55 protein-coding genes and 3 rRNA genes (2 of these 58 cut by a window edge) are annotated in these 56,221 nt (G+C 70.0%); 15 read left to right on the top strand and 43 right to left on the bottom strand.

Going from position 1 to position 56,221, the window contains the following annotated elements; all coding sequences use genetic code 11:
- On the top strand, positions 1 to 178 hold the final stretch of the coding sequence (locus tag Q0Z83_RS54200; protein WP_317791375.1) for a nucleotide disphospho-sugar-binding domain-containing protein. 893 nt of this gene lie to the left of the window's left edge; only the last 178 of its 1,071 coding nucleotides appear in the window; the start codon falls outside the window, past its left edge; the stop codon is at positions 176 to 178.
- Positions 179 to 187: 9 nt separating this feature from the next.
- Here Q0Z83_RS54200 and Q0Z83_RS54195 read toward each other — a convergent pair whose 3' ends face one another.
- Both Q0Z83_RS54195 and Q0Z83_RS54190 read right to left on the bottom strand, forming a co-directional pair.
- Positions 188 to 1,429, bottom strand: coding sequence for an MFS transporter (locus Q0Z83_RS54195; protein WP_317791374.1), 1,242 nt, complete (start codon positions 1,427 to 1,429; stop codon positions 188 to 190).
- A gap of 18 nt (positions 1,430 to 1,447) precedes the next feature.
- Positions 1,448 to 2,071 (bottom strand): TetR/AcrR family transcriptional regulator, encoded by a 624-nt coding sequence (locus Q0Z83_RS54190; protein ID WP_378078346.1) that lies wholly within the window; start codon positions 2,069 to 2,071, stop codon positions 1,448 to 1,450.
- 82 nt (positions 2,072 to 2,153) lie between these two features.
- On the opposite strand from Q0Z83_RS54190, the gene Q0Z83_RS54185 reads away from it, so the two are divergent.
- Entirely contained in the window at positions 2,154 to 3,317 is a 1,164-nt protein-coding gene (locus Q0Z83_RS54185) for a macrolide family glycosyltransferase (protein ID WP_317791372.1), read from the top strand.
- A 4-nt stretch (positions 3,318 to 3,321) separates the two neighbouring features.
- Here Q0Z83_RS54185 and Q0Z83_RS54180 read toward each other — a convergent pair whose 3' ends face one another.
- From Q0Z83_RS54180 to Q0Z83_RS54125, 12 genes are all read right to left on the bottom strand, one after another.
- Positions 3,322 to 3,900, bottom strand: a complete 579-nt coding sequence (locus tag Q0Z83_RS54180; protein WP_317791371.1) for an NUDIX domain-containing protein — start codon at positions 3,898 to 3,900, stop codon at positions 3,322 to 3,324.
- Position 3,901: 1 nt separating this feature from the next.
- Entirely contained in the window at positions 3,902 to 5,596 is a 1,695-nt protein-coding gene (locus tag Q0Z83_RS54175) for a CTP synthase (RefSeq protein WP_317791370.1), read from the bottom strand.
- Positions 5,597 to 5,716: 120 nt separating this feature from the next.
- Complete coding sequence (locus Q0Z83_RS54170; RefSeq protein WP_378078349.1) at positions 5,717 to 7,990, bottom strand: hypothetical protein; 2,274 nt, start codon at positions 7,988 to 7,990, stop codon at positions 5,717 to 5,719.
- Positions 7,991 to 8,304: 314 nt separating this feature from the next.
- Positions 8,305 to 9,426, bottom strand: a complete 1,122-nt coding sequence (locus tag Q0Z83_RS54165) for a glycosyltransferase family 4 protein (protein WP_378078350.1) — start codon at positions 9,424 to 9,426, stop codon at positions 8,305 to 8,307.
- Between the two features lie 189 nt (positions 9,427 to 9,615).
- The gene (gene murJ, locus Q0Z83_RS54160; protein ID WP_317791368.1) at positions 9,616 to 11,214 is read right to left on the bottom strand and encodes a murein biosynthesis integral membrane protein MurJ; all 1,599 of its coding nucleotides are present in this window, start codon (positions 11,212 to 11,214) and stop codon (positions 9,616 to 9,618) included.
- Positions 11,211 to 12,044, bottom strand: a complete 834-nt coding sequence (locus tag Q0Z83_RS54155; protein WP_317791367.1) for a hypothetical protein — start codon at positions 12,042 to 12,044, stop codon at positions 11,211 to 11,213. The genes murJ and Q0Z83_RS54155 overlap by 4 nt, the downstream gene beginning before the upstream one ends.
- A gap of 25 nt (positions 12,045 to 12,069) precedes the next feature.
- Entirely contained in the window at positions 12,070 to 13,005 is a 936-nt protein-coding gene (locus Q0Z83_RS54150) for a copper transporter (RefSeq protein WP_317791366.1), read from the bottom strand.
- Positions 13,006 to 13,020: 15 nt separating this feature from the next.
- The gene (steA, locus tag Q0Z83_RS54145; protein WP_317797381.1) at positions 13,021 to 14,214 is read right to left on the bottom strand and encodes a putative cytokinetic ring protein SteA; all 1,194 of its coding nucleotides are present in this window, start codon (positions 14,212 to 14,214) and stop codon (positions 13,021 to 13,023) included.
- Positions 14,215 to 14,267: 53 nt separating this feature from the next.
- Positions 14,268 to 16,025, bottom strand: coding sequence for a DNA repair protein RecN (recN, locus tag Q0Z83_RS54140; protein WP_317791365.1), 1,758 nt, complete (start codon positions 16,023 to 16,025; stop codon positions 14,268 to 14,270).
- 50 nt (positions 16,026 to 16,075) lie between these two features.
- A complete protein-coding gene (locus Q0Z83_RS54135; RefSeq protein ID WP_317791364.1) occupies positions 16,076 to 16,963 on the bottom strand; it encodes an NAD kinase in 888 nt (295 codons plus the stop codon).
- On the bottom strand, positions 16,960 to 17,778 hold the full coding sequence (locus Q0Z83_RS54130) for a TlyA family RNA methyltransferase (RefSeq protein WP_317791363.1): 819 nt from the start codon (positions 17,776 to 17,778) through the stop codon (positions 16,960 to 16,962). The genes Q0Z83_RS54135 and Q0Z83_RS54130 overlap by 4 nt, the downstream gene beginning before the upstream one ends.
- A gap of 25 nt (positions 17,779 to 17,803) precedes the next feature.
- The gene (locus Q0Z83_RS54125; RefSeq protein ID WP_317791362.1) at positions 17,804 to 18,052 is read right to left on the bottom strand and encodes a hypothetical protein; all 249 of its coding nucleotides are present in this window, start codon (positions 18,050 to 18,052) and stop codon (positions 17,804 to 17,806) included.
- 314 nt (positions 18,053 to 18,366) lie between these two features.
- Here Q0Z83_RS54125 and Q0Z83_RS56035 point away from each other — a divergent pair, with 314 nt between their 5' ends.
- Positions 18,367 to 18,933, top strand: coding sequence for a pentapeptide repeat-containing protein (locus tag Q0Z83_RS56035; protein ID WP_378078367.1), 567 nt, complete (start codon positions 18,367 to 18,369; stop codon positions 18,931 to 18,933).
- 287 nt (positions 18,934 to 19,220) lie between these two features.
- A complete protein-coding gene (locus Q0Z83_RS54115) occupies positions 19,221 to 19,544 on the top strand; it encodes a sterol-binding protein (RefSeq protein ID WP_317791360.1) in 324 nt (107 codons plus the stop codon).
- A gap of 57 nt (positions 19,545 to 19,601) precedes the next feature.
- On the opposite strand, the gene Q0Z83_RS54110 is transcribed toward Q0Z83_RS54115, so the two are convergent.
- Positions 19,602 to 20,897: a methyl-accepting chemotaxis protein gene (locus Q0Z83_RS54110; RefSeq protein ID WP_317791359.1), complete on the bottom strand. Its 1,296-nt coding sequence runs from the start codon at positions 20,895 to 20,897 to the stop codon at positions 19,602 to 19,604.
- 140 nt (positions 20,898 to 21,037) lie between these two features.
- On the opposite strand from Q0Z83_RS54110, the gene Q0Z83_RS54105 reads away from it, so the two are divergent.
- Complete coding sequence (locus tag Q0Z83_RS54105) at positions 21,038 to 21,337, top strand: hypothetical protein (protein WP_317791358.1); 300 nt, start codon at positions 21,038 to 21,040, stop codon at positions 21,335 to 21,337.
- A 110-nt stretch (positions 21,338 to 21,447) separates the two neighbouring features.
- Here the strand turns inward: Q0Z83_RS54105 and Q0Z83_RS54100 are convergent, their stop codons facing one another.
- Entirely contained in the window at positions 21,448 to 22,473 is a 1,026-nt protein-coding gene (locus Q0Z83_RS54100) for an HAD-IIA family hydrolase (RefSeq protein WP_317791357.1), read from the bottom strand.
- Positions 22,470 to 23,393, bottom strand: a complete 924-nt coding sequence (locus Q0Z83_RS54095) for a tetratricopeptide repeat protein (protein ID WP_317791356.1) — start codon at positions 23,391 to 23,393, stop codon at positions 22,470 to 22,472. The genes Q0Z83_RS54100 and Q0Z83_RS54095 overlap by 4 nt, the downstream gene beginning before the upstream one ends.
- On the opposite strand from Q0Z83_RS54095, the gene Q0Z83_RS54090 reads away from it, so the two are divergent.
- On the top strand, positions 23,343 to 25,163 hold the full coding sequence (locus Q0Z83_RS54090) for a hypothetical protein (protein ID WP_317791355.1): 1,821 nt from the start codon (positions 23,343 to 23,345) through the stop codon (positions 25,161 to 25,163). The genes Q0Z83_RS54095 and Q0Z83_RS54090 overlap by 51 nt on opposite strands.
- Before the next feature lie 121 nt (positions 25,164 to 25,284).
- Here Q0Z83_RS54090 and rrf read toward each other — a convergent pair.
- The 4 genes from rrf to tyrS form a co-directional block, all read right to left on the bottom strand.
- Positions 25,285 to 25,401, bottom strand: a 5S ribosomal RNA gene (rrf, locus tag Q0Z83_RS54085).
- Positions 25,402 to 25,526: 125 nt separating this feature from the next.
- Positions 25,527 to 28,634: ribosomal RNA gene (locus Q0Z83_RS54080) — 23S ribosomal RNA — on the bottom strand.
- A gap of 376 nt (positions 28,635 to 29,010) precedes the next feature.
- Positions 29,011 to 30,528 (bottom strand): 16S ribosomal RNA (locus Q0Z83_RS54075).
- Together the 16S, 23S and 5S rRNA genes form the textbook arrangement of a ribosomal RNA operon.
- Positions 30,529 to 31,267: 739 nt before the next feature.
- Positions 31,268 to 32,524, bottom strand: a complete 1,257-nt coding sequence (tyrS, locus tag Q0Z83_RS54070) for a tyrosine--tRNA ligase (protein ID WP_317791354.1) — start codon at positions 32,522 to 32,524, stop codon at positions 31,268 to 31,270.
- 59 nt (positions 32,525 to 32,583) lie between these two features.
- Here tyrS and Q0Z83_RS54065 point away from each other — a divergent pair, with 59 nt between their 5' ends.
- Both Q0Z83_RS54065 and Q0Z83_RS54060 read left to right on the top strand, forming a co-directional pair.
- Positions 32,584 to 33,342 (top strand): polyphosphate kinase 2 family protein, encoded by a 759-nt coding sequence (locus Q0Z83_RS54065; protein WP_317791353.1) that lies wholly within the window; start codon positions 32,584 to 32,586, stop codon positions 33,340 to 33,342.
- 36 nt (positions 33,343 to 33,378) lie between these two features.
- Positions 33,379 to 33,789 (top strand): hypothetical protein, encoded by a 411-nt coding sequence (locus Q0Z83_RS54060; protein WP_317791352.1) that lies wholly within the window; start codon positions 33,379 to 33,381, stop codon positions 33,787 to 33,789.
- Between the two features lie 28 nt (positions 33,790 to 33,817).
- On the opposite strand, the gene ptsP is transcribed toward Q0Z83_RS54060, so the two are convergent.
- The 16 genes from ptsP to Q0Z83_RS53980 form a co-directional block, all read right to left on the bottom strand.
- Positions 33,818 to 35,461, bottom strand: a complete 1,644-nt coding sequence (gene ptsP, locus Q0Z83_RS54055) for a phosphoenolpyruvate--protein phosphotransferase (protein ID WP_317791351.1) — start codon at positions 35,459 to 35,461, stop codon at positions 33,818 to 33,820.
- Positions 35,454 to 35,726 carry an HPr family phosphocarrier protein gene (locus Q0Z83_RS54050; RefSeq protein ID WP_093621725.1) on the bottom strand — a complete coding sequence of 91 codons (273 nt, stop codon included), beginning with the start codon at positions 35,724 to 35,726 and terminating at the stop codon, positions 35,454 to 35,456. Before Q0Z83_RS54050 ends, ptsP begins: the two co-directional genes overlap by 8 nt.
- An 11-nt stretch (positions 35,727 to 35,737) precedes the next feature.
- Positions 35,738 to 36,778, bottom strand: coding sequence for a zinc-dependent dehydrogenase (locus Q0Z83_RS54045; RefSeq protein WP_317791350.1), 1,041 nt, complete (start codon positions 36,776 to 36,778; stop codon positions 35,738 to 35,740).
- Positions 36,775 to 37,224: a PTS sugar transporter subunit IIA gene (locus Q0Z83_RS54040; RefSeq protein WP_317791349.1), complete on the bottom strand. Its 450-nt coding sequence runs from the start codon at positions 37,222 to 37,224 to the stop codon at positions 36,775 to 36,777. Before Q0Z83_RS54040 ends, Q0Z83_RS54045 begins: the two co-directional genes overlap by 4 nt.
- Positions 37,217 to 37,525, bottom strand: a complete 309-nt coding sequence (locus Q0Z83_RS54035; protein WP_317791348.1) for a PTS sugar transporter subunit IIB — start codon at positions 37,523 to 37,525, stop codon at positions 37,217 to 37,219. Before Q0Z83_RS54035 ends, Q0Z83_RS54040 begins: the two co-directional genes overlap by 8 nt.
- A 39-nt stretch (positions 37,526 to 37,564) precedes the next feature.
- Entirely contained in the window at positions 37,565 to 38,686 is a 1,122-nt protein-coding gene (gene mtlA, locus Q0Z83_RS54030; protein WP_317791347.1) for a mannitol-specific PTS transporter subunit IIC, read from the bottom strand.
- 75 nt (positions 38,687 to 38,761) lie between these two features.
- Positions 38,762 to 39,700: a 1-phosphofructokinase gene (gene pfkB / locus Q0Z83_RS54025; protein ID WP_317791346.1), complete on the bottom strand. Its 939-nt coding sequence runs from the start codon at positions 39,698 to 39,700 to the stop codon at positions 38,762 to 38,764.
- Complete coding sequence (locus Q0Z83_RS54020; RefSeq protein ID WP_093621720.1) at positions 39,697 to 40,458, bottom strand: DeoR/GlpR family DNA-binding transcription regulator; 762 nt, start codon at positions 40,456 to 40,458, stop codon at positions 39,697 to 39,699. Before Q0Z83_RS54020 ends, pfkB begins: the two co-directional genes overlap by 4 nt.
- A 159-nt stretch (positions 40,459 to 40,617) precedes the next feature.
- Positions 40,618 to 41,334: an NUDIX hydrolase gene (locus Q0Z83_RS54015; RefSeq protein WP_317791345.1), complete on the bottom strand. Its 717-nt coding sequence runs from the start codon at positions 41,332 to 41,334 to the stop codon at positions 40,618 to 40,620.
- 39 nt (positions 41,335 to 41,373) lie between these two features.
- Entirely contained in the window at positions 41,374 to 41,955 is a 582-nt protein-coding gene (locus Q0Z83_RS54010; RefSeq protein WP_317791344.1) for a hypothetical protein, read from the bottom strand.
- A 10-nt stretch (positions 41,956 to 41,965) separates the two neighbouring features.
- Positions 41,966 to 42,613 (bottom strand): adenylate kinase family protein, encoded by a 648-nt coding sequence (locus Q0Z83_RS54005; protein WP_317791343.1) that lies wholly within the window; start codon positions 42,611 to 42,613, stop codon positions 41,966 to 41,968.
- A gap of 11 nt (positions 42,614 to 42,624) precedes the next feature.
- Positions 42,625 to 43,191 carry a hypothetical protein gene (locus tag Q0Z83_RS54000; protein ID WP_317791342.1) on the bottom strand — a complete coding sequence of 189 codons (567 nt, stop codon included), beginning with the start codon at positions 43,189 to 43,191 and terminating at the stop codon, positions 42,625 to 42,627.
- Between the two features lie 19 nt (positions 43,192 to 43,210).
- Complete coding sequence (locus Q0Z83_RS53995; protein WP_317797380.1) at positions 43,211 to 43,768, bottom strand: type II toxin-antitoxin system PemK/MazF family toxin; 558 nt, start codon at positions 43,766 to 43,768, stop codon at positions 43,211 to 43,213.
- 57 nt (positions 43,769 to 43,825) lie between these two features.
- Positions 43,826 to 44,608 carry a CAP domain-containing protein gene (locus tag Q0Z83_RS53990; protein WP_317791341.1) on the bottom strand — a complete coding sequence of 261 codons (783 nt, stop codon included), beginning with the start codon at positions 44,606 to 44,608 and terminating at the stop codon, positions 43,826 to 43,828.
- Between the two features lie 99 nt (positions 44,609 to 44,707).
- A complete protein-coding gene (locus Q0Z83_RS53985) occupies positions 44,708 to 44,920 on the bottom strand; it encodes a DUF397 domain-containing protein (RefSeq protein WP_317791340.1) in 213 nt (70 codons plus the stop codon).
- Positions 44,913 to 45,785: a helix-turn-helix domain-containing protein gene (locus Q0Z83_RS53980; RefSeq protein WP_317791339.1), complete on the bottom strand. Its 873-nt coding sequence runs from the start codon at positions 45,783 to 45,785 to the stop codon at positions 44,913 to 44,915. Before Q0Z83_RS53980 ends, Q0Z83_RS53985 begins: the two co-directional genes overlap by 8 nt.
- Before the next feature lie 193 nt (positions 45,786 to 45,978).
- Here Q0Z83_RS53980 and Q0Z83_RS53975 point away from each other — a divergent pair, with 193 nt between their 5' ends.
- Positions 45,979 to 46,230, top strand: coding sequence for a hypothetical protein (locus Q0Z83_RS53975; RefSeq protein WP_317791338.1), 252 nt, complete (start codon positions 45,979 to 45,981; stop codon positions 46,228 to 46,230).
- A gap of 4 nt (positions 46,231 to 46,234) precedes the next feature.
- Here the strand turns inward: Q0Z83_RS53975 and Q0Z83_RS53970 are convergent, their stop codons facing one another.
- A complete protein-coding gene (locus tag Q0Z83_RS53970) occupies positions 46,235 to 47,056 on the bottom strand; it encodes a hypothetical protein (RefSeq protein WP_317791337.1) in 822 nt (273 codons plus the stop codon).
- Between the two features lie 56 nt (positions 47,057 to 47,112).
- Positions 47,113 to 47,487 carry a DoxX family protein gene (locus Q0Z83_RS53965; protein ID WP_317791336.1) on the bottom strand — a complete coding sequence of 125 codons (375 nt, stop codon included), beginning with the start codon at positions 47,485 to 47,487 and terminating at the stop codon, positions 47,113 to 47,115.
- A 94-nt stretch (positions 47,488 to 47,581) separates the two neighbouring features.
- On the opposite strand from Q0Z83_RS53965, the gene Q0Z83_RS53960 reads away from it, so the two are divergent.
- The 3 genes from Q0Z83_RS53960 to Q0Z83_RS53950 are packed head-to-tail and all read left to right on the top strand — an operon-like array spanning position 47,582 to position 49,111.
- Positions 47,582 to 48,064 (top strand): MarR family winged helix-turn-helix transcriptional regulator, encoded by a 483-nt coding sequence (locus tag Q0Z83_RS53960; RefSeq protein ID WP_378078836.1) that lies wholly within the window; start codon positions 47,582 to 47,584, stop codon positions 48,062 to 48,064.
- A 41-nt stretch (positions 48,065 to 48,105) separates the two neighbouring features.
- The gene (locus tag Q0Z83_RS53955; protein ID WP_317791335.1) at positions 48,106 to 48,516 is read left to right on the top strand and encodes a hypothetical protein; all 411 of its coding nucleotides are present in this window, start codon (positions 48,106 to 48,108) and stop codon (positions 48,514 to 48,516) included.
- Between the two features lie 4 nt (positions 48,517 to 48,520).
- On the top strand, positions 48,521 to 49,111 hold the full coding sequence (locus tag Q0Z83_RS53950) for a DNA-3-methyladenine glycosylase (RefSeq protein ID WP_317791334.1): 591 nt from the start codon (positions 48,521 to 48,523) through the stop codon (positions 49,109 to 49,111).
- Positions 49,112 to 49,125: 14 nt separating this feature from the next.
- Here Q0Z83_RS53950 and Q0Z83_RS53945 read toward each other — a convergent pair whose 3' ends face one another.
- From Q0Z83_RS53945 to Q0Z83_RS53935, 3 genes are all read right to left on the bottom strand, one after another.
- The gene (locus Q0Z83_RS53945) at positions 49,126 to 51,309 is read right to left on the bottom strand and encodes a HelD family protein (RefSeq protein WP_317797378.1); all 2,184 of its coding nucleotides are present in this window, start codon (positions 51,307 to 51,309) and stop codon (positions 49,126 to 49,128) included.
- Between the two features lie 166 nt (positions 51,310 to 51,475).
- A complete protein-coding gene (locus Q0Z83_RS53940) occupies positions 51,476 to 51,913 on the bottom strand; it encodes an HIT family protein (RefSeq protein ID WP_317791333.1) in 438 nt (145 codons plus the stop codon).
- Positions 51,914 to 51,966: 53 nt separating this feature from the next.
- Positions 51,967 to 52,428, bottom strand: coding sequence for an RICIN domain-containing protein (locus Q0Z83_RS53935; protein WP_317791332.1), 462 nt, complete (start codon positions 52,426 to 52,428; stop codon positions 51,967 to 51,969).
- 89 nt (positions 52,429 to 52,517) lie between these two features.
- On the opposite strand from Q0Z83_RS53935, the gene Q0Z83_RS53930 reads away from it, so the two are divergent.
- The gene (locus Q0Z83_RS53930) at positions 52,518 to 53,033 is read left to right on the top strand and encodes a hypothetical protein (RefSeq protein WP_317791331.1); all 516 of its coding nucleotides are present in this window, start codon (positions 52,518 to 52,520) and stop codon (positions 53,031 to 53,033) included.
- A 24-nt stretch (positions 53,034 to 53,057) separates the two neighbouring features.
- Positions 53,058 to 54,443, top strand: a complete 1,386-nt coding sequence (locus tag Q0Z83_RS53925) for a pyridoxal phosphate-dependent decarboxylase family protein (RefSeq protein ID WP_317791330.1) — start codon at positions 53,058 to 53,060, stop codon at positions 54,441 to 54,443.
- On the opposite strand, the gene Q0Z83_RS53920 is transcribed toward Q0Z83_RS53925, so the two are convergent.
- Positions 54,427 to 55,338 carry an alpha/beta hydrolase family esterase gene (locus Q0Z83_RS53920; protein WP_317791329.1) on the bottom strand — a complete coding sequence of 304 codons (912 nt, stop codon included), beginning with the start codon at positions 55,336 to 55,338 and terminating at the stop codon, positions 54,427 to 54,429. The two genes, Q0Z83_RS53925 and Q0Z83_RS53920, sit on opposite strands and share 17 nt — an antisense overlap.
- Positions 55,339 to 55,483: 145 nt before the next feature.
- Here Q0Z83_RS53920 and Q0Z83_RS53915 point away from each other — a divergent pair, with 145 nt between their 5' ends.
- Positions 55,484 to 56,221 carry the 5' portion of a hypothetical protein gene (locus tag Q0Z83_RS53915; RefSeq protein ID WP_317791328.1) on the top strand. Its footprint extends 318 nt past the window's final position, so 738 of the gene's 1,056 nt are visible here — the first part of the coding sequence; its start codon is at positions 55,484 to 55,486; its stop codon lies beyond the right edge, outside the window.

Raw genomic sequence — 56,221 nt, 5'->3', positions numbered from 1 at the left:
GCTGGTCGCGGCCCGGGGCGCCGGACTGGCCGCCGACGAGCGGGACGTCACCCCGGCCCTGCTGACCCGTCTGATCACCGACCCGGTGCTGGTCAAGGCCGCGGGCGAGGTGAGCGCCGAGATCGCCGCGATGCCACCCCCGGAGCACCTGGTGGAGGCGATCCGGCAGGCCGGCTGAAAACGACCGTCAGACCGGGACCGCCACGTTGCGCGGGGTGCGCTCGATCCAGTGGATCACCGGCCCGCAGGCGAAGGCGCACACCGCGAAGATCGCCGCGATCACCCACCAACCCCACCCGCCGGTGTGGATGGCGAGGATCGTGAACCCGGCCGGACCGATCATCTTGCCCAGCCCGCCGACCGACTTGCCGAAGCCGGTGTACGCGCCACGCTGGTCGGCCGGCGGCACCTCGGTGTTGAGGTACCACTGGGCCGACGACAGCCACAACTCGGTGCCGGTGAGCATCGCGACCGCGACGGCGAGCACCGCGACGGTGATCCAGCCGTGGGTCCGCCCGCTGAACGCCACGATCGGGCAGGCGACCGCGGCGGCGAGCGCTGCCCAGCGCAGCAGCCGGGCCGCACCGTGCAGGGTGTCGGCACCCCGGGCGGCCCGCACCTGGAGCAGCACCGCCATCACCGTGTTCAGTGCGACGAGCGCCCCGAGGGCGGGTTTCGGCACATCGGTCATGGTGATCGCCCACAGGGGCAGCACCTCGGCCCAGACGGTGTTGTGCAGCCAGAGCACACCGATCAGCACGGCCGACGCGGTGTACGGATGGTCGCGCAGCACTCCCCACGGGCTGGGCCGGGATCCCTCGTCGCGGGCCGGCGGGTCGACGGCGGGCATCCGGGCGACGAAGAACGCGTTGATCGCGATCCCGCCGGCCGCCGTGAACACCAGCAGGAGCAGGCCGGGCCGGCTGTTCAGGGCCAGGGCGGCGGCGCCGAGGCCGGAGCCGATGGTGAAGCCGACGTTGAGGTACGCGCGGGTGAAGGCCATCACCCGGACCCGGCCCTCCCTGGGCACGGCGGCCGCGGTGTAGACGATCCGGCCCGCGTTGGCGAACGCCTCGGCCGCGGTCTGCGCGCAGATCACCAGCAGGAACGGCAGGAAGCCGTCGGCCAGGGGATAGACCGCGAACGCCGCCGCCTCGGCGACCGCTCCGATCGCCCAGGCGCGCCGCCCGCCGATCCGGTCGGCGAGGTGCCCGAACGGCATCGACCCGACGAGACCGACGAACCCGGCGACGGACAGTCCGATGCCGATCTGTACGGGTGTCAGTCCGACGTAGAGGCTGAAGAAGACGACGCTGCCGGTCAGGAAGGCGCCGTTGCCGATGGCGTAGATGAGGGACTGGACCGCGAGGGTACGCGGCAGACCGGGCGGCGGCAGGATTCTTCGGATTGTTCCCCGTGGAGTGTTCATCGTCCTACATGAGATCATTTAATGCGGTCGCAGCGCCGCCAGGGCCAGGTCGACGATCCCGTCCGCGTACGCCTCGGTGAGCGGGCCGGTGCGCATCATCCAGCGGTGGTACATCGGCCCGATCAGCAGCTCGACCGCCTGGTCCAGGTCGACGTCGTCGCGGACCCGCCCGCGCAACCGCTCCTTGATCGTGTCGAGCTGCGGCCGCAGCAGCCTGTCGCGCATCGTCTCGGCGAAGGTCTCGCTGGTCAGCGTCTCGATGGTGAGGGCGCGGGTGGTGACCGAGAGCCGGGGGTCGGCCAGTTCGGCGACGATGGCCCGGACGACCAGACGCAGGTCGGCCTCGAGGTCGCCGGTGTCCGGCAGGGCCGGCGGGCCGGCCGGGCCGATCTGGTCGACCAGGGCGTCGAGGACGACCGCGCCACGACCGGACCACCACCGGTAGATGGTCTGCTTGCCGACTCCGGCCCGGGCGGCGATCTTCTCGACGGTCAGATCGGCGTATCCGCTCTCGTGGAGCAGGTCGAGGGTGGCGGCGAGGATCGCGGCGCGGGAGCGCTCGCTACGGCGGTTGGGATCGGGCACGGCGCGAGCATAGCCGAAAACGAGACGCGACGTCTCGTCTTGACAACCGCCCGGCATTAGCGAGACGCTACGTCTCGTCTTGCCGAGTGAGGTGAGCCGAGCGAAGTAAATCCGAGCGAAGTAAATCGAAAGGCACCCCGTGCACATCGCCATGGTCAGCATCCCGTTCCCCGGCCACGTCAACCCGAGCATCGAGGTGATCCGTGAACTGGTCGCCCGCGGCCATCGGGTGACCTACGCCAACGACCCGTCCTGGTCGGCCCCGATCGAGTCGACCGGCGCCGAACTCAAGCCGTACCGGTCACGACTGCCGGCCGGCGACGACTGGGACGGCGACATGATCGACCACCTGACACTCTTCCTGGACGACGCGATCGAGATGCTCCCGCAACTGCGCGACGCCTACACCGACGACCGGCCCGACCTGTTCCTCTACGACATCGCCGGCGCACCGGCCCGGCTGCTGGCCGAACAGTGGGGCATCCCGTCGATGCAGGTCTCCCCCACGTTCGTGGCCTGGGACGGCTACGAGCAGGAGATGGGACCGATGATCGAACAGATGCGGGCCGACCCGCGCGGCGCCGCCTACTACCGGCGGTTCGAGCGGTGGCTGACCGACCAGAAGTCGTCGGTCACCGACAGCGCCGCCTTCCAGGGCCGTCCGGACCGCGGCCTGGTCCTGATCCCGCGGGTCATGCAGCCGTTCGCCGACCGGGTCGACGAGACCGTCTTCCGCTTCGCCGGACCGATCCTCGGCGACCGCGACGAGCAGGGCGACTGGACCCGGCCCGCCGACGCCGAGAAGGTGCTGCTCGTCTCACTCGGCTCCACGTTCACCGACCACCCGGAGTTCTACCGGCACTGCGTGGCGGCGTTCGCCGACCTGCCCGGCTGGCACATCGTGCTCCAGATCGGCAAGCACGTCGACGCCGCGACACTCGGCGACGTGCCGGCCAACGTCGAGGTCCACCACTGGGTGCCGCAGCTGCGGATCCTGCGGCAGGCCGACGCGTTCATCACCCACGGCGGCATGGGCGGCTCGGTCGAGGGCCTCTGGTGCGGCACGCCGATGCTGGTCGCACCGCAGGCGGCCGACCAGTTCGGCAACGCCGAACGGCTGGTCGAGCTGGGCGTGGCCCGGCAGATCGACACCACGATCAGCGCCGCCGAGCTCCGGGAGACCTTTCAAGATCTGATCAACGACCCGGGGGTACGCCGGACAAGCGCCGAGATCAGCCGGGAACTGAAGGCCGGCAGTGGAGCCGGGTACGCCGCGACGCTCGTCGAGAACGCCGCGACGTGACCCGTCAGGCGGACCGCAGGGCCGTCCAGCCGGTGTCCCGGGCGCGTGCCGCGGCCAGGATGCCGGCGACCGCCGCCGCGTTGGTGATCTCCCCGCGGAACACCATCGCGACGCACTCGTCCAGGTCGACCCGGCGTACCTCGAGATCGGCCTCCTCACCGGTCCGGACATGACGGTCCGTGTCGGCGACCGGGACGAGATCGCGGGCCAGGAACACCCGAACCGCCTCGTCGGCGAAGCCCGGCGAGGTGTGCAGGTCGATCAGCCGCTCCATCCGGCCGGCCGCGAGGTCGACCTCCTCGGCCAGCTCGCGGGCCGCGGTGAGCGCCTCGTCCTCGCCGACCACGTCACGCAGCCCGGCCGGCAGCTCCCACAGGTGCCGACCGACCGGATGGCGGTACTGCTTGATCAGCACCACCCGGTCCTGCTCGTCCAGGGCCACCACGACGACGGCGCCGCGGTTCTCCACCACGTCGCGGGCCGCGGTGCTGCCGTCGGACATGGTCACCTGGTCGGTGTAGACCGAGAAGATCGCGCCGTGGTACCGCTCGGCCCGGGACACCGTCTCGTGGGCGAACCCCATGTCAGGAGGCCTCGGTCACGTCGATCTCGACCGGCAGCTCGTCCGCCGACGCATACGTGATGGCCGCCTTGACCAGGCCGTCGAAGAGCGGGTGCGGGCGGGTCGGGCGGCTCTTCAGCTCCGGGTGCGCCTGGGTCGCCACGAAGTACGGGTGCACCTCCCGGTCCAGCTCGATGAACTCGACCAGCCGACCGTCCGGCGACGTGCCGGAGAACACCAGGCCGGACTGCGACAGCTTGTCGCGGAAGTCGTTGTTCACCTCGTAGCGGTGCCGGTGCCGCTCGGAGATCACCGTCGCGCCGTACACCTCGGCGACGATCGAACCCTCCTTGAGCTTCGCCGGGTAGGCGCCGAGCCGCATGGTGCCACCCAGGTCACCCTTGCCGGCGACGATGTCCTCCTGGTCGGCCATCGTGGAGATCACCGGGTAGGTGGCCTTCTCGTCGAACTCGACCGAGTTGGCCCCGGCCAGCCCGGCCAGGTTGCGGGCGGCGTCGATGGTCATGCACTGCAGACCCAGGCACAGGCCGAGGATCGGGATCCGGTTCTCCCGGGCGTACCGCGAAGTGTTGACCTTGCCCTCGATGCCGCGGACGCCGAACCCGCCCGGGATGACGATGCCGTCGGCGCCCTTCAGGGCGGCCGCGGCACCGGCCGGGGTGACGCAGTCGTCGCTCGGCACCCACCGCAGCTGGATCTTCACGGTGTTGCCGAACCCGGCGGCCCGGATCGCCTCACTGACCGAGAGGTACGCGTCCGGCAGGTCGACGTACTTACCGACCAGCGCGATCGTGATCGTCCGCTTCGGGTGGTGCACCCGCTCCAGCAGGTCGTTCCAGGTCTTCCAGTTCACGTCCCGGAAGGACAGACCCAGACGCCGTACGACGTACGCGTCCAGACCCTCGTCGTGCAGCACCTTCGGGATGTCGTAGATGCTCGGCGCGTCCGGGCAGGCGATGACGGCTTCCACGTCGACGTCGCAGTAGAGCGCCAGCTTGTGCTTCATCTTCTCCGGGATCTCCCGGTCACTGCGGCAGATCAGGGCGTCCGGCTGGATACCGATGTTGCGCAGCGCGGCCACCGAGTGCTGGGTGGGCTTGGTCTTCAGCTCACCGGACGGGGCCAGGTAGGGCACCAGCGACACGTGCAGGTAGAAGACGTGGTCACGGCCGACCTCGTGGCGGACCTGGCGGATCGCCTCCAGGAACGGCAGCGACTCCATGTCGCCGACCGTGCCGCCGACCTCGGTGATCACCACGTCCGGGACGTTGCCGTTCTCGTCCGGGTCGGCCATCGCGAAGATCCGCGACTTGATCTCGTTGGTGATGTGCGGGATGACCTGCACGGTGTCGCCCAGGTACTCACCGCGCCGCTCCCGGGCGATGACCGCCGAGTAGACCTGGCCGGTCGTCACGTTCGCCTTGCCGGACAGATCACGGTCGAGGAAGCGCTCGTAGTGGCCGACGTCGAGGTCGGTCTCCGCCCCGTCCTCGGTGACGAAGACCTCACCGTGCTGGAACGGGTTCATCGTCCCCGGGTCGACGTTCAGGTAGGGGTCCAGCTTCTGCATCACGACGCGAAGGCCGCGGGCGGTGAGCAGATTGCCGAGGCTGGAGGCGGTGAGGCCCTTACCCAGCGAGGAGGCGACGCCCCCGGTGACGAAGATGTGCCGCGTGTCGCGCACTGTTGAGGCCAAGGCCCGCTCCCGTGGTCGCCGTTTCATCGGTTCTTGCGGCCGGGGCAGGACCCCATCCACGGGAGTTCACCGTAACACTGTTTGCCGACAGCTCCACGTTCGGGCTGGTGGGCGTGCGTGTCATGAGACGGTTACCGGATCCTCGTCGGATTTGCGTAGTAGTGGCCCGCCTGGACCGTCCGTCTCGCCCGGCGGTGGTGTCCGATCGGCGGCGTGCAGCAGCACCCGCAGCGCGGTGAGCACCGCCACCGGCACCGCCGCCGCGGCCGCCGCACCGGCCGACCCGAGAGCCGTGCCACCCAGCACCCCGGCGATCAGTGTCGCCACCGCGGTCCCGGCCACCCCGGCCCGGACCGCCGGATGCAGGCCGTAGACCCGGTTCAGGCCGCCCCACGGGGAGAACTGGCAGAACGCCAGCATCGCCGCACCCAGCAGCGCCAGCCACGTGAGTGGGCTGTCCACCAGCGCCTGCCCGTTCGCGGCGGCGGCCCGCTGCATCGCCGGACCGGCCGTGCCGTCACCCAGCGAGGTCAGGAACCGGCCCAGCGTGCCCTGCTCCAGCGGCGCCCGCCGCAGGTCGAGCACCGCGAACGTGATGGTCACCACCACACCGGTCAGGGCGGCCCAAGCGATCCGCGGGAAGGTCAGCCAACCGCCGGTGCTCATCGCGGCCGCCACACACGCCCCGGCGGTCACCGCGATCGCACCCACCGGATCCGCGCCCAGATGGCCGCTGCCCACCATCACCACACCGAGGCCACCGAAGGTGACCATGACCAGCGGCCGCCAACGCTTGGTCACCCACTGGGCCAGCGCACCGGCCAGCAGGAACAGCCCGGCCACGAACACTCCGAGCCCGACCCCGCCCAGCCCGGCGTAGCGGATGCCGTGCACCGCCGAATAGCCGGCCACCCCGTTGAGCTGCAGCCGCGCCCCGGTCGCCAGGTCTACCGCCACCACCAGCACACCGACCGCGGCGGCCGCCGCCATCGGCCACAGCGTCCGCGGATAGCGCGGCGCCAGCCGGATCAGCAGCGTGCCCAGGATCATCAGCGCGGCCGTCGCCGACCCGAACATCCACGCCGGATGCGCGCTGCTCCACCACGGGACCACGTCGGCCAGCAGCGCCGCCGGGATCGCCAGGCCGCCCGCCAGCAGCGCCGCCTCGGCCAGGTCGACCAGGCGGCGCGGCGGCAACGGCGGGCCCAGCGGACCGGCGTGCCGGCGCGCCCGGACCAGCACCGGGATCACCGCCACGAACAGCACCGCCTGGAGGATGGCCAGCACGGCGAAGAAGATCTCGGCCACCCCGCGCTGGGCGATCGCCCGCCGGTCGGCGTCCTGCGCGCCCTGCATGGCGGCGGCCGGGTCGTCCGGGCGGTCCGGCGCGATCGACGCCGGGTAGCCGGCGAACAGCTTCTCCGGGACCGGCTTGCCGAGCGCCGCCAGCACCGTCGGAGCCAGGTCGACCAACTGGAGGTAGCCCTCCCGGCCGGTGCCGGCCGAGGTCAGCCAGCCGGTCTCCCAACCCGGGCCCTCGGCGATCGCCACGTGCAGACGCGAGCTGGCCTCGGTGTCGGCGAGCCCGGCGATCAGCATCAGCGAGCGCGGCGGGCGCGCGGCCAGAACCTTGGCGAGGGTACGGTCGGCCGCCTCCACCTGCGCCTGACGGGCCGTGCCCTCACCGCTGATCGTGCCGAGGTCGACGATGCTCAGCACACAGTCGCCGAGCAGGGTGGCCGCGTCGGCCGGGAGCTCGGGGACGTACTGGTCGACCCGTCCGAACGGGCGGGCCGCCGCGATCGCCGCGCCCGGGCCGACGGCGACCGTGCAGCGCACCGACTCGGCCAGGGCACCCGGCGTCGTGCCGTACGGCAACCGGTCCTGATTGTTGCGGACCACGGTGGGCTGATCGGTCAGGTTGGCGCCGATGCCGTCCGGTCTGATGAGTTTCGGCTCGGCGGCCGGACAGCGGCCGGTGACGGCCCGGGTGTCCCAGGCCGCGTAGTTACCGGCGCCGAGCGTCAGCCAGCCGTCCGACGGGCAGGTCACCGCATGCGCCGAGCGCACCGACAGCCAGCCCACCGAGCCGCGGGACGCCTCCTGCCAGAGCGCCGGGGTGCGCTGCGGGTCGAGGTCCTCCCAGCGCAGCCCGGCCGCGGCGGCGACCACCACGTAGTCGGCCTCGCCGCCGTGCAGCCGTTCGGCCGGGCGGATCGCCAGCACGGCCAGACTGGCCGCCGCGACCAGCGCCACCATCAGGTAGGGCACCCATCCGGCGACCAGCGGGCGGCGCGGGGTGCCGGGCCGCCGGACCCGCCGCAGCCGATCCAGAAGCGGCCGGTCCAGGCGCGGCCGGTCCAGGGACGGCCGGTCCAGGGACGGCCGGTCCACGGGCGGCCGGTCCAGGGACGGCCGGTCCACGGGCGGCCGCGGCGGTGCCGTCGAGCCGGGCTGCCCAGGTCGGGGCCTGCCTAAGTCCGAAATATCCGGCGTGCCCGTCGCGTCGTCCAGAGCGTGCGGACCCGCGGCCGGCGCCTTCGCATCCGACACATCCGGATCCGGCGGGCTCACGGCCTGCACTTCGGCGTCCGACATATCCGGATTCAGCGGACTCACGGCCTGCACCTTCGCATCCGACATATCCGGATCGGGCGGGTTCGCGGCCGGTCCGCTCGGGGCCGGGACATCCGGGTCCGGGTGCACGGTCACCGGCGGACCGCCGCGACCTCGGCATACGCCGATCGCACGTCCGCGACCACGTCCGCCTCGGTCGGCCAGGTGGCCGCCTGCCGTGGCCCGCGGGCCGCGTAGTCGGCACGCAGCGCCGCATCACCGAGCAGCCGCCGGACCGCCTCGTCCAGGGCGTCCAGATCGTTCGGCGGGATCTGCACCGCCGCGTCACCGACCAGGCCCGGCAGCCCGCCGACCGCGGTGGTGACCAGCGGCACCCCGGCGTGCAGCGTCTCCTGCGCGAACAGCTGCCGCGCCTCCCAGTCGCTGGTGATCACCGCGAGGTCGGCGCCGAGCAGCAGGTCCGGCACATCGGTCCGGTGCCCGAGCAGGTGCACCGGGGCGTGCAGCATCGACGCGCGCTGCGCCAGCGGCATGTAGCTCGGGCCGGAACCGGCGATCACCACGACCGGGGCCGGCGTCAGGTCACGCCACCGGGCGGCGGCGTCGATCAGCAGGTCATGGTGTTTCTGCGGGTGCAGCCGCCCGACCGACAGGATCAGCGGAGTGTCGCCACGCAGCCCGAACTCGGCACGCACCGCCGACCGGGTCCGCTTCGGCGGCGCCAGCTGGGGTGTCGCCACCGGGCCCAGCCGCGCCTTTCGCGCGCCGAGCGCCACCGCCCGCTGCACCAGGTCGTCGGAGGCGCCCAGGGTCAGCATGGCGTTACGTGCCACGATCCGCTCCAGCAGGGCCCCGGCCTGGCCTTTCAGGCCACGCGCGAGGACCGCGTTGTGCCAGGTCACCACCAGGGGTACGCCGGTCCGCGCGACCGAGGCCACGAAGGCGGCCCGCAGCCCGTGCGCGTGGATCACCTCGGCGTCGCGCCCGGCGACCGCCCGTCGCAGCTGCCGGATCGCGCCGGAGTCCTGCGGACCGGGGTCGGCCGGGATCTCCACCGGCGTGAACTCGACACCGCTCGCCGTGAAGCCGAAATGCTGGTCCACCGCGGCCGGCCCGCACACCAGCACCCGGCAGCCACCGGCGACCAGACCGCGGGCCAGGGAGGCGACGTGCTGGCCGATCCCGCCGGTACTGGACGCCACCACCAGCACGACCGAGCCGCGCCACTCCCCGTCGCTGCTCACGACCGCCAACCCCTCAATCTCTTCCGACTCGTCCCCGGCAGGCGCCGAACCTACCGGCTCATCCCCGGTGGACGCCGAACCTACCGGCTCATCCCCGGCCGGCGCGGAACCGACCGGCTCGCTCCGGCAGACACGGAACCTACCGGCTCAACCCCGGCAGGCCCCGAACCGACCGGCTCGCTCCGGCAGGCACGGAACCTACCGGCGGAGACGTCTGATCACCGTGCCGGCCAGCGGCCCGAGATCGCGCCGGTCCAGCGCGAAGGCGACCGCGAGGAAGACCACGGCGACCGCCACACCGCCCAGCATGCCTTCAACGAGGCTGCCCAGCACGCCCGGGGTCGGCCAGACGGACGACCGCAGACCGGCGACCACACCCCATCCGACGAGCCCGGCCACGGCCGCCGCGAGTACCGCGGCGACGAAGGCCCGGGTGAGACCGGCCAGCGCGGCCGGGCCGGCGTGCCGCCGCACCGCGACCACCAGCAGCAGCCCGGTGACGGTCATGCCGATCGCGTTGGCCAGGCCCAGCCCGAACACCTCGCCACCTGGAATCGACACCGAGGTGACGACGATCACGGCCAGGCCGGCGGTGAGCCATCCCACGGCCGACGCGACCGCGGCCGCGACCGTGGCGCCCCGGGCGTACAGGGCCCGGGACAGCAACGCGAACAGCGCGTAGCCGAGCAACCCGGGCGCGAACCCGACCACCCCCGGTACCGCGCCCGGCACGTTCATCAGCCCGGTCATCGGAATCGCCAGCCCGGCCAGGGCCGCCGTGCCCAGACCGGCCAGCAGCACCACCGAGCGCGCGGTGCCGGAGAGCGCGACCGCGTACCCGGCATCGTCCCCGCTCGACGCCGCCGCCGACAGCCGTGGATAGACCGCGGTGGCCAGCGGCACCGCCAGCACCGCCCACGGCAACAGGAAGAGGGTCTGCGCGCCGCTGTAGGGAGCCATCTGCCGGGCCGCCAGCACCACGATCAGCGCGGCCACCACCTGCTGGGCGCCGACCGTGACCGCCCCGGCCCAGCCGAGCCGAACCGCCTGGCGGCCCTCGTCGCCGGGGAACCGCAACGCCGGTCGCAGCCGCAGGCCGAGCCGGGCCACCGGGATGACCAGGCAGAGGCTGAGCGCGACGACACCGAGAGTGGTACCCACCGAGAGGGTCAGCTCACCGGCGCGGCTCAGCCCGGCGAAATCCGTGCCGGCGCCGTCGATCCCGGCGTAGGTCAGGTACGCGGTCATCACCGTCACGCTGGAGAGCAGCGGCGCGATCACCGGCCAGGCGAACCTGTGGTGCGCCTGGAGCACGCCGGTCAACACGATCCCGACGCCGTAGAGCGGCAGCTGCGGCGCGAAGATCCGCAGCATCCGGGCCGTCACTTCACGGTGCTCCGGTGGGATGTCGTCGAACAGGCCGGTGATCGGGCCGGCCAGCAGGAACACCAGCAGGGCCAGCGGGACGGTCAGCGCCAGCACCCAGGAGAGCAGCGCCGACGCGACCCGGTCGACCCGGTCCCGGTCGCCGGCCGCCACCGCCCCGGCCAGCAGCGGCACCACCAGGCTGGCCAGCGCGCCACCGGCGGCCAGCTCGAAGACGATGTTCGGGATCAGATTGGTGGCCAGGTACACGTCGGCCAGGCCGTCGTCGCCGACCGTGTAGAAGAACACCGTGGTCCGGCCGAAACCGGCGAGCCTGGCCAGGATCGTGAGGATCGAGATCAGTGCGGCGGCCCCGGCGAGCTTGCCCGCCGTACCCCTGGAGGGGTTTGAAGAAGCAGTCGAGGAGGTCACGCGTGAGGTGGCCGGCGGCCGAGGTCGTCGAGAGTGCGCAGCCACGGGGTGTCCTGGATGACCTTGGTGAAGCTGACCTTCTCGCTGGTCGCGGTCAGCGCGGCCAGCCCGGCCAACGCGGCCGCCCGCCCGGCCGTCCCGGTGCGGGCCACTAGCGCCACGCCGAGCAGCGCGCCGAGCGCGTTCGCCCCGGCGTCGCCGAGCATGATCTCTTCGCCGAGGTCGTCGGGCAGTAGGGCGGCGCCCGCGCCGAGCGTCCCGGCGGTCATCGACGCGTTGCGGCCCACCGCGAGCGGCGCGCCGAGGATCGCACCGGCCTTGAGCGCGCGGCCCGGCCGCAGGTCGAGCAGGTTGATCAGATTGGCTGTACCGGCGATCACCCCGGCGCCGAGCAGCACGTCGACGCCGCGACCGAACCCGGTGCGACGGCCGCTGCCGATCAGCGCGGACGCCACGAGACCGGCCGCACCCACTCCGGCGATCTTGACCAGGCCGCTGGTGACGAACCCCTCCCGCAGCGCGCCCAGGTGGCCGGCGAAACCCTTCGCCGCTTTCTGCTCGGGCCGGTTGCCGACGACGTCGTCGTAGAAGCCGACCGCGCCACTGACCGCCCCGGCGACGACCGAGGCGGCGGCGAGCCGGGTGGTGGGCGCGCCCGAGGCGGCGCCGACGGTGGCGCCGACGGCGAGGGCCGGGCCACCCGCGAGCGTCACCGTACGGCCGTGGAAGTTGGTCCGCTCCAGCTCACGAGCCTGCGGATCGCGGCGCACCCAGCCGAGCACGCTGCGTGCGACCAGGGCGCCGAGGGCGGAGGAACGGAGGTAGGCCATGGCCGCAGAGTCTAGACCGGACCGGCTAGGGCGCGGCCGAAGGCACGATCGAGGTGGCACCGGTGGCGAGCCCGTACTGCCCGATCCGGTTCTGCACCACCCGTTCGATCGTGACCAGGGCGGTTGCGACCTGACCCTGCACCGTGCTCACGTTGTCCACCGTGGAGATCTGCTTGACCAGGGTCGGGTCGTTACGGATCCCGGACACCAGATTTCCCTCGCCCGCGTTGTCACCGGCGACCACCAGCATCCGCGGGTCCTTGCCGAGCTGCTCGGCCATGGTCAGCGCGTACCGGCTCTTCTTCGCCGCCTCGTTGTCGGTGGCGGGCACTCCGGAGACCAGGACGATCGCCTCGGCACCGCCGGTCGCGCCGTCCTCGGTGGTGAGATAACCGGGCTGGGCGAAGGCGGCCAGCACCGCGGTCACGTCCTCGGCGGTGGGGCTGGTGGGCGTGCCCTGAAGCAGGGTGAGGGCGAGCATCGCGCTCGCCGTCTCGACGCCGTCGCTGTTCAGCGGCACGTTCGCCGTCGAGATGCTCGGCTGGGACAGCTCGTCGACCAGGAAGAGGAGATCGTTGACCGTCTTCGGGTCGAAGAACTTGTCCTCCACCCGGACCCGCGCGGTGATCGTCGCCCCGGCCACGGTGAGCATCTTGACGACGCCCTCGGTGTGGTCCTCGGTGCCGGGCAGCGCCACCACGGCGATCTTGCGGCCGGTCAGCTTGCCGCCGAGCAGGCCGGGCGCGATCTGGCTGGCGAACTCCTGGCTGCGGTTGACCGACTCGTTGAGCTGGTTGACCTGCTCCCGACGGACGTTGTTGTCCTTGTTGAGCGCCTCCAGATTGTTCCGGAGGTTCTCCGAGACCGGGCCGTTGAGCGCGGCGGTGCCGACCACCAGGCCGATCGCCAGCGCAAGGAAGACCGCGGTGAGCGACACCACGTGGTACCGGAAGTTGATCACAACGCCCTCGTCGAGTCAGAACAGGTTGCCGAGCTGAAACAGCAGATTGTCCCACCACTCGGACACGACGGTGAGATACGCCTTCCCCACCGTGGACACCGCCACCGCCGACGCCATCGCCGCGATCGCGGACAGCACCAGGAGCAGCACCGCCGACCCGGAGATGCTCTGCCGGTAGAGCCGGCTCACACCTTTCGCGTCGACCAGTTTCCCGCCGACCTTGAGCCGGGTCAGGAACGTCGAGGCCATGCCGCCACGACCCTTGTCCAGGAACTCGACCAGGTTGGCATGCGTGCCGACGGCCACGATCAGGGACGCGCCCTTCTCGTCGGCGAGCAGCATCGCCAGGTCCTCACTCGTCGCCGCGGCCGGAAACGTCAACGCGTCGACACCCAGGTTCTCCACCCGCTTGAGGCCCGGGGCGCGACCGTCCGGATAGGCGTGCACCACGATCTCGGCACCGCAGCGCAGCACGTCGTCGGTGACCGAGTCCATGTCCCCGATGATCATGTCGGGGGTGTAGCCGTTCTCCACCAGCGCGTCGGCGCCGCCGTCCACGCCGATCAGGACCGGCTTGTACTCCCGGATGTACGGCCGGAGGACCTCCAGGTCCTCCTTGTAGTCGTAACCACGCACCACGATCAGCACGTGCCGCCCGCCGATCCGGGTCTGCACCTCGGGCACACCGACACCGTCGAGCAGCAGGTCACGTTCCTGCTTCAGATAGTCCATGGTGTTCGCGGCGAACGCCTCGAGCTGCACCGACAGACCCTCACGGGCATCGGCCATCGACTTGGCGACGGTCTCCGCGTCCTGCCGGACCCCAGTCGCGACCGGCTCGCCGTCGAGCAGCACCACGCCGCCCTCGATGCTCACCGTCTGCCCCTCGCGCAGGCCGGCGAACACGTCCTCGCCGAGCTCGTCGACCAGGATCACACCGCCCTGGATCAGCACCTCGGGGCCGAGATTCGGATACCGCCCGGAGATCGACGGCTTCGCGTTGAGCACCGCCATCACCCCGGAGGCGACGAGCGAGTCGGCGGCGACCCGGTCCAGGTCGACGTGATCGATCACGGCGATCTCACCGGGCCGGAGCCGGCCGGTCAAGCGCTTGGTCCGCCGGTCCAGCCGGGCCACGCCGGAGACCGGACCAGGGTCGACGCTCCTGGTCCGGCGGAGGGTGGGAATGGGAAGTCGCATCCCGGCCATCCTGACACGCCCCTGCACCCGCGACCCCCACGACATGCGCCAGCTCACCATTCTCAGGCGCGTTTCTCCCTGGCAGCCACGGAGAGTAGCTCCTCGGCATGCGCAATGCCGAGGTCGGAATCGGGCAGACCCGCCAACATCCGGGACAATTCCCTGGCCCGTTCGGTTTCTTCCACAATGCGCACACCACTCGTGGTGATCGCGCCACCGGTGTCTTTCGCGACCACCAGGTGCCGATCGGCGAATGCCGCGACCTGCGGCAGGTGCGTCACGACCAATACCTGATGGGTACGGGCCAGACGCGCCAGCCGCCGCCCGATCTCCACCGCGGCCGTCCCGCCGACACCCGAGTCGACCTCGTCGAACACCAGCGTCGGCGGCCCACCGGCACCGGCGAACACCACCTCGATGGCCAGCATCACCCGGGACAGCTCACCGCCGGACGCGCCCTTCTGCAGGGGCAGTGCCGGCGCCCCCGGGTGAGCGTGCAGCCGCAGCTCCACCTCGTCGGCCCCGTCCGGCCCGGCCGCCAACGTCTCCCCGTCGACGGTCACCGCCGGCTCGTCCCGCGAGGGCGCCCGGGTCAGCACCGCCACCTCGACCCGCGAGTGCGGCATCGCCAGCCCGGCCAGCTCCACGCTGACCGCCTCGGAGAACCGCCCGGCCGCCTCCCGACGGGCCGTGGTCAGCCGCCCGGCCAGCTCGCCGACGGTCGCCTCCAGACGCTGCCGCTCCTTGTCGAGCTCCTCCAGCAACTCGTCCGAGGAGTCCAGCTGGCTCAGCTTGGTCCGCGCGTTCTCCGCCCAGGCGATCACGCCGTCGACGTCGTCCGCGTATTTCCGGGTCAGCGCCCGCAGCGCGGCCCGCCGCTCGTAGATCGCCTCCAGCCGGGCCGGATCGGCGTCGAGCGAGCTGAGATAGGCGGACAGCTCCGAGGCCACGTCACCGACCAGGGTGGCGGCCTCCTCGATCCGGGCGGCCAGGTCACCCAGCGACGAGTCGACCGCCGACTGGCCCTCCAGGGTCCGCCGGGCCAGGCCGAGCAGCTGGGTCGCGTCAGGAGTGTCGTCGGCCGCCTCCACACCGCCGGCCAGCGCCTGCGACGCCAAGGTCGCCGCGACCCGCAGCCCCTCGGCGTGCTCCAGCCGCTGCACCTCGTTACGCAGGTCCTCATCCTCCCCGGGCTGCGGATCGACCCGGGTGATCTCGTCGAGACCGAGCTTGAGCAGGTCGGCCTCCTGCGAGCGCTGCCGCGCGTTGCGCCGGCGGTCGGCCAGGTCGTCGACCACGGCCCGCCACCTGCCGAACGCCTCTTTGTAGGAGTCGATCAGCTTCTCGTGCGGTGGGCCGGCGAACCTGTCCAGCGCCGACCGCTGCTCCGACGGGCGCAGCAGGCGCAGCTGGTCGGACTGGCCGTGCACGGCCAGGATCTGCTCGCCCAACTCGCTCAGCGTCGACACCGGCATGCTCCGGCCACCGACGTGCGCCCGGGACCGGCCCTCGGCCGTCACCGTGCGGCTGAGCAGGATCGAGCCGTCGTCGTCGGCCTCGCCACCGGCGTCGGTGATCCGGGTCCGCACCGCGTCACCGAGGGTGCCGCGCAGCTTCAACCGGCCCTCGACCACGGCCCGGCCCGGGTCGGCCCGGACCCGGCCGGCGTCGGCCCGCCCACCGAAGAGCAGCCCGAGACCGGTCACCACCATCGTCTTACCGGCACCGGTCTCGCCGGTGATCACATTCATTCCCGACGTGAGCCGCAGCGTCGTGTCGTCGATGACGCCGAGCCCGGTGATGCGCAGTTCCTCCAGCACAGCCAGACAGTATCGGGAGCCCCCGACAAATGCCCAACGGCCGGGTCTGATCAGCGTCGATTCCCGCGCCAGCCGACGACCGGCAGGCCGAACTTCGCCACGAGCGTGTCGGTGAACGGCCGGGGCGCCAGCCGGACCAGCCGGACCGGCAACTGACCCCTTTCGACCGTCACCTGCGAACCGGGCGGCAGGTCCCAGGTCCGCCGGCCGTCGCAGCACAACACCGCAAAAGACGTGTACGGGTCGACCGTCAGCACGAAAGTCGACGTCGGAGCGGTCACCAGCGGCTTGGAGAACAGTGCGTGCGCGCTGATCGGCACCAGCAGCAGCGCCTCCACCTCGGGCCACACGACAGGTCCACCGGCCGAGAACGCGTACGCCGTCGACCCGGTCGGTGTGGCGCACACCACACCATCACAGCCGTAGCGGGACAGCGGCCGGCCGTCCACATCCACCATCAGTTCGAGCATCTGGGCCCGCTGGCCCTTCTCCACGGTCACCTCGTTGAGCGCCCACGACTCGGCGATCAGGCGGCCGTCGTACTCGGCCCGGACGTCCAGCGTCAACCGCTCGTCGACGGTGTAGTCACCCCTGACCACCTCGGCCACCGCGTGGTCGATGTGGTCGATCTCGGTCTCCGCCAGGAAGCCGACCTTGCCCAGGTTGATGCCGAGCAGCGGGGCCTTGGCCGGCCGGGCCAGATCGGCGGCGCGCAGGATGGTGCCGTCACCACCGAGCGCCAGCACGATCTCCACACCCTCGGCCGCGTCCGGGCCGACCACCGGCTCCACCCCCGGGGGCAGCTCCAGGTCGTCGATCTCCTCGGCGATCACCCGGACCTCGAAACCGGCGGCGATCAGGTCCAGCGCCACCGCTCGGGCGTGCTGCGTACTCTGCCGGCGCCCGGTGTGCGTCACCAGCAGGGCCGAGCGCGTCATTTCTCCTCCATCAGGGAAACGGGTCCAGCTTCGACGACAGCTTCGATCCGGGCCGGATCGGCCGGCGGGGCGTCCCGCCGGAACCACACGAAGAACTCCACGTTTCCGCTCGGCCCCGGCAGCGGGCTGGCGGTCACGTCCGCCACCCCGAGCCCGAGCTCCGCGGCGGCCGCCGCCACCTCCAGCACCGCCTCGGCGCGCAGCCGCCAGTCGCGGACCACACCACCCGAGCCGACCTTCTCCTTACCGACCTCGAACTGCGGCTTCACCATCAGCGCGAGATCACCGTCGGGCGCGGTGCACGCCGACAGCGCGGGCAGCACCAGCCGCAGCGAGATGAACGACAGGTCGGCAACGGTCAGGTCGACGACGCCGCCGATCGACTCGGGCGTGATCGCGCGGACGTTGGTGCGCTCCTGCACCACCACCCGCTCGTCGTTGCGGATCGGCCAGGCCAGCTGGCCGTACCCGACGTCCACCGCGACCACCTGCCGGGCCCCGGCCCGCAGCAGCACGTCGGTGAACCCGCCGGTGGACGCACCCGCATCCAGACAACGCCGACCGGTCACGGTCAGCCCCTGGAACGCGGCCAGCGCGCCGGCCAGCTTGTGGCCGCCCCGGGACACGTAGTCGTCCTTCGGATCCTCCCCGGACACCACGATCGGGTCGGCCGGGTCGACCATGGCGGCGACCTTCAGCGCGGCGGTGCCGCGCACCTGCACACGACCGGCCGCGACGAGCGCGGCGGCCTGCTCCCGGGAGCGGGCGAGCTTACGTCGGACGAGCTCGGCGTCGAGTCGCGCACGGCGGGCCATCAAGATCCTTATTTTGTACGGTCGTTCAGCGGTCGATGCCGGCCAGGGTTTCCTGGAGCACCTGGTGCGCGGCCTCGTACTCGGCGATCTGCTCGGCCGGCGCCAGCCGCGCGGCGTTGGCGAGCGACCGTAGCACCGCGTCCACGGCGGGGTGACCGGTGTCCTCCCCACTGGGTGACGACACCGCCTGCGGGAGGCCACCCGGGGCCGGAACCGCCTGCGGGAAGCCACCCGGAGGCGGCCCGGGACGTGGGCCGGGCTGAGGATGGGTCACTGGCTCAGGCCTCCGAGCTCTCGGTCCGGCTGACCGTCTCCGACGCCGGTTTCGGCTGTGCGGGCACCTGTGCGGCCTTCTTGGCCGGCGCCTTCCGCGGCGTCGCCTGCCGAGCGGGCGTCGTCCGCTTCGCGGCGGTCGCCTGCTTGGCCGGCGTCTGCTTGGTCGCGGTCTGCTTGGCCGGCGTCGCCTGCTTTGCCGGGGTCTGCTTGGTCGCGGTCTGCTTGGCCGGCGTCGCCTGCTTTGCCGGGGTCTGCTTGGTCGCGGTCTGCTTGGCCGGCGTCGCCTGTTTGGCCGGGGTCTGCTTGGCCGGGATGGCCTGCTTCGCCGGGGTCTGCTTGGCTACCGCCTTCTTGGCCGGCGCCCGCTTGGTCGCCGTCTTCTCGGCCGGAGCCTCGACCGCGGCCGGCTCAACGAACACCGGCTCGACAGCGGCCGGTGCCGCCGCGACCTCGACCGCGGGCCCGACAGACTTGCGTGGTGCCCGTTTGGCCGGCGCGACCTTGGCCGGTGCCGTCTTGGCCGCGGCCCGCTTGACCGGCGCACGCTTCACCGGCGTGGCCAGAGCGGCCTCGGCCGGAGCGGGGGTGGCCGGGACGACCTCGGCCGGGGTCGGGGTGGCCGCCACCTTCGCCGGAACCACTGCCGGTCCGGTGCCGGCCGCCGGCATCGCGTTCGGCTTGGCCTTGACCGCCTTCTTCGCCACCGTCTTCTTCGCCGGCCGGGCCACCGGCACCTCCGGCACGCCCGTCTCGGCCGCACTCACCCGGGCCTGCGCCTGCCGCAGCTGCCGCTCCAGGTCGTGCACCTTGGCCGTGAGGTCGGACACCTCCTCGGCGGTGGCCAGTCCCACCCGTCCGAGCGCCCGGTCCACCTCGTAGCGGACGATGTTCGTCAGCGCCTCACGATTCGCGATGCCCGCCGACAGCAGGTCCTCCACGAGGCCCTGCACCTGTACCGCCGTGGCACCGCCTCGGGTGAGCAGCTCCCCGGCGACCTGTTGCGCCTTCTTCCGGGGTGCCTCCGTCAGGCCGAGTGCCAGGTCCAGATAAGCCCGCCATGCGTCCGGCATGTCTCGCCTCCTCTCGCCGCGTCGGGTGCCACGCTACCGGGCACCTCCGGGAAACTCCTGGGGTACCGTGCCGGTGTCGTAGGGGAGGATGGTCCTATGGCCACCTTGGACGAGTGCCGCCGGGCACTGCACGACCTCGCCGCCCGACTGGAGAGCAACGCGGAGGCCCGCGGCAAACTCGACCTGGATCGCACCCTCGCGTGCCGGCTGACCGACCTGGGCGCGGCGTTCCACGGCCGGATCACCGGCGGCCGCCTCGTCGACATCACCGACGGCGACGACCCGAAGGCGAAGATCGCCCTGGTCACCACGAGCGACGAGCTGCTCGACCTGGTGGCCGGCAAGCTCGAGGTGTCCCGACTGATCACCGCCATCCGGGCGAACCCGTTCGACCTGCTCAAGCTACGCAAGCTCCTCTGAACGACCGGACCGGTTGTGCCCACCTGTACGGGCACAACCGGTAGGTCAGTTCAAAGATCAACGCTCGGTCGTAGCGGAGAGTGTCTCCAGACCGACCAGCACCTGGTCGGCCGCCGAGGTCGCCGCGGACAGCTGGTTGGTCACCTCGGCCAGCACCGCCGCCTGTTCCTCCACCGAGGACGCGATGTTGAGCTGCAGCTCGTGGATGTCGTCGACGGCGCCGGTGGTGGCGGTGAAGGTCTGCGCCACGTCCCCGGTCTCGGCCACGATCGCGGTGATCACCTGATTCACCTTCTCCACCGAGACGGCCGTCTCCCGGGCCAGGTCCTTGACCTCCCCGGCCACCACGGCGAACCCCTTGCCCAGCTCACCGGCACGGGCGGCCTCGATCGTGGCGTTCAGGGCGAGCAGGTTGGTCTGCTCGGCGAGCGACGCGATGATCGCGTTCACGGCGGCGATCTCCCCGACCGACTTCTCCAGCCGGCGTACCTTCTCCCCGGCCGACGCGGCCGCGTCCTTGCCGGTGGAGGCGGTCCCGGCGGCCTGCGCGGACCGTTCGGCGATGTCGCGTACCGACGCGGTGAGCGCGGCGAGTTCCCGGTCCACGGCGGCCACCGCCGAGATAGCGGTGTGCGCCTCGGTGCTGATCTGGGCGACGTCGGAGGTGATCCGCCGGGCCTGCGCAGCCGACTCCTCGGACCGCAGCCGCAACTCCTCGGCCGCCCGCTCCTGGGCCTCGTGCTCGGCCCGCTCGACCTCCCGGCGGGCCTCCTCGGCCTCCCGGGCCAGCACCTCGTTCTCCCGTTCGGCCTGCTCGGCGAAGTGCCAGAAGACCACGATGCCGGCCACCTCCAGGGTGAGCAGCCCGGCGTGCACGGCGACCATGCCGATCGCGGCGGCGACACCCATGTGGTGCTCGCCGAACACCCGTTCCGGCGACACCAGGCCGAGGACCCCGTGGTGCACGACGACCACCACGATCGCCGACACCAGCGGCGCCCACTGCTGGTAGAGCGCCACGAAGATCAGCACCGCGTACAGGTGGATGTGGGTGGACATCTCGCCACCGGTCAGCTCGATCGCCACCAGGGTGCACGCGATCAGCCCGACGCTGACATGACTCGCCCTGGCCTTGGGGTTGTCGGCAGGCAGCAGCCCGCCCAGGACCACCCAGACCGCGATGGCCGCCGAGAATCCGACAGCCTCCCACGGCGTACGCGGTCCGAGAATGCCGACCACGAGGAACACCGGCACGTGGAACCACAGCAGGCGCGTCACGATCCGGTGGCGGGACTGCCAGGACGCCTCGGAGAGCCGGGCTCCGCGCGGCAATGTCAGAGAACTCACATCCACCTGATCGACCGTGAAATGCCCTGCTTGACCTTCAGGGGCAAAAGGCGTGAGCCCTGTCCGTTCTGCCGCGGACGGTGCCACGATGGAGGTGAGGGAACCCACCGGCCGGCGGCCGAGCCGGCCCCGATCAGGGAGGGACCATGACCCGTACCCGTCCCGGCCTCCCGCGCTTCGACGCCACGCTGACCACCGCGAACGTCCACGAGCGCGCCGAACAGGTCGCCGTGCCCGACTTCGACTGGATGACCACCCCGGTGCTGGCCATCGTCGACGCCCTGCTGCACATCGACATGAACGCCCCACTGCCCCGCCGGCCGCACCGCTTCCCGCAGCCGGCCCCGATCCCGCATCCGGCCGGGGCACCCACCACCCCTCCGATCGACATCGCGGCACACAGCGCCTGCCACTTCCTGGCCGACCTGACCCGGATCCACCGCTGACCACCCGAGCCGGCCCGTGCGTCCGAGATGGCGAACGGCCCCGACTGCCGCGCTCCGAGGGGATCCGAGGGGAGACGTGGCGGCCGGGGCCGTCGGAAGACCGGCGTACCTCAGTGCGGTTCGAGGTCCCAGGACTTCAGGAGTTCACGAGCCTCGTCGGAGGCCGCGGTCACGGCACTGAGGGCCGTCCCGGACCAGGTGGCCGAGCAGAGCAGGCGCAGGGCGTCCACCGGGCTGCCGGAGCCGTTCAGGGCCACCCCGTCGCCCGCGCCGGTCAGGTGCCAGCCGCCGATCTCGGTCCACGCGGATTCGCCGGGGTTCGGAAGCCGGGACTCGTCGGCTGGGCGGAACAGTGCCGACAGGTCGGCGCCCACGTGCGTGGGACGCTGGTTCTCGGCGGCGCCAAGCAGGTCGACCGGGCCGCTCACGCCGGTCAGGACCAGCAGGCTGTCCATTCCGGCGTTCACCGCGCCCTCGATGTCGGTGTCCAGGCGGTCACCGACGGCCAGTGGACGCTCGGCCCGGGACTCGGCGGCGGCGGTCCGGAACAGCGCGGGCTGGGGCTTGCCCACCACCACGTCCGGATCCCGGTTCAGGGCCGTACGTAGCACCGCCACCAGCGAACCGTTACCCGGCAGCGGGCCGCGCGGGCTGGGCAGGGTCCGGTCGGTGTTGGTCGCGAACCAGGTCGCGCCGGCCCCTACCGCCAGGGTCGCTTCGGCCAGGATCGGCCAGCCGACCTCCGGCCCGTACCCCTGAAGAACCGCGACCGGACCGTCCTCCAGTGCGCTGACCGGGGTGAGGCCCGCGTCGCGGACCTCGGCGCGCAGCGCCTCCGCACCGACCACCAGAACCGGCGCTCCGGCCGGCAGCCGTTCGGCGAGAAGCGCCGCCGCGGCGCCGGCCGAGGTCAGTACCTCGGCCGGTTCCGCGTTCACCCCCATACCGGTCAGCAACGCCGCCACATCCGCGGCCCGTCGGGACGCGTTGTTCGTGGCGAACGCGATCGACGTCCCGCCCGAGCGCAGCCGATCGATCGCGTCGGCCGCGCCCGGAATCGGCTTGTCAATTAGGAAGACGACACCGTCCAGGTCGAAGATGACCAGGTCATAGCCGCCGGCAAGGTGATCGGTCACGCCTTCGGCTTCTCCTCGGTGGCGACCTTGTCGTCGCCGTCCTCGTTCTCGTCGGCCTTGGCGTCGTCGGCCTCGACGTCGTCCTTGTCGCCGGCCTTCTCGTCCTCGTCGCCGAGCGCGTCCGTGTTCACGTCGGTGTCCGCGACGTCGACCGGCTCGTCTTCGTCCTCGTCCTCGTCGTCGTAGTCGCCGTCTTCGTCGTCGTAGTCGTCCTCGTCATCGTCGAGGTCGTCTTCGTCGTCGTAGTCGCCGTCCTCGTCGCCGTCGGCCTCGAGGTCCGCCTCGCGGTCGGCGGAGGCGGACTCACGGTCGGTCGTGGCGGCGTCGGAGCCGTCCTCGTCCTCGTCGGCGTCGTCGCCCTCGATGGTGACCCCATCGAGTTCGAGCAGACGCTCGGCGGCGTCGGTGACCTGCTCCTCGTCGACGGCGGCGGTCCGTGCGAACCACTCCCGCGCCTCGTCACGGCGGCCGGCGGCCAGCAGGGAGTCGGCGTACGCGTACCGCAGGCGGGCCGCCCACTCGGCGTCGTCGTCGCCGGTCAGCTCCTTGACCTGGAGCATCGCCACGGCTGCGTCGTGCTGGCCGAGGTCACCCCGGGCACCGGCGGCCACGATCAGCAGCTCGATTGCGCCGGCCTTCTCCAGGTTGGCCACGTCGGCGCCGCGGAACAGGTCGATCGCCCGCTCCGGACGGCCGAGCGCCCGCTCACAGTCGGCCAACTCGGCCAGGTGTGTCTGACGGCCGGTCATCCGGTGGTAGGTACGCAGCTCGGCGATCGCGGTCGTCCAGTCCCCGGCCGCGTACGCCGCCAGGCCGACGGCCTCCCGCACCACGGCGATCCGCGACGCGAGACGACGGGCCGCGATGGCGTGGTTCAGCGCCAGCTCGGAGTCCTCGTCGATGATCTGACCGGCCGCCACCAGGTGCCGCGCGACCTTCTCGGCGACATCCCGGGCCAGGCTCAGCAGCTCGGCACGGACCTCCTGGTCGAGGTCGTTCGCGGTGATCTCCTCGGGGATCTCCGGCGCCTCGAAGGCGGGCTTGCCGGCCTCGTCCTGCGGACGCGAATCCCGGTCCCGGTCCTGACGGAACCCGCCACGGTCGTCCCGGTCACCCCGGAAGCCGCCGCGGTCGCCACCGCCCTGGTAGCCGCCGCGGTCACGGTCGCCACCACGGAACCCACCGCGGTCACCGCCACCCTGGTAGCCCGGACGGTCCCCACCACGGAACCCGCCCCGGTCACCACCGGGACGGTCGCTGCGCTGCGGACGGTCACCGTACGGACGGTCCTGACGGGGACGGTCGCCGAAGGACCGCTCCCGGTCACCCCGGAAGCCGCCGCCCTGCGGACGGTCACCGCCACGGAACCCGCCGCGGTCGCCGCCACCCTGGTAGCCGCCACGGTCACGGTCGCCGCCACGGAATCCACCGCGGTCACCGCCACCCTGGAAGCTCTCCCGGGGGCCGCTACGGTCACGGTCGCCGCCACGGAAGCCGCCGCGATCGCCACCGCCCTGGTAACCACCGCGGTCACGGTCGCCGCCACGGAATCCACCGCGGTCACCGCCGCCCTGGTAGCCCGGACGGTCTCCGCCACGGAAGCCGCCCCGGTCACGGTCACCGCCGCCCTGGTAGCCCGGACGGTCTCCACCGCGGAAGCCGCCGCGGTCGCCCTGCGGACGGTCCCCACCACGGAAACCACCGCGGTCGCCCTGCGGACGATCCCCACCACGGAAACCACCGCGGTCGCCCTGCGGACGATCGCCGCCACGGAAACCGCCCCGGTCGCCGCCACCCTGGTAGCCGCCGCGGTCGCGGTCGCCACCACGGAACCCACCGCGGTCGCCACCGCCCTGGTAGCCCGGACGGTCTCCACCACGATCGCGGTCGCCACCACGGAACCCACCGCGGTCACCGCCGCCCTGGTAGCCCGGACGGTCACCACCACGGTCACGGTCGCCACCACGGAACCCACCGCGGTCACCGCCACCCTGGTAGCCCGGACGGTCTCCACCACGGAATCCACCACGATCACGGTCCCCGCCCTGGTAGCCCGGACGGTCTCCGCCACGGAATCCACCACGGTCACCGCCGCTCTGCGAGCCCCCGCGGAACCCGCCCCGGTCGCCACCGCCCTGGTAACCACCGCTGCGACCGCGGTCGCCGCCACCCTGGTAGCCGCCACGGTCACGGTCACCACCACGGAAACCACCGCGCTCTACGCCACGGTCGCCACCACGCGAGTCGCCTCGGAACCCACCGCGGTCGCCACCGCCCTGGTAGCCGCCACGGTCACGGTCACCACCGCGGAAACCGCCGCGATCGCCGCCACCCTGATAGCCACCGCGGTCACCGCCGCTCTGCGAGCCCCCGCGGAACCCGCCCCGGTCGCCGCCACCCTGCTGGTAGCCGCCACGGTCGCGGTCGCCACCACGGAAGCCACCGCGATCGCCGCCACCCTGGTAGCCGCCACGGGAACCGCCACGGTCTCCACCGCGGTCACGGTCGCCGCCCCGGAATCCGCCGCGGTCACCGCCGCCCTGGTAGCCGCCCCGATCGCCGCGGCGGCTGTCGCCGCCTCCTTCGCGGCCGCCTCCGGAACGACGGTCGTCGTCGCGGTTGCTGGAGCCGCCGTCCTGCGGTCCTGTACTCACGGATCATTCCTTCCAGTACGGCGGCGGACTACCTAGGCCCGAGTGGCCCTGCTCCGACACACGCTGTTCTCGATACACAAAGTTACTAGGGGATCTGCCCATAAACGCAGTCGAGGGCCGACCCCGAAGTGGGGCGGCCCTCGACCGATCACGTTGAGTCCGGCGGCGTCCTACTCTCCCACACCCTCCCGAGTGCAGTACCATCGGCGCTGGAGGGCTTAGCTACCGGGTTCGGAATGTAACCGGGCGTTTCCCCTCCGCTATGACCACCGAAACACCTTTCAGCAACAGCGAAGAACCAGCAACTCTCAGATGCCGGCCACCAGGTGGCCGAGCAACCCTCAAGGTGGTTGTTCGTTTGCTGTGAATCACACAGTGGACGCAAGCGCAATGTATAGGGTGGTTAAGCCCTCGGCCTATTAGTACCGGTCAACTCAACACGTTACCGTGCTTACATCTCCGGCCTATCAACCCAATAGTCTATTGGGAGCCTTACCCACTCAAGGTGGTGGGATACCTCATCTCGAAGCGAGCTTCCCGCTTAGATGCTTTCAGCGGTTATCCCTTCCGAACGTAGCCAACCAGCCATGCTCCTGGCGGAACAACTGGCACACCAGAGGTTCGTCCGTCCCGGTCCTCTCGTACTAGGGACAGCCCTTCTCAAGTATCCAACGCGCACGGCGGATAGGGACCGAACTGTCTCACGACGTTCTAAACCCAGCTCGCGTACCGCTTTAATGGGCGAACAGCCCAACCCTTGGGACCTGCTACAGCCCCAGGATGCGACGAGCCGACATCGAGGTGCCAAACCATCCCGTCGATATGGACTCTTGGGGAAGATCAGCCTGTTATCCCCGGGGTACCTTTTATCCGTTGAGCGACACCGCTTCCACACGCAAGTGCCGGATCACTAGTCCCGACTTTCGTCCCTGCTCGACCCGTCAGTCTCACAGTCAAGCTCCCTTGTGCACTTACACTCAACACCTGATTGCCAACCAGGCTGAGGGAACCTTTGGGCGCCTCCGTTACCCTTTAGGAGGCAACCGCCCCAGTTAAACTACCCACCAGACACTGTCCCTCGACCCGATCAGGGCCGCAAGTTAGATACCCAAACCCAACAGAGTGGTATTTCAACAATGCCTCCACCCGAACTGGCGTCCGAGCTTCACCGGCTCCCACCTATCCTACACAATTAAATTCGGATACCAATGTCAAGCTATAGTAAAGGTCCCGGGGTCTTTCCGTCCTGCCGCGCGTAACGAGCATCTTTACTCGTACTGCAATTTCGCCGGGCCTGTGGTTGAGACAGTGGGGAAGTCGTTACGCCATTCGTGCAGGTCGGAACTTACCCGACAAGGAATTTCGCTACCTTAGGATGGTTATAGTTACCACCGCCGTTTACTGGCGCTTAAGTTCTCCGCTTCGCCCCGAAGAGCTAACAGGTCCCCTTAACGTTCCAGCACCGGGCAGGCGTCAGTCCATATACATCGTCTTACGACTTGGCATGGACCTGTGTTTTTAGTAAACAGTCGCTTCCCCCTGCTCTCTGCGGCCATACCACGCTCCACCCGCAAGGGGCTTCACGCGTCCGGCCCCCCTTCTCCCTAAGTTACGGGGGCAATTTGCCGAGTTCCTTAACCACAGTTCACCCGTCGCCTCGGTATTCTCTACCTGACCACCTGTGTCGGTTTCGGGTACGGGCCGCTCGAAACATCGCTAGAGGCTTTTCTCGGCAGCATAGGATCAATGACTTCACCAGAACGGCTCGGCATCACGTCTCAGCCTACATGCACCGCGGATTTGCCTACGGTACGGCCTACACGCTTACCCCGGCACAACCACCGGCCGGGATCATCTACCTTCCTGCGTCACCCCATCGCTAAACTACTACCACCCAAGGTCCTAGACTCCACCGACTCAGACCGAAGTCCTCGCCGGCTTTGCGTAGTTAGTACAGATGGGTTCGTCTTGGGCGCTTCTTTGCGGGTACGGGAATATCAACCCGTTATCCATCGACTACGCCTCTCGGCCTCGCCTTAGGCCCCGACTCACCCAGGGCGGATTAGCCTGGCCCTGGAACCCTTGGTCATCCGGCGGAAGGGGTTCTCACCCTTCATTCGCTACTCATGCCTGCATTCTCACTCGTATGGCGTCCACGGCTGGATCACTCCGCCGCTTCACCCGCCATACGACGCTCCCCTACCCATCCACACACCTGCACGACAACCTCAAGGGCGTCGCGGAGTTAATGTGTGAATGCCACAGCTTCGGCGGTGTGCTTGAGCCCCGCTACATTGTCGGCGCGGAACCACTTGACCAGTGAGCTATTACGCACTCTTTAAAGGGTGGCTGCTTCTAAGCCAACCTCCTGGTTGTCCATGCGATCCCACATCCTTTTCCACTTAGCACACGCTTAGGGGCCTTAGCTGGCGATCTGGGCTGTTTCCCTCTCGACTACGAAGCTTATCCCCCGCAGTCTCACTGCCGCGCTCTCACTTACCGGCATTCGGAGTTTGGCTGATTTCAGTAAGCTTGTGGGCCCCCTAGACCATCCAGTGCTCTACCTCCGGCAAGAAACACGCGACGCTGCACCTAAATGCATTTCGGGGAGAACCAGCTATCACGGAGTTTGATTGGCCTTTCACCCCTAACCACAGGTCATCCCCCAACTTTTCAACGTTGGTGGGTTCGGTCCTCCACGCAGTCTTACCCACGCTTCAACCTGCCCATGGCTAGATCACCCCGCTTCGGGTCTAGAGCATGCGACTGAAAACGCCCTATTCAGACTCGCTTTCGCTACGGCTTCCCCACACGGGTTAACCTCGCCACATGCCACTAACTCGCAGGCTCATTCTTCAAAAGGCACGCCATCACCCCTAAAGGCTCTGACGGATTGTAGGCGAACGGTTTCAGGTACTATTTCACTCCCCTCCCGGGGTACTTTTCACCATTCCCTCACGGTACTAGTCCGCTATCGGTCACCAGGAAGTATTCAGCCTTACCAGGTGGTCCTGGCAGATTCACAGCAGATTCTAGGAGTCCGCTGCTACTCGGGAACACCACAAAGAGGTCATAGATTTTCGCTTACGGGGCTCTCACCCTCTACGGCCGGCTTTCCCACACCGTTCAACTAACCTATGACTTTGTAACTCTTCGACTGCCTGTCAGAACAATCAAGTAGGTCCCACAACCCCGGATATGCAACGCCTGACAGCTATCACACATATCTGGTTTAGGCTACATCCGCTTTCGCTCGCCACTACTCACGGAATCACGGTTGTTTTCTCTTCCTACGGGTACTGAGATGTTTCACTTCCCCGCGTTCCCCTCACATGCCCTATGAATTCAGGCATGGATGACACGACATGACTCGTGCCAGGTTTCCCCATTCGGACACCCTGGGATCACAGCTAGGTTGGCAGCTCCCCCAGGCCTATCGCGGCCTCCCACGTCCTTCATCGGCTCCTGGTGCCAAGGCATCCACCGTTCGCCCTTGACAACTTAACCACAGAAAACAAGATGCTCGCGTCCACTGTGCAATTCTCAACCAACGACCAACCCACAACCCGATCCAGCAGCTCACCAGCACCACTCACAGCGGCCGGTATGGGCTGCCAGGCTGTGCCTGGCATTGAAAAACAACCACCCTCACGGGCACCGGCACTCAGCCGACCTACGCGGGTTGTTCTTTCAGATACCCAACAGGGTGCTTTTCTTTGACGCTCTCGCCAGCCGCACCAGCTCTGTTCCACGCCCGAAGGCTGTACTAAGAAGCCGGCCGTTGCCGGTCCGAACTAGCCAGTGTCTCCGCCTATGAGCACCCCGGTCGAGCATTCGTCGACCGCGGGCTACTGCTTACCTTTCGGTAAGAGTTGCTCCTTAGAAAGGAGGTGATCCAGCCGCACCTTCCGGTACGGCTACCTTGTTACGACTTCGTCCCAATCGCCAGCCCCACCTTCGACGGCTCCCTCCCTTACGGGTTAGGCCACCGGCTTCGGGTGTTGCCGACTTTCGTGACGTGACGGGCGGTGTGTACAAGGCCCGGGAACGTATTCACCGCAGCGTTGCTGATCTGCGATTACTAGCGACTCCGACTTCACGGGGTCGAGTTGCAGACCCCGATCCGAACTGAGACCGGCTTTTTGGGATTCGCTCAACCTCACGGTCTCGCAGCCCTTTGTACCGGCCATTGTAGCATGCGTGAAGCCCTGGACATAAGGGGCATGATGACTTGACGTCATCCCCACCTTCCTCCGAGTTGACCCCGGCAGTCTTCGATGAGTCCCCGCCATGACGCGCTGGCAACATCGAACGAGGGTTGCGCTCGTTGCGGGACTTAACCCAACATCTCACGACACGAGCTGACGACAGCCATGCACCACCTGTGCACGACCCCGAAGGACCCCACATCTCTGTGAGATTTCCGTGCATGTCAAACCCAGGTAAGGTTCTTCGCGTTGCATCGAATTAATCCGCATGCTCCGCCGCTTGTGCGGGCCCCCGTCAATTCCTTTGAGTTTTAGCCTTGCGGCCGTACTCCCCAGGCGGGGCGCTTAATGCGTTAGCTGCGGCGCAGAAACCCGGAGAGGGTCCCCACACCTAGCGCCCAACGTTTACAGCGTGGACTACCAGGGTATCTAATCCTGTTCGCTCCCCACGCTTTCGCTCCTCAGCGTCAGTATCGGCCCAGAGACCCGCCTTCGCCACCGGTGTTCCTCCTGATATCTGCGCATTTCACCGCTACACCAGGAATTCCAGTCTCCCCTACCGAACTCTAGCCTGCCCGTATCGAATGCAATGTCAGAGTTGAGCCCTGAGATTTCACATTCGACGCGACAAGCCGCCTACGAGCTCTTTACGCCCAATAAATCCGGACAACGCTCGCGCCCTACGTCTTACCGCGGCTGCTGGCACGTAGTTGGCCGGCGCTTCTTCTGCAGGTACCGTCACTTGCGCTTCGTCCCTGCTGAAAGAGGTTTACAACCCGAAGGCCGTCATCCCTCACGCGGCGTCGCTGCATCAGGCTTCCGCCCATTGTGCAATATTCCCCACTGCTGCCTCCCGTAGGAGTCTGGGCCGTGTCTCAGTCCCAGTGTGGCCGGTCGCCCTCTCAGGCCGGCTACCCGTCGTCGCCTTGGTAGGCCATTACCCCACCAACAAGCTGATAGGCCGCGAGTCCATCCCAGACCGAAAAAACTTTCCACACCCACACCATGCGGTAGAGTGTCGTATTCGGTATTAGCCCCCGTTTCCGAGGGTTATCCCAAAGTCCAGGGCAGGTTACTCACGTGTTACTCACCCGTTCGCCGCTCGAGTACCCCGAAGGGCCTTTCCGCTCGACTTGCATGTGTTAAGCACGCCGCCAGCGTTCGTCCTGAGCCAGGATCAAACTCTCCAACAAAATCTGTTGAAAAACTCATCCCGGCAACAAAAATGTTGCCAAAGGAATCTCCCACTTATCGCCTAAACGACAAGCCGGGGTATTGCCATAATTGGCACTGGCTTATCAAGCACCCTGTTGAGTTCTCAAAGAACAACCGCACACCTTAAACCGAACCGCTTTCGCGGCCCGCCCTCCGGGGCACTCGCTCTACTTTACCCGCCGTTTCCGCCCTGTCAAATCCGCGTTTCGCAACCGAATTCAACAACCACAGAAACTGCACAGGCACCCCAAAAACACACACGACACTAGATCGTGCGATCTTGTAAGGGTTTCCGTCAGGACGGCCGGCCGGGCCCCAACTTCAGGTCCCGCTCGCTCGCCCGTCTCCCTGGCGGCTCGGTAAACATTACCCGCCCCTCCCATCAACTCCAAATCGGGGTCGGGCGACGCCGGTCACAGCGAAATTTCCGGCCTTTAACTCAGATCGGGCAGACCGAAGCCGAGGGCCGAAGTCCAAAGCCGAAGACTGAGGGCTGAAGTCTGAAGTCCGAAGCCTGAGGGCTGAGGGCTGAAGTCCGAAGACTGAGGGCCGAGGACCGAGGGCCGAGGACCCAAGACCGAGGGCCGAGGACCCAAGACCGAGGGCCCAGGACGAAGACCGAGGGCCCAGGACGAAGACCGAGGGCCCAGGACGAAGACCGAGGGCCCAGGACGAAGACCGAGGGCCCCGGAGAAACGGGGTCCCGGCGTAGGACGGTCAGGGCAGCAGTTCGACCCCGGCGAACGTGCGCTTGCCTCGGCGCAGGACCAGGAAACGGCCGTGCAGCAGGGCGGACGTCGGGATCTCGGCCTCACCATCGGTGATGCGCTCGTTGTTGAGGTACGCGCCACCCTCGGTGATCGTGCGGCGGGCCTCGTTCGCCGAAGCCACGAGACCGGCGTCCTTGAGCAACACACCCACGGTGGGGAGCTCACCCCGTACCCCATGAAGGCCGGCCTCGGACAACGCGGCGCGCAACGTGTCCGCGGACAGCTCGTCCAACGAACCTCGCCCGAAAAGGGCCTGGCTGGCAGCGATCGCCTGCCGGGCCTCCTCGGGACCGTGCACCAGCGCGGTGAGCTCCTCGGCGAGGGCTCGCTGCGCGAGCCGGGCCTGCGGCCGCTCGGCGGTCGCCTTCTCCAACTCCTCGAGTTCCTCGCGGGACTTGAAGCTGAAGTAGCGCAGGTACTGGTTGACGTCGCGGTCGTCGCTGTTGATCCAGAACTGGTAGAAGCTGTACGGCGTGGTCATCGACGGGTCGAGCCAGACGGCGCCGCCCTCGGTCTTGCCGAACTTGGTGCCGTCGGACTTGAGGACGAGCGGGGTGACGAAGGCGTTGACCGGGCCGGCGCCGCGACGCCGGACGAAGTCGACCCCGGCGGTGATGTTGCCCCACTGGTCGGAGCCGCCGAACTGCAGCTCGCAGCCGTGCTGGACGTGCAGCTGGTAGAAGTCGTTGGACTGGAGCAGCTGGTAGCTGAACTCGGTGAAGCTGATGCCGCTCTCCAGCCGGTTCCGGACCACGTCGCGGGCCAGCATCTTGTTGACCGGGAAGTGTTTGCCGACGTCGCGTAGGAAGTCGACGACCGACATCGGGCCGGTCCAGTCGAGGTTGTTGACGAGGGTGGCGGCGTTGTCGCCGTCGTAGGTGACGAACGGGGACAGCTGAGTACGGATTCGCTGCACCCAGCCCTCGACCACCTCGGGCGGGTTGAGGCTGCGCTCGCTGGACTCGCGCGGGTCGCCGATCTGGCCGGTGGCGCCGCCGACGAGCAGCAACGGGCGGTGGCCGGCGAGCTGGAGGCGACGGGCGGTGCACACCTGCATCAGGTGGCCGACGTGCAGCGAGGCGGCGGTGGGGTCGAAGCCCACATAGAACGTGATCGAGCCGCCGTCGAGCTTTTTGCGGAGCTCGACGAGGTCGGTCGAGTCCTGGATGAGTCCGCGCCACAACAGGTCGTCTACGAAAGTCACGTCCGCATTCTCCCGTACCGGCTGCTGCGGATCACAACTGGATTAGGGATGCTGGGTGGATGGGTCATCTGGGTAGCGCCAATCCCCCGTTCGAGGTCTCCAAGAAGAAGGCCGAGGCGCGGCTGGAGGCGGCGCAGGAGCGGCTGTTGCGGTTGCGGCTGCTGTTGGGCGGTCAGATCGGGGAGAAGAAGATCGGGCCGCCGCTGTGTGTGGTGTTCGAGGGTTGGGACGCGTCGGGCAAGGGTGGTGCGATCAAGCGCCTGGTGGCGCCGCTGGACCCCAGGCATGTACGGGTGGCGCAGTTCGCCGCGCCGACCTATGACGAGAAGCGGCACCATTTCCTGCAGCGGTTCTGGACCGTGCTGCCGGGCCGGGGCGGGATGGCGGTGCTGGACCGGTCCTGGTATGGCCGGGTGCTGGTGGAACGGGTCGAGGGTTTCGCGACCGACGAGCAGTGGAAGCGGGCGTACGACGAGATCGTGGAGTTCGAGCGGACGCTGACCGCCGAGGGCATGATCCTGATCAAGTTCTGGATGCACGTGTCGGACTCCGAGCAGCTGAAGCGGTTCGAGAGCCGACGTGACGATCCGTTGCGGCAGTGGAAGCTGACCGACGAGGACTGGCGTAACCGGGAGAAGCGGGGGGCGTACGAGGCGGCCGTCGAGGAGATGATCGACCGGACCGACCGTCCGAAGGCGCGCTGGCATGTGATCGCCGGGGATGACAAGCCGTATGCCCGGTTCGCGGTGGTGGAGCAGGTGTGTCATGTGCTGGAGACGAAACTGGCGAAGCGGGGCTACGACTTGAGCGCGTTTTGATCAGGTGAAATGGTACATTCCGGATAAAGTGGCCCGATGATCATTTCGCGCGGCGTGGCCCTGCTGCTGGGTCTCGCCACGATCACCGCGCATCCGCCCGCCGCCGACGCCGCGCCGCGCCACCAGGCCGTCCAGGTGTCGGTCGAGCGCACCCACAGCCGGCAGAATCTCTCGATCTTCCAGGTGTCCGGCGGCATCCGGGAGGCCGGTGTGGTGCTGCGGATGGCGTCCAGCCCGGCGTTCCGCGGCCTGCGGTCCCGCTACGTGCCGACCGACCGGTCCGGCCGGTACCGGTATGAGGTGACCGTGACCTACCGGCACGGCGGGCCCAAGCGGATCGTCACCTACTCGAACACGCCCGGTGCGCCGCGCCTGCTCTTCGACGTGATCCACCGGGTCGAGACGTTCCCGACGCCGGTGTTCCCGCCCGGTTTCCCGTTCGACTGACGAGGGCCTCCCCACGGGAGGCCCTCTCTCAGATCGCCAGCCTACGGGCCTCGGACGCATCCGGCGCGGCCACCGCGAGTCCGGCCAACCGCTCGCATTCGGCTTCGGTACGCCCGGCGAGCGCCGCCCGGACCGGGCCGATCGCGCGCGGGGACATCGACAGGCTGGTCACCCCGAGCCCGACCAGCACCGGCGCGAGCAGCGGATCGGCGGCGGCCTCACCGCACACGCCGACGGGTTTGCCGGCCGTCCGACCGGCCGCCCCACACACGCCGATGAGCTGGAGCAGGGCCGGCTGCCACGGGTCCAGCAGGTCGGCCAGATCGCCGCACATCCGGTCGGCGGCGAACGTGTACTGGCTCAGGTCGTTCGTGCCGATGCTCAGGAAGTCGACCACCCGGAGCAGGTCGGCGGCTCGCAGCGCGGCCGCCGGGACCTCGATCATCACCCCGGCCTTGGGCAGGCCGGCGTCACGCACGGCGGCCGCGAACCCGGTCGCCTCGGCCAGGGTGGACACCATCGGCGCCATCACCCACACGTCGGCACCGGTCTGCGACCGGGCCTCGGCGATCGCGGCGAGCTGCGTGGTCAGTACGTCCGGGCGCTGCCGCGCCACGCGCAGGCCGCGGACACCCAGCGCGGGGTTGGGCTCACCGTCCTGATTCAGGAACGGCAGTGGCTTGTCGGCTCCGGCATCGAGGGTACGGATGACGACGCGCCGCCCGGCCATCGCGGTGAACACGTCACGGTAGGCGGCGACCTGCTCGTCCAGGGTCGGCTCCTGGACACGGTCGAGGAAGAGCAACTCGGTACGGAACAGGCCGATCCCCTCGGCGTGAGCCTCGTCGGCGGCCGGGACGTTCTTGACCGAACCGACATTGGCCAGGAGCTTCACCCCGTACCCGTCGGAGGTCTGGCCCGGACCGGTCAACGTCGACGCCGCGGCAGCCACCTGGGCCGCCCGGTCCGCCGCGGCTTTCGCCTCGGTCTCCGAGACGTCCACCCGGACCTGCCCGGACGCGCCGTCGAGCAGCACGATCGTGCCGTCCGGCACGGCGAGCACGCCGGGGCAGGCGACCACCGCGGGCAGGCCGAGCGCGCGGGCCAGGATCGCGGTGTGGCTGGTCGGGCCGCCGACCTCGGTGACCAGGCCGATCACCTGTTCCGGGTCGAGGTCGGCGGTGTCCGCGGGGGCCAGGTCGCGGGCCGCGAGCACGTAGGGGTGGCCGGGTGCGGGGACACCCGGCATCGGCAGGCCGAGCAGCACCGCGACCGCCCGGTCGCGGAGATCGTCCAGGTCGGCGACCCGTTCGGCGAGGTAACCGCCGGCGGCGGCGAACGCCTCCCGGAACGTCGCGAACGCACCGTCGATCGCGTGCGGTGCGTCGTGGCCGTCGCCGATCAGCTCGCGTACGCCGTCGCGCAGCTCCTCGTCGTCGGCCATCAGCGCCTCGGCCCGCAGCACCTCGGCCACCGTGGCGTCGGTCGTCCGGTCGGCGCGGCGGCCGAGTTCGGCGACCACCTCGGCCAGCGCGGCCTCGGCCCGGGTGTACTCCGCCTCGGTGTCGGTGACCGGGACGGGGGCCGGGAGCGCCGGGGCGGCCGCGATCCGCAACAGCGGACCGGCGGCGATCCCGGCGCACACCCCGATGCCGGTGAGCATCTCAGGCATCGGCGTCCAGGTCCTTCGCCAGCAGCTCGGCCAGGCTGTCCAGGGCCTCGTCGGCGCCCTCCCCCTCGGCCTCCAGGATCACCTCGGTGCCCTGTTTGGCGCCGAGGGCGAGCACCGACAGCATGCTCTTGGCGGGTACCGGCTTCCGGTCGCCGGACCGGATCGTGACCTTGACCGGGGCCTTCGCGGCCGCCTCGACGAAGATCTTCGCGGGGCGGGCGTGCAGGCCGCTGCTGGAACCGACGGTCACCGTGCGCGTGGGCATAGCAGGCTCCTCTAGGGCTCGATGGTGACCTTGATGGCCTCGCCGCGGGCGACGATGCCGAAGGCGTCGATCGCGCTCTCCAGCGGGAGGCGGTGGGTGATCAGGTCGGCGACCGGCACCGCGCCGGTGGCGACCAGGTTGAGGGCCTCGGCGTTGTGGGCCGGGCTGGACCCGTTGGCGCCGACGATCATCAACTCCCGGTAGTGGACCAGGTTGGAGTCGCAGGTGATGGTCGGGTTGTCCTTGGGCAGACCGCCGAAGAAGCTGATCCGGCCCTGCCGGGCGGCCATCAGGATGGCCTGCTCCTGCGCTTTGCCGGAGGCGGCGGCGGTGATGATGACGTCGGCGCCGCGGCCGTCGGTCAGTTTGAGGATCTCCTCGACCGGGTCGACCTCCTCGGCGCAGATCGCCGCGTCCGGCTTGACCAGGTTGGCGGCCATCTCCAGGCGCTGCCGGCTGAGCTCGACCAGGAAGACGCGAGCCGCGCCGCGGGCCCGGGCCAGCCGGACGTGCAGGCAGCCGATCGGACCGGAGCCGATCACCACGACGTCGTCGCCGACACCGACGCGGGCCAGGTTCTGCGCGTTGAGGGCGCAGGCCAGCGGCTCGGCGACGGACGCCTCGGCGAACGAGACACCCTCCGGGATCCGGTTCAGGCCATCGACCTTGAGGACCTCGCGGGGCACCACCATGTACTGGGCGAAGCCGCCCTCGAAGTGGTAGCCCATCGACACCTGGTTGGGGCAGATGGTCATCCGGCCGCGCTCGCACTCGGCACACTCGCCGCACGGGATGGCGGCGATGACCTGCACCCGGTCGCCGGCCGACCAGCCGTCGACGCCTTCGCCGACCTGCACGATCTCACCGGCGATCTCGTGGCCCATCACCCGCGGCGGGTGGATGTGGTGGTGGCCGAACTTGGAGATCTTGACGTCGGTGCCGCAGGTGGAGCAGTTCCGGACCCGGATCTTGACCTCTCCGGGGCCGGCCTCGGGCTCCGGCGCGTCCTCGAAACGGACGTCGCCGGGGGCGTGGAATCGTACGACCTTCATTGTTTCGCTTCCTCCTGGATGCTCCCGAGGAGCCGGATCACGGTCTCGGGTTCGGTGGCCTCGCGCAGTTCGCGGGCCTGGTCCTCGTCGAGCAGGATCTCGGCGAGAGCGGCAAGAAGTTCGACGTGACCGTTGCCCTGGGCGGCGATGGCCACGCAGAGGGTGACCGGCTCGCCGTCCCAGTCGACCGTCTCCGGGAAGCGCAGCACCGCGAGGGCGTCGCGCTTGACCAGGTCCTTGCCGGCGAGGGTGCCGTGCGGGATGGCGACCCCCTCGCCGACGTAGGTGGAGATCGACTGTTCCCGGGCCAGCATCGTGTCGATGTAGCCCGGTTCCGCGGCGCCGATCTCGACCAGGACCTCTCCGCAGCGACGGATCGCGTCGTCACGGTCGGCAGCCGACTCCCCGAGCCGGATGGCCCGGGGGTCGAGCAACTGGTCAGACATTGAGATCGGTCCCCTGCTGGATGGCCTTGACCACGCGGGTCACGGCCGGGTCGCCGAGGAAGATCTGGAACGGCACGATCGGTTTGTCGGGTGCTACCGACCTGGCCCGGGCGGCCAGGCCGCTGTGGCAGACCACCACGTCGGCGTCGGCCGGGATCGAGTTCACCGGGGTGTGCTCGACCGTTACCCCGCTCTTGCCGAGCTGCTTGCGCAGGGTGCTGGCCAGCATCACGCTGCTGCCCATTCCCGCGTCGCAGGCGACCACGAGCTTGTGGATGTCCTTGCCGTTGATGGTTGCCATGACTTCTCTCCTGTGGTGGTTACGCGTCTCCGGTGGTGGTTACGCGTTTTCCTTGCGGCTGACCTCGTCGTCGGCGGTGGTGTCGGTGCTGTCGTCCTCGGGCTCCTGGTCGGACTTGAGCTTGCCGAACCCGAGGAGCAGGGAGGCGACACCGAAGGTGACCGCGGCGGCCAGGATGACGCCGAGGATCATCCCGAAGTGGCTGCCCTTCGCGGTGACGGCGAAGAAGGCGAAGATGCTGCCCGGGGCCGGCGAGGCCACGGTGCCCGCGCCGGTGACCATGAAGGTGGCCACACCGGCCATGCCGCCGGCCATCATGGCCAGGATCAGGCGGGGCTTCATCAGCACGTACGGGAAGTAGATCTCGTGGATGCCGCCGAAGAAGTGGATGATCATCGCAGCCGGGGTGGTCGGGCGCAGCGACTTCGGGCCGAAGAAGAAGTAGGCCAGGAGCAAGCCGAGGCCGGGGCCGGGGTTCGACTCGATCATGAACAGGATCGACTTGCCGTGCTCGGCCACCTGCTGCACGCCGAGCGGGCTGAACACGCCGTGGTTGATGGCGTTGTTGAGGAACAGCACCTTGGCCGGCTCGACCAGGATCGACACCAGCGGCATCAGGCTGTGGTCGAGGAGCCAGTCGACGCCGTTGCCGGCCGCCTCGGTGAGGGCGTTGACGACCGGGCCGATGCCCAGCTTGCCGAGGATCGCGAAGCCACCGCCGATGATGCCGGCCGAGAAGTTGTCGACGAGCATCTCGAAACCGGGGCGGATCTTGCCCTCGATCGCGTTGTCGAACAGCTTCAGCACGTAGGCGGTGAGCGGGGCGATGATCATCGCGCCGAGGAACATCGGGACGTCGGCGCCGACGATGACACCCATCGTGGCGGTGGCACCGACGACCGCGCCGCGCTGGCCGTGGACCATCCGGCCGCCGGTGTAACCGATCAGGACCGGGAGCAGGTACGTGATCATCGGGCCGACCAGCTCGGCCAGACTCTCGTTCGGCAGCCAGCCGACCGGGATGAACAGTGCCGTGATCAGACCCCAGGCGATGATCGCCCCGATGTTGGGCATCACCATCCCGGCGAGGTAGCCGCCGAGCTTCTGGACGCGGGCCCGTATTCCGGAACCGCTGACCTCGGGGGTGTACGAAGAGGCCATGAGGGATCTCCATTTCATTGTGGAGAGTTATTGGAGGGGGTTTGTCCGATCGGCGCTGACGTACCGGCCGGGGGTTCAGGAGTGGAGCGGGCGGGACGGGTCGGGGTCGGGGGTGACGCGCACGTGCGTACGGTCGAGGTCGGCCGGGGTCGGCATGCGGCTGCCCGGAAGCGAGACCGCGGCCGCGCCCCACGCCAGCCCCTCGGTGAGCGCGGCGGCGCCCCGCGCACCGGCCGCGAGGAATCCGGCGAGCAGCGCGTCGCCGGCGCCGACCGTGCTCCGCGGCACGCTGACCGGGGAGATCCCGGCCAGGACGCCGTCGCCGTCGACCAGGACCGCTCCGTCGGCACCGAGACTGGCCAGCACCGCGCCGGCTCCCGCCGCCCGCAGCCGGCGGCAGGCTTCGACCACGTCGCCGAGGGTGGTCGGTTCCGCTCCGACGGCCTCGGCGAGTTCCTCGCGGTTGGGTTTGACCAGGGCGGCGCCGGCGGCGACCCCGGCCAGCAGGGCCGGACCACTGCTGTCGACGGCCAGCCGGTAGCCCGCGCCGACCAGCCGGGAACACAGGTCGGTGAAGGCGTCGATGCTCGGGCCGGGCGGCAGGCTGCCGCAGATGACCACCCAGTCGGCCTGTGCCGCGGCGTCCAGGACGGCCTTGCTGACCTGGGCGAACTCGGTGTCGGAGAGGACCGGGCCGGCCTCGTTGATCTTCGTGACCGTGCCGTCCGGCTCGGCCAGGGTGATGTTGGAACGGGTCCGGCCGGCGATCGGCACGGACAGCAGGTCGACACCCTCGGCGTTGAGCAGGTCGACGAGTTGTTCGCCCTCGGCGCCGCCGGTGGGCACCACGGCGGTGGAGCGGACCCCGTTGGCGAGCAGCGCGCGGGAGACGTTGACGCCCTTGCCGCCCGGGTCGATGTGGGAGTCGGCGGCCCGCAGCACCTCACCGCGGACCAGTGCGTCGACCTCGAGGGCGCGATCGACGCTGGGGTTGAGGGTGACCGTGAGAATCACGCCTTCACCACCCGGACACCGGTGGCCTCGACTTCGGCGGCCAGGTCGTGGTCCAGCCCGTTGTCGGTGATCAGCAGGTCGAGGTCGGTGAGAGCACCGAATTTGGCCAGGTAATCATTGCCGATCTTGGTGTGATCGGCGAGCAGCACCACCCGGCGGGCCGCGGCGATCATCGCCCGCTTGACCGCCGCCTCGGCCGGGTCGGGGGTGGTCATGCCACGTTCGACGGTGCACCCGTTGGTGCCCATGAACGCGACGTCGACATACATGTCGGCGAGCGGCCGCAGCGCCCAGTCGTCGACGGTGGCCAGGGTCTTGCCCCGGACCCGGCCGCCGAGCAGCAGGACGGTGAGGTTCGGTTTGACGCCGAGCGCGGCCGCCAACACCGGCGAGTTCACCACCACGGTGAGCTCACGGTCGGCCGGCAGCAACTGGGACAGGCGGGCCGTGGTGGTCCCGGCGTCCAGGATGATCGCCCCGTCCTCCGGGACCTCGGCGAGGGCGGCCTTGGCGATCCGCTCCTTCTCGCTTATCAGCACCGCGTCGCGGGCGGCCAGGGCCGGCTCGAATCCGAGCCGCTCGACCGGGATCGCGCCGCCGTGCACCCGGCGGAGAACGCCGGAGCGCTCCAGCACCGTCAGGTCGCGGCGGATCGTCTCGGCCGTCACCCCGAAGGTCTCGGCCAGCGCGACGACGTCGACCCGGCCCTCGGCCCGGGCCCGCCGCACTATCTCCTGCTGGCGTTCCTCCGCGTACATCCTTGCTCACCCGCCTGGTTCGTTTTGGCTTTGTCTTTGTTTACGCCCGGTTCTGCCCGAGCGCAATATGTCGAAGAGATTTCGGTCTCTTAAATTCGCAGGAGTTTTCCCCACAAAACGGTCCTAATTAGGAGAGTCCGGTTGTGTTGGTTTCCGGTTTCAGATGAGGTGGCGCTCGACCGCCACGACGCGCGACGGGGTGCCGTGCAGGACGAGCAGACCGCCCGCCGGGATGATCGCGTCGACGACGGCGGGTGACAGCCGGCGCGACAACTCCCGCAGGGCGGCCTCCTCCGCACACAGTGCCGCCGGACGGCCCGTCGCGAACGATTCCTCGGCGATTCTCAGCGCACTCTCCGGATCGGCGTCCGAACACGGTTCGCCGGCGCCGTACGCGGAAATGACCTGTCGCGCCGGAAGCGGCACGTCGCGCATCAGGATCACAATGCTCGTACTGACCCGCACCCGGTCCTGCAATTCGCCGAGAATGCGCACGTCATCGGGCCGGCTCAGGGCGTCGGCGGCCCGACGGGGCGGCAACCACAGCAGGTCGTCGAACTCGCCGGGCGGGAAAGTGCAGGTCACGGCCGGATCCACCTCGGCCGCGAAATAGTCGACGTGTTCCGGCCAGCCCTGTTCGAGATAGTCCGTCGCGCCGAGCCACGGGCCCGGCCGGACGGACAGCCCGGTCCGTTCGGAAACCACCCGGACCGCGGCCGGCACGATGTGCTCGCCCGGCCCGACACGCCCTTTCGGGAAACACCATTCGCCGCGCCGATGATGCACGACGAGAACCTCCCGGGCGTTCTCCGCGCCCCGCCACAGAACCACCCCGGCGGCGGTGACGGGCGCGGAGAACGACGGACCGAGATTCACGGGATCACGGTAGGCCGTGCCCGTCTTGATCGGATTGCCCTATTCGGGGGAAGAGTCCTTCATACCGGCCAGCAGACCGACGTCGTCGGCGAGCGCCCCGTCCTGGCCCAACGAACGGAAGTCGGCCTCCACCTCGGCCCGGGACAGCACCCCGGCCCGCACCGCGTAGTAGCGGACCAACGACCACAGGAACACGTCCAGGTGGTCGAAGCGGGTGCCGCCCTCCAGCACCTCCTCCTCGTGGAACCAGACGGCGACCTGCCCGTTCGCCAGCACCGTCCACAGGTTGCCGCCACCGTCGGCGCCGATCGTGAAGACGTCGTCGTCAGTCAGCTCGGTCTCGTAGTCGGCGTCCAGGATCGTGCAGTCGTTGGCGCCGAAGTCGAATCCGTACGACCAGTCGGCGATGTCGAACGGCCACGGGATCCCACCCGCGCGCACCCGGCGATCGAAACCGGCCAGGGCGGTGGCCCCGGCCGGTGGCAGACGGTCCAGCAGATGGTCGATCGAACGGGTCTCGGCCGGCACCTCGACCGGCTCCCCGGCGGGGAACCAGCGAGCGATGTCCGCGTCGAGATCACGTTCGACATACCCGATGAGGTCTTCTGGGGTGAGAGTCACCCGGCGGATGTTAGCCGCGGTAGGCGGGCAGGCCGAGGGTCTTTCGGATGGCCTGCTGCACGTCCTCGACCGGGGGACGGCCGTCCACGTCGTGTACGACCTCCTTGCGCCGGAACAGCTCCAGCACCGGCCGGGTCTTCTCGTGGTAGTCGGTGAGCCTCGACTCCAGTGCCTCCGGAGTGTCGTCCTCGCGGACGATCAGCTCGTGGCCGCAGATGTCGCAGCGGCCCTCCACCTCGGGGCGGTCGGCGATCAGGTTGTAGTCCATCCCGCAGTTCGGGCAGAGCCGGCGGCTGAGCACCCGGCGGCGGACCTCGTCGTCGGGCAGCTCCAGGTGGATGACGGCGTCGATGTCGTAGCTCTCCATGAAGAACTCGGCCTGCCGCCCGTTGCGCGGGAACCCGTCGATGATGAACCCGTAGTTCCAGTCGTGGATGCCCATCCGGCGGCGCACCACCTCCTCGACCAGCTCGTCGCTGACCAGATCACCGGCCGCCATGATCCGCTTGACCTGGGCGCCCATCTTGGTGTGCTGGCGCACGTGCCAGCGGAAGATGTCGCCGACGCTGATGTGCACCAGGTCGAGGTCGTCCTTCAGCATCTTGGCCTGGGTGCCCTTGCCGCTGCCCTGCACGCCCATGATCACGTACTTGCGCATGTGCCTTCTCCTCAGTCCGTCGCGCCGAGGCGCAGCGGGCCGGGCGCGAGCCCGGACAACGTGGTCGGATCGATGCTCCAGGCGCCGGCCACCCGGAACACATCACGCTCGGCGACGAGCACCGACGTCTCCTCATCGAACGCGGCCGGCAGCCCGGCGTCACGCTCGGCCGCGTCCGGCTCCCCGAACCAGGACGTGACCTCACCGGTCTGCCCCACATAGCCGAACGCACGCAGCAGATCACCCGAGTCGGCGCGCTGCCAGCGGTGTAGCTCGGTGACCCGGTGGGTGGCGAAGAACTGCACCTCGGCGCCGAGCTCCGCGGAGAGCGCCACCACATCCGGGCCCGGGGTGATCAGCGCGCGGCCGACGGCCAGCACCCAGGTGCCCCGGGCTCCGGGCAGCGGCGGGGTGACCGCCACCCGGTCGTCGGTCAGATGCGCCAGGTCGAGCCCGTCGCGCCACGGCACGGTCCCCAGGTCACGCAGGCCGAGCGCCTTGAGCACCGCACCCGGATCCGCGCCGGCGATCGCCAGCCAAGCCTGCTTGCCACCGAAACCGGTCATGACATCACTCATTGCCCAACGCTATCCGGCGCTACGGCCAGCCGTAGTTGCGGCGCAGGATCGCCGCGACCCGGTCGAACCGGGGCCGATCCAGGATCGCGCCCTCGCGGCGGATGCCGTCCTCGTCGACCTCGATGACCCGGTCCAGACGGACCCAGCTGGGACGCGAGTCGCGGTCCCACTCGCCGGGGCCGAGCGCCAGCCAGTGCCGCTGGCCGTCACGCTCGCCCTGGCTGGACAGCATCAGGCCGAGCAGCGTCCGGGCGTCCCGGCCGACCACCAGCACCGGCCGGTCCTTGCCCTGCGACGCGTCCTCCTCGTAGGGCACCCAGGTCCAGACGATCTCACCGGGATCGGCGTCACCGTCCAGATCGGGCGCGTAGGCGAGATGCCGGCCCTGCTGCGGCACGGCCCGTTTGACCACCGTCGGCTTCGCCGGAGCGGGCTTCGCCTTCGGTGCGGCGGGCCGGGGCGCCGGCGGCTTCGGAGCGGTCTTCTTCGGGGGTACGGCCGGAGCGCTCGGCCGCGGCGCGGGCGGGGCGGGCCGTTCCGGCCGGCCCAGAATCCGCCGGAGGAGGGCTTTCAGCATTTCGAGCACCGGGCCACCCTACGGGCCGATCCGCCCGACCCGCGAGGGCCACCGGCCCTAGCCGACGAAGTCCTGGGTCATCCAGGTGAGGCCCTTGGAATCGCGCACGATGCTCAGGCCGATCCGGGTGAAGTTCGGGTTGAGCAGGTTCTTGCGGTGGCCGTCGTTCGGCGGCACCTCGGCCAGCATCGAGTCGGTGAGACCGTTGGCGGCCTGCACCTTCGCCGCGTCGCTGCTGCCGCTGGAGCCGTAGCCGATGTTCTCTCCGGCGGCTCGCCAGGACACGTCCTGCGCGCTGAACCGGTCGCCCAGCTCGGCTTCACCGGAGCATTTGTGGGACAACCCGCACCCGTCGATCATCAGCTGGGTGTGCAGGGCCGCGGCCTTGGACAGGTCGGTGTCGAGGGTGAGCGCCTTGAGGCCCTCGGCGACCCGGGCCTCGTTGATGTGCGCGAGCACCTGCTCGGCGACGGTCCCGGAGGTGACCGGCACGGTCGTCTTCTTACCTGTGGTGCCCGCGGTCGCCTCCTTACCGGCCGGTGCCTTGGTCGTCTTCTTGACCGTGGGCTTGGGGCTGGGCGATTTGGGGGTGGCCGTGCCGGGGGTGACGCTCACCGCGGGTGATCCGCCGGGTGCGGTGGCGGCCGGGTCGGTGAGCAGGTCGTCGGTGCTCTCGCCGGGGGACGGTGCGGCGGCGAGCGGAGCGTCGACCGAGGTCGGGGTGGGGGTATCGGCACTGCCCTGGGAGAAGCCGACCAGGACGAATCCGGCGCCGATGACGACGGCTGTCGACCCCGCTGCCAGGGTGTAACGGAATCGGGCAGCGGCGGAGAGCGGCACGGATATTCACCTCGGTGAGCAGGGGCAGGACGACGCCCCATCACTATGAGCGAGGGCCCGACTCCCGGCAGCGCCGGAAAGGATTCCTTAAGGAACGGCTCACAGACTTCTAAGGTCGAACTCGCCGGCCCGCACTCCGGCCAGGAACGCGGCCCACTCCTCGTCGGTGAAGACCAGGGTGGCGCCGCCCGGATCCTTGGTGTCCCGGATCGCCACGATGCCGGGGAGATTGGCGGCCACCTCGACGCAGTCGCCGCCGTTGCCTCCGCTGCGAGTGCTCTTGTGCCAGACGGCACCCGTCAGGTCAGCCATCGCTCTCCTCGATGATCGTACGGATGAGATCGTCGGACTCGGCCTGGCTGAGCGCGACCGCTCCGAGTTCTCCCCAGATCGATTCGTACGTCTCCACCTCCGCGAGCTTATCCAGGTAGAGGGCACCGGTGAGGTTCTCGCAGTAGATGGTGGTCGGTTCGGGTGACGCCGTCCCGACGGCCGGGAAGTCGAGGATGGTGAACTGCCCGGAGCCGACCGCCTTGTGCGGGCCGGCCGCGAACGGGATCACCCGGACCCCGATGTTGTGCCGGATCGACATGTTGACCAGATGGGCCAGTTGCTTCTGCATGCCCAGGGTGTCCGGGATGGCCCGGCGCAGCACCCCCTCGTCGACGATCACGTCCAGGCGGGGCGCCTCCGGCAGGCGGCGGCTGAGCAGCGACTGGCGCTCCAACCGGACGGCCACGGCGCTGCCGGCCGCCTCCGGGTCGGCGTGCCAGCTGCGGAACACGGCCTCCGCGTACTCCCTGGTCTGCAGCAGTCCGGGGATCACGCTGGGGGCGTAGGAGCGCAGGCTGGCGGCGGCCTGTTCCATGCCCACGTAGAGCTCGAACCAGGCCGGGACGACGTCGCCGTACGCATGCCACCAGCCTTTCGCCTTGGACTCGGCGGCCAGTCCGATGAGCACCTCGGTGATGTGGCCGGGTGCCGAGTAGACCCCGCACATGGCGATCACGTCGTGTTTGCGGACCGGGACCTCACCGTTCTCGATCCGGTACATCCGGGCGCGGGAGAACTCCAGCTCGGCGGCCGCGGCCATCAGGGAGATGCCGGCCTGCTCGCGCAACTGCCGCAACAGCCGGCCGACCTGCCGTTTCGGAACGGTGGAACCCGTCTCGTTCATGTGCTGCCGTCCCCCGTGATGTCACTCGGCTGTCCATCCGACTGTCCGGTTGTCTCGAACGAGACGATATGAACGCCCCGCGCGAGACAGCGGGAATCCATTTCCGGGATTCTCGCCGCACCGGCTTGAGAGCGAGCCTAAGGCACGTAAGGCTCCACTGTGTAGTCGATGAATCGCACATGGTGAGGGTGACATGCTGGTTCCGCGGACCGAACACGTCGGCGAGCGCCCATCCTGGGACTGCCGGGTCTGCGGCGAGGCGTGGCCGTGCGCCACCGCCAAAGTGGAGCTGGCCGAGCAGTATCAGAAATTCCCGCACGGCCTGGCCGTCTACCTCGGCTCCTGCATGCTGGAGGCGATCGACGACTGGGCGGCCGGCAGTGGCGGACCGCCGGCCGATCTCTACGAGCGGTTCCTCGGCTGGGCGGACACCGGGGCGCGCTGACGCCTCAGTCCTCGACGCGGGTGTGCAGCAGGTCGTACAACTGCCGGTCCTTGACCGTGGTGTAGAGGGTGTCGCCCGCGCTGTTCAGGATCACGAACGGACACGCCCGGTCGGCTCCGGTCAGCGTCTTGTCGATCAGCTTGCGATGGCTGGCCACCTCGAAGACCGTGAGCCGGTACTTCCCCTCGACCAGCGGCAACGCCTTCGAGCCGGACCCACAGTCCCGCACCCGACGACCCGGGCCGGTCAGGTCCAGGCAGGCGACCAGCTGCGCTTTCGGCGGCTCCGGCGCCCACGCCCGGCGCTCCTCGGCGCCACCGGCGAACGCCGCCTGATTCAGGGTGCGGGTGGTCCGGTACTCCACCTCGGGACCGCCGTCCTCACTGATCAGAATCGGATGCGGGGCGCTACTGCGAAGTCTCGGCGCCGACGGGTAGTACCAGTTCTGACACACCAGATGCAGGTCGTCCTCCGTTCGTACCCCCTGATTCATCGGCTGCGGGCCGGTCGGGAGCCCGACGGAGGCGGTGGGGAACGGCTTGCGGGGAGGCGGCGGCGGAGCGGCCGACGGCGAGGTGCCGCCGACGTTGACGAAGAGGTAGGCGGCGGTGCCGAAGAAACCCAGCACGGCCACCACGACACCCGCGGTGATCAGCAGGGTCCGGGGCTTTCGCACGGTACGGACGACGGGCGCCGGGGCTGGAGCGACGCCGGGGCCGGACGGGACGGTGTTGAACTCCCCCAACTCGAGGCCACCGAGCGCGACCAGCCGCGCCCCGAGCCCCGTATCGTCCGGCTTCTCCGGCGTTTGCCCTGCCTGTTCCATGTTCAGCTCCCCACCCTGCCCCCAAGGCGACGAACTATATCGATGTATCTGGGTTCTCAGAAGGCGTAAGGCCCGAACCGCCCCCAGGCGACGATGACGGAGAGCACGAACAGCACCGCGCTCGGCGCGACCGCCTGCGTCTCGCCACGCCTGACGTGCACCACGACCGCGCCGAGCATGGTCAGCGCCAGGCCGGTGGCGGCCAGCGGGACCAGCACCGGGGCGATGTCCAGCAGCGCCGGGAGGATCAGGCCGATCGCACCGAGCAGCTCCGCCGCGCCGATCGCCTTGACCGCGCCCGCGCTGAAGTCCTCGGTCCAGGCCATGCCGGAGGCGGCCAGCTTCTCCTTCGACTGGCTCAGCTTCATCACGCCGGCGCCGAGGAAGGCGGCGGCGAGCAGGCCCGCGATGACCCACAGGACGATGTTCATGATTCCTCTAATCGTTCGATCAGTTAAACGCTTGAGCGAACGGTAGGCCGATTGAGTTAAACATGCAAGTGATCCGAACGGGTAGGATGCGGTCGTGGAGACACCTGAGCCACGCTGGCTGACCAGTGAAGAGCGCGCCGCCTGGATGACCCTGATGGGCGTTCTGATGCGCCTGCCCGCCGCCCTCGACGCGCAGCTGCTACGCGACGAGGGCATCAGCCATTTCGAGTACGGGATCCTGGCCGGCCTCTCCGAGGCGCCGGACCGGACCCTGCGGATGAGCCGCCTCGCGATCCTCGCCGAGGGCTCCCTGGCCCGGCTGTCGCAAGCCGTCGGCCGACTGGAGAAACGCGGCTGGGTCCGCCGCTCCCCCGACCCCACCGACGGCCGCTACACTCTCGCCACGCTCACCGAGGAGGGCTGGGGCAAGATCGTCGCCAGCGCGCCGGGCCACGTCGAGAACGTGCGGACCCTGGTCTTCGACACGCTCACCAAGGCCCAGATCCGCCAGCTCCAGGAGATCGGCCGGCGCATCCTCGGCGCCACCGATCCGGGCGGTTCCTGTCCCACCCGATAGCCCTATTGCCACCCCGCTGACCTGCGGAGATCATCTAGGCCATGTCGACGGAGACGGAAGCCGAACCGCTCGGTTGGTGCGTTGTTGCGAACGTCGTCGCCGAAACCGCCAACGGGCCCGGCGGCCTGGAGATCCGGGCCGGCGTCAAACGGTTCCCGGCCGGCGCCAAGGTGTGGGTGCTGCCGCCCATGTGGGCGAACGACAGCGACCGGCTGATGGCCGTCGGCCACCATCACGGGCGTGGCCACCGGCTCGTCCGTGTTCCGGTTCGTCGGCGTCACCTGACCGGGTTCCGGGTTCGGATGATCTACAGCCCGGCGGTCCTGCGGGCGATCCAGCGGCCCGCGCGCGGCCAGTGCCGGCCGTGGTTGTGGGCCGGCCACGCGGAGGCCCAGGAGTACGCCGAACTGTGGAGCCACGGACGGCCGCTCGGGGTCCGCCCGGCAGTATGACCTGATGGATTGGCTCGATCTGCCCGCATCCCGTGTCGACGAGGCCGCCCGTCTGCTGCTCGGCTGGCGGCTGAGCGCCAACCGGGTGACCGTACGGCTCACCGAGGTGGAGGCCTACAGCGGACTCGGCGCCGACCCGGCCAGCCACGCCCATCGCGGCGTCACCGAGCGCAACCGGGTGATGTTCGGACCGGCCGGGCGGCTGTACGTCTACCAGATCTACGGCATGCACTTCTGCGCCAACGTCGTCTGTGGTGAGACCGGGCGGGCCGCCGCCGTCCTGCTGCGCGCCGGGGCCGTCGTCGACGGGATCGAGGTCGCCCGCACACGCCGGCCCGCGGCCCGCCGGGACACCGATCTGGCGGCCGGACCGGCCAAGCTCATGCAGGTGCTCGACCTGAACCGGGCCGCCAACGACACACCCCTGTTCGGCGACGGGCCGGCCACGCTGACCCCGCCCGTCGAGCCGGCCGGGGAGGTGTCGGCGGGACCGCGGGTCGGCGTGACCTCGGCCCACGACGTGCCGTGGCGCTTCTGGCTCACCGGTGACCCGACGGTCAGCGCCTACCGCCGCCACACTCCCCGCCTCCGCTGAACCCCGGCCGGCCCTCAGAGCTGTTCTCCGAAACCGTCGGCAGCTCCGGGGGCCGACCGGAAGACGGTCAGGTGCCGGGTGGCTCGGGTCAGGGCCACGTAGAGATCGTTCACGCCGCGGGCGGACTCCGCTCGGATCAGCTCCGGGTCGACCAGGATCACCGAGTCGAACTCCAAGCCCTTGCTCTGCGTGACGGTCAGCAAGACCGCGGGTTCGTCCAGGTCCTGAGCCAGATCCGGGAGCGCGGCGGCCACCTCGGCGAGCCGGCCCGCCGGGACGATCACCGCGACACTCCCCTGCGCCTGCGCGACGAGTTCGACCAGGTCGGACGCGCCGCCGGTCACCTCGCGGGGCTCGGCGCCCGAGGAACGGACCGGATGCGGCAGGTCGATCGGCGGGTCGGCGTCGGCGAGGAGGCGTCCAGCGTACGCCATGATCTCGGCCGGGGTCCGATAACTCACGGTCAGCGCGGCGAGACGCCAGCGATCGGCGACGTACGGCGAGAGCACCGCCGCCCAGGTGTCGGCACCACCACGCGCCCCGGTCTGGGCCAGGTCACCGACGATCGTCATGGACCGGCTGGGGCACCGCCGCATCAGCATCCGCCACACCATCGGGCTCAACTCCTGCGCCTCGTCCACGATCACGTGCCCGAACGCCCACCGCCGGTCCACCGCCGCACGCTCGGCGGCCGATCGGGTGTCCCGGTCCGCGTACCGGTCGGCGAGCACGGCGGCCTCCAGCACGTCCGCCGCGTTCGGGATCTCAGCCTCGAAGTCGTCCTCCGCCTCGTACGACTTGGAGCCCGCCGAGATGTCCAGCACGCCCTGCGCGTAGTCGAGCCGTCGCCGCCGGTCCCGGGCCTCCCGGGCACGCCGCAGCGAGTCGTCCTCACCCAGCAGTTCGGCCGCCTCGTCCAGCAGCGGCACGTCGGCCGCGGTCCAGCCGGAACCCCGTTCCCGCCGCAGCCCGGCCCGATCCGTGGTCGCCCACAGATCGGCGAGGAACCGCTGCGGCGTGAGCACCGGCCACAGCTCGTCGAGCAGCGCCCGGACCGCGGGCAACCCGGCCAGGTCCGCGCGGATGTCCGCCACGTCGGCGTCGTCGAGCACGTTCGGGCCGGCCAGCGCGTCGTTCTCGCCGAGCGGGTCGTCCCAGAACGGATCCGAGCCGATCCGCTCGGCCACCTGCCGGGCCAGCACGTCCAGCACCCCGGCCACGAAGATCGGTCGGGCCAGGTTGTGCGGCAGCCCGGACTCGCGGGCCCGGCGGCGCACCGGCTCGCAGTCGTACCGGTCCAGCCGCAGCGGGTGCCGGTCCACCTCGATCTCGATCGGCGACTCCGGCACCCGCTGCCGCGCGGCCACCCCCTCGATCAGGAACTCCACCATCTCGGCCCGGCCTTTGAACTCGGCGGTCTCCGGCGCCTCGGGCGTGGTCGCGGACACTCCGGGGAACAGGTCGCCGGGCGTCGCCAGCAGTACACCGGTCTCCGCCAGCGACGGGAGCACCTGCGAGATGTAGCGCAGGAACGTCGGGTTCGGACCGACGATCAGTACGCCCCGGGAGCTCAACTGCTCGCGATGGGTGTAGAGCAGGTAGGCCGCCCGGTGCAGGGCCACCGCCGTCTTGCCGGTTCCGGGTCCGCCCTGCACCACCAGCACGCCGCCGGCCGCCGAACGGATCACCCGGTCCTGTTCGGACTGGATCGTCGCCACGATGTCGCGCATCCGGCCGGTGCGGTGCGCGTCCAGAGCGGCGAGCAGCGCGGCCTCGCCCACCAGCGGCCCGCCTCCGGCGGCCGCGGCGACGTCCGCGTCCAGGACCTCGTCGTCCAGATCGATGACGGTACGGTCGCGGGTGCGGATGTGGCGGCGGCGGGTGATGCCGTACGAGGTGATCGCGGTCGCCACGTAGAACGGCCGGGCGGCCGGCGCCCGCCAGTCGACCAGCAGCGGCTCGTCGACGTCGTGGATACCGATCCGGCCGATGTGTAGGGCACCGCCGTCGCGCGGGTCGAGGCGCCCGAAGCAGAGTCCCGGCTCGACCGCGTCGTAGCGGGCCAGGCGGTCGGCGTACCCCCGGGCGGTCGTGTCGCGCTGGGACCGTGCCTGCGGGGTGCCGCCGGACGACCGCCAGACACCGGTGAGGTGGTCGCGGGCCTGTTCCCGCATCTCGTCCAGCCGGGTGTACAGCATCGAGACGTACTCCTGCTCCTCGGTGAACGCCGCGGAGGATTCCGTCCCGGAAACGCTTGACAGACTTGACACCCTGAGCCTCCATGCCGTAATCTGACAGTGGAATTTTCTGCCGCGTGCCTTATTTCAACACGCGAAGGCTCCAGGGTACACGCCTGGCGCGGCCTCAGTTCAACAGGATCTTCAGGGCCGCCGCGTCGGTGCGCCACATCTCCTCGGTCAGCAGCGGCGCCTCGTGCGCGGGCAGCGGGCCGTCGGCGCCGGCGTCGTCCGGATAGCGGGCCGTCACATGGGTGTGCAGGTGCGACTCCCGGTCCCCCAGGGTCAGATAGTCGATCTTCGGCGGGCGGAAGCAGTCACGGATCGCGCGGGCCACGGTCAGGACCTCACGGTGGTACAGATCGGACTCGACCGGGCTCAGATCGATCGGCGCGGCGAGGTGCCGACCGCGCCAGACCACTATCGCGTACCCACGGACGAACGCCCGCCGAGCGAAGTAGGCGTCGGTGACCCGGCCCGACCAGACCCGCAGGCCGAAGTCGGTCTCGTCCCGGCGATCACCGCACCAGCGGCACCCGTCCTGCCCCGTACCGTCCGCCCGCACCCCCGAACCATAAACGATCCTCGATTCCCTGTGGTCTCGGTGAGCGCTCCGGGTCACCAGGGGTTCACTGAGCGCCAGCGCTGGGTGACGGCTCCGCTGCAGGCCCGCAGACGGACCCGACCCACGCCGGCGGTGTCGACCGAAAGCTCGGTCAGGCAGCGGCCGCGCTGGTCACCGGCCTGCAGGGTGGTGGCGTACCACCAGTTCTGATCCGCTCGGTAGGTACAGCGGGCCACCACCGCACGGTTGCCCGTGTCGTTCGGCTGAACGCAGTTCTCGCCCTGGGTGAAGTGACCCTCGCTGGTCTGGTAGAAGTCCTGGTCCTTGTTCGCCCGGTCGCAGACCGTGGTGTGCAGGACGGTTCCGACCGGGCCACCGGTCAGGCAGCGGTTCGCCGACCGCTCGCTGACTATCCAGCCCTGATGCAGCGGTGGCGGGGTGGGCACCGCGGCCGCCGGGGCCGCGAGAAGGGGCGCCGCCACGACGAGCGGGGTGAGGACTCGGCCGGTCAACATCTCCCGATGCTAGATAGCCGGCCCGGACCCCGCAGACGAAGTGCGGAAACCACCCCGGGGCGGCGAACGGGACCGTAGCGTCGACAGTGATGTTCACACGTCGGGGCCTTCTGGGGTTGAGTCTGGTGTGCGGGACCGGCGTGCTGTGGTCGGCTGCGCTCATCGTCGCGTACGCGTTCGCGGCACGGCCGGTGATCACGCCGATCGCGGTCGGGTTCGCCGCCATCCTGACCGTGCCCGGGTTCGCCGCCGGGATCCTCGCGAACCGCCGCGGCTACCAGACCCGCCGACCCCGGCGACTGTGGAGCCTCGCCTCCTGGGTGCCACCGCACGTACCGGTCTGGGCGGCGGCCGCGGCGGCGCTGGCGTTCTTCGGCTTCTGGCTGGCCCTGGTGCTGGCGTTCACCGCGCTCGACGGCACCCCGCAGATCCGCGGCGACCAGTATCTGCTGGTCGACCACGATCGGGAGAAGATCGTCGACCGGGCCGCCTACGACCGGCAGATCGACCACGAGACCCAGATCTCGCTCGGTGTGCTCGGCGCCTTCGCGGTGGGCGGCACGTTCCTCTGCGCGGCCCGGGCGACCGACCACGAGGAAGGCTGACCGTCCGGGGCCTACCCTGAGGCGATGGGCGACGAGTTCAGCGAGGTGCTGGCCCGGACGGCGCGGATCGCGGCCGGCTGGCTCGGTTCCCTCGACCAGCGACCGGTGGGCGAGACGGTGACCCTCGCCGAGTTGCGCGGACGCCTCGGCGGGCCGCTGCCGGACCGACCGGCCGATCCGGTGACAGTGGTCGAAGAGCTGGTCCGCGCGGCCGAGCCGGGCCTGGTGGCGATCCCGTCCGGGCGGTATTTCGGGTTCGTCATCGGTGGCGGGCTGCCGGCCGCGGTCGCCGCCGACTGGCTCACCACGGTCTGGGATCAGAACGCCGGCCTGTACGCGTGCGGCCCGGCCGCGTCGGTGGCCGAGGAGGTGGCCGGCGACTGGTTGCGGGACCTGTTCGGACTCCCCGCCGGCAGCTCGTACGCGTTCGTGCCCGGCTGCCAGACGGCACACCTGACCTGCCTGGCCGCGGCCCGACACCACGTGCTGCGGCGGGCCGGCTGGAACGTCGAGGAGCAAGGGCTGGCCGGGGCGCCACCGATGCGGATCGTGGTCGGCGCCCGGCGACACACCACCATCGACCGGGCACTGCGCCTGCTCGGTTTCGGCACGGCGACGCTGACCGTGGTGCCCGCCGACGATCAGGGCCGGATGGATGTCGCCGCGCTGCGGGAGGTGCTGCACGACGGCCCACCCGCGGTGGTGTGCGCGCAGGCGGGCGAGGTGAACACCGGGGCGTTCGACGACCTGGCGGCGATCGCCGACGTGACCGGGCCGGCCGGTGCGTGGCTGCACGTGGACGGGGCGTTCGGGTTGTGGGTGCTGGCCAGCCCGCGGTTACGGCATCTGGCGGCCGGGGCCGAACGGGCCGACTCGTGGGCGTTCGACGCGCACAAGTGGCTGAATGTGCCGTACGACAGCGGCATCGCGTTCTGCGCCCATCCGGAGCCGCACCGGGCGGCGGTCAGTGTGACCGCCGACTACCTGGTGCAGGGTGGCGCCGGCGATCCGCGGGACGCGATCGACTGGACACCCGGGTTCTCTCGCCGGGCCCGGGGCTTCCCGGTCTGGGCGGCGCTACGGCAGCTCGGCCGACAGGGGGTCGCCGAACTGGTGGACGGCTGCTGTGCGCACGCCCGCACCTTCGCCGACGGGCTGGCCCGGCTGCCGGGGTGCGAGATCCTCGGCGAGGTGGTGATCAATCAGGTGCTGTTCCGGTTCGGCGACGACACGACCACCGACCTGGTGCTACGACGGGTGATCGACAGCGGGGAGGCGTGGCTCAGCGGGACGGTCGCCGGCGGGCGCCGGGCGATCCGGCTGTCCGTGTGCAACTGGCGGACCAGCGACGACGACGTCCAGCGGACCCTGGCGGCGTTCGCCACGGCGGTGCTCACCCCGGCGCCGTGAAGAACTTCGCGATCACCGCCGTCGCGTCCAGCGCGGTGGACGGCGGGTCGAGGCCGAGGCGCTCGGTGACGACCGGGTCGGCCGGGGTGGCGCCGGGCCACTGGTGACCGGCGCCGGTGATGCTGATCAGTTCGACCGTGCGACCGCCCGGGCAGGTGGCGATCGACGTGGTCACCGGCCCGTCGACGGTCTCGGTGGGTGCCGCGCAGGAGGCCGCGGACCGCCAGTCGGCGATCATGTCGGGGATCGGCGGTCCGTCGATGCCGATCGGGACCCGACCGGTGCCGCCGTTGGAGCGTTTCCCGGGTCCGCCCGCCCACGGCACACTGGCGTCGTCGGTGCCGTGGATGTGCAGGACCGGGACCGGCGCGGGATGCGGACAGTCGCCGATGATCATGCCGGCCACCGGGGCGATCGCGGTGAACACGGTGCTGTCGCAGGCCAGCCGGTACGCCATCATCGCCCCGTTGGACATGCCGGTCACCCGGACCCGGGTCGGGTCGATCGGCGCACCCCGGGCCACCGCCGCCACCACGTCCTCGAGGAACCGCACGTCGTCGACGCCGTCGCGGGTGGCCGGGCCGCAGCAGCCGGGGCCGGCGTTCCAGGAGCGGCCCGTACCGTCCGGGTAGGCGACCACGAAACCGTCGCGGTCGGCGGCGGCGTTCCAGCCGTACGCCCGCTCGGCCTGCGCACCGGAACCGGCCCCGCCGTGCAGCACCACCACCAGCGGAACCGCCCGCCGGTCCGGCAGCGACGCCGGGCGGTAGGTACGGAAGGTCCGTTCACCCAGGGTGTGCTCGGTGCTGCCGGGTTCGATCGGATCGTCGTCGCGGGTGCACCCCGCGGGCAGCAGGAGCAGCAGGGCGAGCGCGACGGGCAGCAGCCGGGACATGTGTGCATCCTGCGCCGGACGTGTACGAGTCGGGTAAAGGCCCGGTTCGACGCAGGGCAGAACACGCCACCACCGGATACCGTCGGAGTCTCGTGCGCGCGGGTGGCCGCCGAGGGGGAGGCCACCCGCGCGCACGATCACCGTGATGTGGCTGGCGGTCGGGATCTACGGTGGGCCGGTGGAGATCCGCCTCTGGTCAGTCGTCGCCGAGGGCGCGGCGCTGGCCGTGGCCGGGTCGGGTGCCCGGGTGCATGAGACCGCCGAGGCCGTGTTCGCGGCCGGCCCGGACGGGACCGTGGTGATCGCCACCGGGCTGCGCAACGCCGAGGACCTGCGGGTCGACGGGCCGTTCCCACGGTTGGTCGAGGGCCGCCTGACCGGCGGCGACGGGCCTGCGCTGCACGCGTTCGCCAGGCTGCCGGACGGGTGCCTGACGCTCGGCACGGCCCGGGTCACCGACGCCGCCCGCCGCCGGGGCGTGCTGCGCCGACTCGACCTGCGGCTGGACACGCCCCTGCCGGAGCACCTGCTCACGGTGGCCGGGACACCCGATCCGGCGGCCGGCGCGGACTGGCTCGACCTGCTGCCGGAGGACCCGGTCAAGGCACTGGAGGGGTTCATCGCCGACTGGTACGGCGACGTCCCGGCCGGTGCACCATCGGTGGTCGACGGACAGCCGGAACCGCTGCGGGTCTTTCATCGGCTGGCCGCCGGGCGACCCGAACTGTACGACGGATCGTTGCAGGTCCATCAGCGGCCGGGGAGCCCACTGGTCTTCGGCGAGTCCGGGGACGGCACGTTCGAGCTGCTGATCGGGGCGGAGGACGACGATCCGCACGTCTTCTACCGAGGGCTCAGTGACCAGCCTCTGCGGGAGCGTGAA

Source organism: Actinoplanes sichuanensis, assembly GCF_033097365.1.
Lineage (GTDB): Bacteria > Actinomycetota > Actinomycetes > Mycobacteriales > Micromonosporaceae > Actinoplanes > Actinoplanes sichuanensis.
The sequence above is the reverse complement of the archived record's forward strand: the minus strand, read 5'-3'. Positions and strand labels throughout refer to the sequence as shown.

Excerpts from the sequence above, each read along its gene's own strand:
- Q0Z83_RS54195 (WP_317791374.1), bottom strand. The coding sequence starts at position 1,429 with ATGAACACTCCACGGGGAACAATCCGAAGAATCCTGCCGCCGCCCGGT.
- Q0Z83_RS54190 (WP_378078346.1), bottom strand. The coding sequence starts at position 2,071 with ATGCCGGGCGGTTGTCAAGACGAGACGTCGCGTCTCGTTTTCGGCTAT.
- Q0Z83_RS54180 (WP_317791371.1), bottom strand. The coding sequence starts at position 3,900 with ATGGGGTTCGCCCACGAGACGGTGTCCCGGGCCGAGCGGTACCACGGC.
- Q0Z83_RS54155 (WP_317791367.1), bottom strand. The coding sequence starts at position 12,044 with ATGGCCTACCTCCGTTCCTCCGCCCTCGGCGCCCTGGTCGCACGCAGC.
- steA (WP_317797381.1), bottom strand. The coding sequence starts at position 14,214 with ATGGCCGGGATGCGACTTCCCATTCCCACCCTCCGCCGGACCAGGAGC.
- Q0Z83_RS54135 (WP_317791364.1), bottom strand. The coding sequence starts at position 16,963 with ATGACGCGCTCGGCCCTGCTGGTGACGCACACCGGGCGCCGGCAGAGT.
- Q0Z83_RS54130 (WP_317791363.1), bottom strand. The coding sequence starts at position 17,778 with ATGGCCCGCCGTGCGCGACTCGACGCCGAGCTCGTCCGACGTAAGCTC.
- Q0Z83_RS56035 (WP_378078367.1), top strand. The coding sequence starts at position 18,367 with ATGGCCTGCTTCGCCGGGGTCTGCTTGGCTACCGCCTTCTTGGCCGGC.
- Q0Z83_RS54115 (WP_317791360.1), top strand. The coding sequence starts at position 19,221 with ATGGCCACCTTGGACGAGTGCCGCCGGGCACTGCACGACCTCGCCGCC.
- Q0Z83_RS54105 (WP_317791358.1), top strand. The coding sequence starts at position 21,038 with ATGACCCGTACCCGTCCCGGCCTCCCGCGCTTCGACGCCACGCTGACC.
- Q0Z83_RS54065 (WP_317791353.1), top strand. The coding sequence starts at position 32,584 with ATGGGTCATCTGGGTAGCGCCAATCCCCCGTTCGAGGTCTCCAAGAAG.
- Q0Z83_RS54060 (WP_317791352.1), top strand. The coding sequence starts at position 33,379 with ATGATCATTTCGCGCGGCGTGGCCCTGCTGCTGGGTCTCGCCACGATC.
- ptsP (WP_317791351.1), bottom strand. The coding sequence starts at position 35,461 with ATGCCTGAGATGCTCACCGGCATCGGGGTGTGCGCCGGGATCGCCGCC.
- Q0Z83_RS54050 (WP_093621725.1), bottom strand. The coding sequence starts at position 35,726 with ATGCCCACGCGCACGGTGACCGTCGGTTCCAGCAGCGGCCTGCACGCC.
- Q0Z83_RS54045 (WP_317791350.1), bottom strand. The coding sequence starts at position 36,778 with ATGAAGGTCGTACGATTCCACGCCCCCGGCGACGTCCGTTTCGAGGAC.
- Q0Z83_RS54040 (WP_317791349.1), bottom strand. The coding sequence starts at position 37,224 with ATGTCTGACCAGTTGCTCGACCCCCGGGCCATCCGGCTCGGGGAGTCG.
- Q0Z83_RS54035 (WP_317791348.1), bottom strand. The coding sequence starts at position 37,525 with ATGGCAACCATCAACGGCAAGGACATCCACAAGCTCGTGGTCGCCTGC.
- mtlA (WP_317791347.1), bottom strand. The coding sequence starts at position 38,686 with ATGGCCTCTTCGTACACCCCCGAGGTCAGCGGTTCCGGAATACGGGCC.
- Q0Z83_RS54020 (WP_093621720.1), bottom strand. The coding sequence starts at position 40,458 with ATGTACGCGGAGGAACGCCAGCAGGAGATAGTGCGGCGGGCCCGGGCC.
- Q0Z83_RS54005 (WP_317791343.1), bottom strand. The coding sequence starts at position 42,613 with ATGCGCAAGTACGTGATCATGGGCGTGCAGGGCAGCGGCAAGGGCACC.
- Q0Z83_RS54000 (WP_317791342.1), bottom strand. The coding sequence starts at position 43,191 with ATGAGTGATGTCATGACCGGTTTCGGTGGCAAGCAGGCTTGGCTGGCG.
- Q0Z83_RS53995 (WP_317797380.1), bottom strand. The coding sequence starts at position 43,768 with ATGCTGAAAGCCCTCCTCCGGCGGATTCTGGGCCGGCCGGAACGGCCC.
- Q0Z83_RS53985 (WP_317791340.1), bottom strand. The coding sequence starts at position 44,920 with ATGGCTGACCTGACGGGTGCCGTCTGGCACAAGAGCACTCGCAGCGGA.
- Q0Z83_RS53980 (WP_317791339.1), bottom strand. The coding sequence starts at position 45,785 with ATGAACGAGACGGGTTCCACCGTTCCGAAACGGCAGGTCGGCCGGCTG.
- Q0Z83_RS53975 (WP_317791338.1), top strand. The coding sequence starts at position 45,979 with ATGCTGGTTCCGCGGACCGAACACGTCGGCGAGCGCCCATCCTGGGAC.
- Q0Z83_RS53970 (WP_317791337.1), bottom strand. The coding sequence starts at position 47,056 with ATGGAACAGGCAGGGCAAACGCCGGAGAAGCCGGACGATACGGGGCTC.
- Q0Z83_RS53965 (WP_317791336.1), bottom strand. The coding sequence starts at position 47,487 with ATGAACATCGTCCTGTGGGTCATCGCGGGCCTGCTCGCCGCCGCCTTC.
- Q0Z83_RS53955 (WP_317791335.1), top strand. The coding sequence starts at position 48,106 with ATGTCGACGGAGACGGAAGCCGAACCGCTCGGTTGGTGCGTTGTTGCG.
- Q0Z83_RS53950 (WP_317791334.1), top strand. The coding sequence starts at position 48,521 with ATGGATTGGCTCGATCTGCCCGCATCCCGTGTCGACGAGGCCGCCCGT.
- Q0Z83_RS53945 (WP_317797378.1), bottom strand. The coding sequence starts at position 51,309 with ATGCTGTACACCCGGCTGGACGAGATGCGGGAACAGGCCCGCGACCAC.
- Q0Z83_RS53935 (WP_317791332.1), bottom strand. The coding sequence starts at position 52,428 with ATGTTGACCGGCCGAGTCCTCACCCCGCTCGTCGTGGCGGCGCCCCTT.
- Q0Z83_RS53930 (WP_317791331.1), top strand. The coding sequence starts at position 52,518 with ATGTTCACACGTCGGGGCCTTCTGGGGTTGAGTCTGGTGTGCGGGACC.
- Q0Z83_RS53925 (WP_317791330.1), top strand. The coding sequence starts at position 53,058 with ATGGGCGACGAGTTCAGCGAGGTGCTGGCCCGGACGGCGCGGATCGCG.
- Q0Z83_RS53920 (WP_317791329.1), bottom strand. The coding sequence starts at position 55,338 with ATGTCCCGGCTGCTGCCCGTCGCGCTCGCCCTGCTGCTCCTGCTGCCC.